43 protein-coding genes and 1 pseudogene (1 of these 44 running past the window's edge) are annotated in these 57,671 nt (G+C 64.7%); 22 read left to right on the plus strand and 22 right to left on the minus strand.

Annotated features, from left to right (window positions below; all coding sequences use genetic code 11):
• Positions 1-108 precede the first annotated feature (108 nt).
• Positions 109-663: a LysR family transcriptional regulator gene (locus ACPUD7_RS11090; RefSeq protein ID WP_425119926.1), complete on the minus strand. Its 555-nt coding sequence runs from the start codon at positions 661-663 to the stop codon at positions 109-111.
• A 105-nt stretch (positions 664-768) separates the two neighbouring features.
• On the opposite strand from ACPUD7_RS11090, the gene ACPUD7_RS11095 reads away from it, so the two are divergent.
• From ACPUD7_RS11095 to ACPUD7_RS11110, 4 genes and pseudogenes are all read left to right on the plus strand, one after another.
• Positions 769-1,035 carry a solute carrier family 23 protein gene (locus ACPUD7_RS11095; protein WP_425119927.1) on the plus strand — a complete coding sequence of 89 codons (267 nt, stop codon included), beginning with the start codon at positions 769-771 and terminating at the stop codon, positions 1,033-1,035.
• A 32-nt stretch (positions 1,036-1,067) separates the two neighbouring features.
• On the plus strand, positions 1,068-2,627 hold the full coding sequence (locus tag ACPUD7_RS11100; protein WP_425119928.1) for a solute carrier family 23 protein: 1,560 nt from the start codon (positions 1,068-1,070) through the stop codon (positions 2,625-2,627).
• A 153-nt stretch (positions 2,628-2,780) separates the two neighbouring features.
• A complete protein-coding gene (locus ACPUD7_RS11105; RefSeq protein WP_425119929.1) occupies positions 2,781-3,104 on the plus strand; it encodes a CHY zinc finger protein in 324 nt (107 codons plus the stop codon).
• A gap of 139 nt (positions 3,105-3,243) precedes the next feature.
• Positions 3,244-4,725 (plus strand): annotated as a pseudogene (locus ACPUD7_RS11110) (aspartate ammonia-lyase); the annotation flags it as partial.
• A 27-nt stretch (positions 4,726-4,752) separates the two neighbouring features.
• Here ACPUD7_RS11110 and ACPUD7_RS11115 read toward each other — a convergent pair.
• From ACPUD7_RS11115 to ACPUD7_RS11130, 4 genes are all read right to left on the minus strand, one after another.
• Entirely contained in the window at positions 4,753-7,557 is a 2,805-nt protein-coding gene (locus tag ACPUD7_RS11115; RefSeq protein WP_425119930.1) for an aconitate hydratase, read from the minus strand.
• 200 nt (positions 7,558-7,757) lie between these two features.
• Positions 7,758-8,966 (minus strand): Fic family protein, encoded by a 1,209-nt coding sequence (locus ACPUD7_RS11120; RefSeq protein ID WP_135540523.1) that lies wholly within the window; start codon positions 8,964-8,966, stop codon positions 7,758-7,760.
• A gap of 78 nt (positions 8,967-9,044) precedes the next feature.
• A complete protein-coding gene (locus ACPUD7_RS11125) occupies positions 9,045-12,221 on the minus strand; it encodes a DEAD/DEAH box helicase (RefSeq protein WP_425119931.1) in 3,177 nt (1,058 codons plus the stop codon).
• 34 nt (positions 12,222-12,255) lie between these two features.
• Positions 12,256-13,305: an alcohol dehydrogenase catalytic domain-containing protein gene (locus tag ACPUD7_RS11130; protein WP_425119932.1), complete on the minus strand. Its 1,050-nt coding sequence runs from the start codon at positions 13,303-13,305 to the stop codon at positions 12,256-12,258.
• Positions 13,306-13,521: 216 nt separating this feature from the next.
• Here ACPUD7_RS11130 and ACPUD7_RS11135 point away from each other — a divergent pair, with 216 nt between their 5' ends.
• Entirely contained in the window at positions 13,522-14,583 is a 1,062-nt protein-coding gene (locus ACPUD7_RS11135; protein ID WP_425119933.1) for a 2,3-butanediol dehydrogenase, read from the plus strand.
• A 113-nt stretch (positions 14,584-14,696) separates the two neighbouring features.
• On the opposite strand, the gene ACPUD7_RS11140 is transcribed toward ACPUD7_RS11135, so the two are convergent.
• Positions 14,697-15,161 carry an SRPBCC family protein gene (locus tag ACPUD7_RS11140; RefSeq protein ID WP_205683357.1) on the minus strand — a complete coding sequence of 155 codons (465 nt, stop codon included), beginning with the start codon at positions 15,159-15,161 and terminating at the stop codon, positions 14,697-14,699.
• A 154-nt stretch (positions 15,162-15,315) separates the two neighbouring features.
• On the opposite strand from ACPUD7_RS11140, the gene ACPUD7_RS11145 reads away from it, so the two are divergent.
• Entirely contained in the window at positions 15,316-15,624 is a 309-nt protein-coding gene (locus tag ACPUD7_RS11145; RefSeq protein ID WP_135540529.1) for a biopolymer transporter Tol, read from the plus strand.
• Positions 15,625-15,662: 38 nt separating this feature from the next.
• Here ACPUD7_RS11145 and ACPUD7_RS11150 read toward each other — a convergent pair whose 3' ends face one another.
• Together ACPUD7_RS11150 and ACPUD7_RS11155 are read right to left on the minus strand one after the other, a co-directional pair.
• Positions 15,663-16,388, minus strand: a complete 726-nt coding sequence (locus ACPUD7_RS11150; RefSeq protein WP_135540531.1) for a haloacid dehalogenase type II — start codon at positions 16,386-16,388, stop codon at positions 15,663-15,665.
• A gap of 100 nt (positions 16,389-16,488) precedes the next feature.
• Positions 16,489-16,743: a hypothetical protein gene (locus ACPUD7_RS11155; protein WP_135540533.1), complete on the minus strand. Its 255-nt coding sequence runs from the start codon at positions 16,741-16,743 to the stop codon at positions 16,489-16,491.
• A 143-nt stretch (positions 16,744-16,886) separates the two neighbouring features.
• Here ACPUD7_RS11155 and ACPUD7_RS11160 point away from each other — a divergent pair, with 143 nt between their 5' ends.
• Positions 16,887-17,546, plus strand: a complete 660-nt coding sequence (locus tag ACPUD7_RS11160) for a homing endonuclease associated repeat-containing protein (protein ID WP_425119934.1) — start codon at positions 16,887-16,889, stop codon at positions 17,544-17,546.
• Positions 17,547-17,644: 98 nt separating this feature from the next.
• Here the strand turns inward: ACPUD7_RS11160 and ACPUD7_RS11165 are convergent, their stop codons facing one another.
• A complete protein-coding gene (locus tag ACPUD7_RS11165) occupies positions 17,645-18,871 on the minus strand; it encodes an amidohydrolase family protein (protein WP_425119935.1) in 1,227 nt (408 codons plus the stop codon).
• A gap of 85 nt (positions 18,872-18,956) precedes the next feature.
• Here ACPUD7_RS11165 and ACPUD7_RS11170 point away from each other — a divergent pair, with 85 nt between their 5' ends.
• The 4 genes from ACPUD7_RS11170 (at position 18,957) to ACPUD7_RS11185 (ending at position 22,747) form a co-directional block, all read left to right on the plus strand.
• Positions 18,957-19,799 (plus strand): MurR/RpiR family transcriptional regulator, encoded by an 843-nt coding sequence (locus ACPUD7_RS11170; protein WP_425119936.1) that lies wholly within the window; start codon positions 18,957-18,959, stop codon positions 19,797-19,799.
• 88 nt (positions 19,800-19,887) lie between these two features.
• Complete coding sequence (locus ACPUD7_RS11175) at positions 19,888-21,315, plus strand: sodium:solute symporter family protein (RefSeq protein WP_135540541.1); 1,428 nt, start codon at positions 19,888-19,890, stop codon at positions 21,313-21,315.
• A gap of 239 nt (positions 21,316-21,554) precedes the next feature.
• Positions 21,555-22,130 carry a hypothetical protein gene (locus ACPUD7_RS11180; protein ID WP_425119937.1) on the plus strand — a complete coding sequence of 192 codons (576 nt, stop codon included), beginning with the start codon at positions 21,555-21,557 and terminating at the stop codon, positions 22,128-22,130.
• On the plus strand, positions 22,130-22,747 hold the full coding sequence (locus ACPUD7_RS11185; protein WP_425119938.1) for an OmpA family protein: 618 nt from the start codon (positions 22,130-22,132) through the stop codon (positions 22,745-22,747). Before ACPUD7_RS11180 ends, ACPUD7_RS11185 begins: the two co-directional genes overlap by 1 nt.
• A gap of 39 nt (positions 22,748-22,786) precedes the next feature.
• On the opposite strand, the gene ACPUD7_RS11190 is transcribed toward ACPUD7_RS11185, so the two are convergent.
• Both ACPUD7_RS11190 and ACPUD7_RS11195 read right to left on the minus strand, forming a co-directional pair.
• Positions 22,787-23,956: a pyridoxal phosphate-dependent aminotransferase gene (locus tag ACPUD7_RS11190; RefSeq protein WP_425119939.1), complete on the minus strand. Its 1,170-nt coding sequence runs from the start codon at positions 23,954-23,956 to the stop codon at positions 22,787-22,789.
• An 88-nt stretch (positions 23,957-24,044) separates the two neighbouring features.
• On the minus strand, positions 24,045-25,499 hold the full coding sequence (locus ACPUD7_RS11195; RefSeq protein WP_425119940.1) for an NAD(P)/FAD-dependent oxidoreductase: 1,455 nt from the start codon (positions 25,497-25,499) through the stop codon (positions 24,045-24,047).
• 179 nt (positions 25,500-25,678) lie between these two features.
• Here ACPUD7_RS11195 and ACPUD7_RS11200 point away from each other — a divergent pair, with 179 nt between their 5' ends.
• From ACPUD7_RS11200 to ACPUD7_RS11210, 3 genes are all read left to right on the plus strand, one after another.
• Positions 25,679-26,071 carry a cupin domain-containing protein gene (locus tag ACPUD7_RS11200; protein WP_425119941.1) on the plus strand — a complete coding sequence of 131 codons (393 nt, stop codon included), beginning with the start codon at positions 25,679-25,681 and terminating at the stop codon, positions 26,069-26,071.
• A gap of 71 nt (positions 26,072-26,142) precedes the next feature.
• Entirely contained in the window at positions 26,143-26,703 is a 561-nt protein-coding gene (locus tag ACPUD7_RS11205) for a hypothetical protein (RefSeq protein ID WP_135540552.1), read from the plus strand.
• A 224-nt stretch (positions 26,704-26,927) separates the two neighbouring features.
• On the plus strand, positions 26,928-28,121 hold the full coding sequence (locus ACPUD7_RS11210; RefSeq protein WP_425119942.1) for a pyridoxal phosphate-dependent aminotransferase: 1,194 nt from the start codon (positions 26,928-26,930) through the stop codon (positions 28,119-28,121).
• A 34-nt stretch (positions 28,122-28,155) separates the two neighbouring features.
• Here the strand turns inward: ACPUD7_RS11210 and lgt are convergent, their stop codons facing one another.
• Both lgt and ACPUD7_RS11220 read right to left on the minus strand, forming a co-directional pair.
• Positions 28,156-29,076 (minus strand): prolipoprotein diacylglyceryl transferase, encoded by a 921-nt coding sequence (gene lgt, locus ACPUD7_RS11215; RefSeq protein ID WP_425119943.1) that lies wholly within the window; start codon positions 29,074-29,076, stop codon positions 28,156-28,158.
• 235 nt (positions 29,077-29,311) lie between these two features.
• A complete protein-coding gene (locus ACPUD7_RS11220) occupies positions 29,312-31,591 on the minus strand; it encodes a DUF222 domain-containing protein (protein WP_425119944.1) in 2,280 nt (759 codons plus the stop codon).
• A 364-nt stretch (positions 31,592-31,955) separates the two neighbouring features.
• Here ACPUD7_RS11220 and ACPUD7_RS11225 point away from each other — a divergent pair, with 364 nt between their 5' ends.
• The 4 genes from ACPUD7_RS11225 (at position 31,956) to ACPUD7_RS11240 (ending at position 37,934) form a co-directional block, all read left to right on the plus strand.
• Entirely contained in the window at positions 31,956-32,873 is a 918-nt protein-coding gene (locus ACPUD7_RS11225) for a LysR substrate-binding domain-containing protein (protein ID WP_425119945.1), read from the plus strand.
• A 175-nt stretch (positions 32,874-33,048) separates the two neighbouring features.
• The gene (locus ACPUD7_RS11230) at positions 33,049-34,380 is read left to right on the plus strand and encodes an MFS transporter (RefSeq protein ID WP_425119946.1); all 1,332 of its coding nucleotides are present in this window, start codon (positions 33,049-33,051) and stop codon (positions 34,378-34,380) included.
• 447 nt (positions 34,381-34,827) lie between these two features.
• Entirely contained in the window at positions 34,828-36,288 is a 1,461-nt protein-coding gene (locus tag ACPUD7_RS11235) for a M20 family metallo-hydrolase (RefSeq protein ID WP_425119947.1), read from the plus strand.
• Positions 36,285-37,934 (plus strand): amidase, encoded by a 1,650-nt coding sequence (locus ACPUD7_RS11240; RefSeq protein WP_425119948.1) that lies wholly within the window; start codon positions 36,285-36,287, stop codon positions 37,932-37,934. The genes ACPUD7_RS11235 and ACPUD7_RS11240 overlap by 4 nt, the downstream gene beginning before the upstream one ends.
• 206 nt (positions 37,935-38,140) lie before the next feature.
• On the opposite strand, the gene ACPUD7_RS11245 is transcribed toward ACPUD7_RS11240, so the two are convergent.
• The 5 genes from ACPUD7_RS11245 to ACPUD7_RS11265 all read right to left on the minus strand — a co-directional run bounded on the left by ACPUD7_RS11245 (position 38,141) and on the right by ACPUD7_RS11265 (position 44,965).
• Positions 38,141-39,571 carry a lipase family protein gene (locus ACPUD7_RS11245; RefSeq protein ID WP_425119949.1) on the minus strand — a complete coding sequence of 477 codons (1,431 nt, stop codon included), beginning with the start codon at positions 39,569-39,571 and terminating at the stop codon, positions 38,141-38,143.
• A 335-nt stretch (positions 39,572-39,906) separates the two neighbouring features.
• A complete protein-coding gene (locus ACPUD7_RS11250; protein WP_425119950.1) occupies positions 39,907-41,343 on the minus strand; it encodes a purine-cytosine permease family protein in 1,437 nt (478 codons plus the stop codon).
• Between the two features lie 575 nt (positions 41,344-41,918).
• A complete protein-coding gene (locus tag ACPUD7_RS11255) occupies positions 41,919-43,145 on the minus strand; it encodes an acetyl-CoA C-acetyltransferase (RefSeq protein WP_425119951.1) in 1,227 nt (408 codons plus the stop codon).
• 170 nt (positions 43,146-43,315) lie between these two features.
• Positions 43,316-44,209 carry a LysR family transcriptional regulator gene (locus ACPUD7_RS11260; RefSeq protein ID WP_135540566.1) on the minus strand — a complete coding sequence of 298 codons (894 nt, stop codon included), beginning with the start codon at positions 44,207-44,209 and terminating at the stop codon, positions 43,316-43,318.
• 192 nt (positions 44,210-44,401) lie between these two features.
• Positions 44,402-44,965 carry a dihydrofolate reductase family protein gene (locus tag ACPUD7_RS11265; protein ID WP_135540568.1) on the minus strand — a complete coding sequence of 188 codons (564 nt, stop codon included), beginning with the start codon at positions 44,963-44,965 and terminating at the stop codon, positions 44,402-44,404.
• Positions 44,966-45,385: 420 nt separating this feature from the next.
• On the opposite strand from ACPUD7_RS11265, the gene hutU reads away from it, so the two are divergent.
• Positions 45,386-47,107 carry a urocanate hydratase gene (gene hutU, locus ACPUD7_RS11270; RefSeq protein WP_135540570.1) on the plus strand — a complete coding sequence of 574 codons (1,722 nt, stop codon included), beginning with the start codon at positions 45,386-45,388 and terminating at the stop codon, positions 47,105-47,107.
• A gap of 161 nt (positions 47,108-47,268) precedes the next feature.
• Here the strand turns inward: hutU and ACPUD7_RS11275 are convergent, their stop codons facing one another.
• From ACPUD7_RS11275 to ACPUD7_RS11290, 4 genes are all read right to left on the minus strand, one after another.
• On the minus strand, positions 47,269-48,174 hold the full coding sequence (locus ACPUD7_RS11275; protein WP_425119952.1) for an SDR family oxidoreductase: 906 nt from the start codon (positions 48,172-48,174) through the stop codon (positions 47,269-47,271).
• Complete coding sequence (locus ACPUD7_RS11280; protein WP_135540574.1) at positions 48,171-49,598, minus strand: phytoene desaturase family protein; 1,428 nt, start codon at positions 49,596-49,598, stop codon at positions 48,171-48,173. Before ACPUD7_RS11280 ends, ACPUD7_RS11275 begins: the two co-directional genes overlap by 4 nt.
• 15 nt (positions 49,599-49,613) lie before the next feature.
• A complete protein-coding gene (locus ACPUD7_RS11285) occupies positions 49,614-51,527 on the minus strand; it encodes a DUF3556 domain-containing protein (RefSeq protein WP_135540575.1) in 1,914 nt (637 codons plus the stop codon).
• Positions 51,528-51,790: 263 nt separating this feature from the next.
• Positions 51,791-53,086 (minus strand): PucR family transcriptional regulator, encoded by a 1,296-nt coding sequence (locus tag ACPUD7_RS11290; RefSeq protein ID WP_135540577.1) that lies wholly within the window; start codon positions 53,084-53,086, stop codon positions 51,791-51,793.
• Positions 53,087-53,233: 147 nt separating this feature from the next.
• On the opposite strand from ACPUD7_RS11290, the gene ACPUD7_RS11295 reads away from it, so the two are divergent.
• The 3 genes from ACPUD7_RS11295 to hutH all read left to right on the plus strand — a co-directional run.
• A complete protein-coding gene (locus ACPUD7_RS11295) occupies positions 53,234-54,763 on the plus strand; it encodes a class I adenylate-forming enzyme family protein (protein ID WP_240689913.1) in 1,530 nt (509 codons plus the stop codon).
• A gap of 163 nt (positions 54,764-54,926) precedes the next feature.
• Complete coding sequence (gene hutI / locus ACPUD7_RS11300; protein ID WP_425119953.1) at positions 54,927-56,198, plus strand: imidazolonepropionase; 1,272 nt, start codon at positions 54,927-54,929, stop codon at positions 56,196-56,198.
• A gap of 108 nt (positions 56,199-56,306) precedes the next feature.
• Positions 56,307-57,671 carry the 5' portion of a histidine ammonia-lyase gene (gene hutH / locus ACPUD7_RS11305; RefSeq protein WP_135540579.1) on the plus strand. The gene runs 312 nt beyond the window's last position, so only the first 1,365 of its 1,677 coding nucleotides appear in the window; its start codon is at positions 56,307-56,309; its stop codon lies off the right edge, out of view.

Raw genomic sequence — 57,671 nt, forward strand, 5'->3', positions numbered from 1 at the left:
TGACCAATTGTCGGTGAGCGTCGGGTGACGGCCTGGCGCTCACCGCCACGACCCGGTGGCGCTGAAAGGCAATATCGGGTGGCGCTCAACCACAATAGTCAGTGGCGCTCACACCACCGAATACTCAATCCGAGCAAGCGGGTGATCCCGATGCGCCACGTGGGTCATGAGGAGCTTGCCCATCTGATGGAAGCCGAGCGCATCAGGGTATTCGGGAAGGAGGAAAGCGATCCCGAGTTCCGCCTCATCGGCTAACACCAGCCGACTCGCATCGCCGCGGTCAGGATTCCTGATGATGAGGTCGGTGTGCGGAAACGCCTCAGCGAATTCATCGAGCACCGGCATGATCTGCTGTGGGGGAATGCCCACGGCGAGTGTGATGCTCGCGGCCTGATCATCGGCGAGGGCGTCCCCGTGCCGCTCGAACGTCACAGCGCGGTCGTAGAGTGCGCGGGCCTCCAGGAGCAGGGCCTGACCGGCTTCGGTGAGCGTCGGTACGCGGGTGCTGCGGTCGAAGAGCTCGACATCGAGCGAGATCTCGAGATAGGCGATTGCTGAGCTGATCGTCGACTGGGTCCGCCCGAGGGCCCGCGCCGCTGCAGAGAAGGAACCGTGCTCGACAGTGAGCACGAAGGCTTCCACTTGTTCCAGGCTGAGTCGCATCATCCCAATCTATCGAATGGATCGATGGAAACTCATTTCTTCTATCGGCGTCAGCGCAATACTGTCGCACGTGTTCCCTCACTGAACAATGAAAGCAGGTGCACCATGAAACTCGCGGTCAACGATGCTCGCGTCGCCGTGGTCGACCCGGTCGATGAGATCCTGCCCGTACGGTCGATGCTGACGCTGGGTCTCCAACACGTTCTTGTCATCTACGCCGGCGTGGTGGCAGTTCCTCTGATCCTCGGCGGAGCGCTGGGGTTGGAGCAGCCGCAGATCGTCATCCTCATCAACTGCAACCTCATCATCGATGGCCTGGCGACTCTGCTCCAGACCCCGGGATCTGGAGGTTCGGTGCACGGCTGCCGCTGATCCAGGGAGCCTCGTTCATCGCCCTGGCACCGATGCTGCAGATCGGCACCGAGTACAGCATTCAGCATGTCTTCGGCGCAGTCATGGTCGCGGGCCTTCTGGCGATCGGCCTGGCGCCCCTGTTCTCCCGCCTGCTCCGCTTCTTCCCACGGGTCGTCATCGGATGCCTCATCACCACGGTAGGAATCTCGCTCATGCCTGCGGCCGCCGGATGGCTCGGCGGCGGTGAAGGCAGCGACTCATTCGGTGCCCCCAAGCATCTGCTCATCGGATTGCTCACCGTGGTGGTCACCGTGGTCGTCTATGTGTGCTTCAAAGGCCTGATGAGCAGCCTGTCGGTCCTCATCGGAATGTCGGTCGGCACCGTTGCGGCGATGTTCTTCGGACTGAGCGACTTCAGCGGAATCTCCGACGCCGCGTGGGTCGGCATCGCCGTGCCGATGAGCTTCGGCATCCCCCAGTTCGACCTCGTGCCGATTCTCATCATGACCCTGGCGATGGTCGTCATCATGGCAGAGACCACGGGAAACACCTTGGCGATCGGACGGATGGTCGACACACCCATCACCACCCGCCGCCTCGGAAACGCCTTCCGCGGCGAGGGCCTGGCAACGATGCTCAGTGCGATCTTCAACGGATTCCCCCTCAATGCGTTCAGCCAGAACACCGGCCTCATCGCCATGACACGGGTGCGGAGCCGTTACGTCGTCGCAGTCGCGGGCATGATCATGGTGGTCATGGGGCTGATCCCGAAGGCCGGTGCGATCGTTGCCGCCATCCCTCCCGCTGTCCTCGGGGGAGGCGCGATCGTCATGTTCGGAATGACCACTGCCGCGGGAATCCAAGAACTGGCCCGAGTGAAGTACGAAGGCACACACAATTCCCTCATCGTGGCGATCTCGCTGAGCGTGGGCGTGCTGCCGATGGCGATGCCTTCGCTGTTGGACTCCATCGAAGGCCCACTGTCACTGATCCTGGAAAGCGGCATCTTCCTCTGCGCCATCGTCGCTGTGCTGCTCAACGCGCTCATCAACAGAACAACCCCTAATGAGAACAATGAAGAAATGGATAGAGATATGACACAGACCCAGTCGGCAGCCACCGCCAGCGAATTGGACCTCGACCAGCTGCGGAACGCCATCGCGCTGGCTGAAGACGCGAAGAACCGTGGCCGGCACCCCTTCGCGTCCACCGTCGTCGCAGCCGACGGGACGGTGCTGGCGTCCGCAGGAAACAACTCGATGCCACCCGAAGGCGACCCCACTCAGCACGCTGAACTGCGAGCCGCGGCCGAGGCGGCACGGCAGTGCACTCCCGAGCAGCTGGCCGGGGCGACCCTGTACACCAGTGCCGAACCCTGCGTGATGTGCACCGGTGCCGTGTATTGGACGGGCATCGGCCGGATCGTCTACGCGCTCTCGGAGCATCGTCTGCTCGAGCTGACCGGCGACGACCCTGAGAATCCGACCTTCGACCTGCCCTGCCGCGAGGTGCTCTCCCGCGGGCAGCGGGAGATCGAAGTGCTCGGACCGCTGCTGGAGGACGAAGCCGCAGCCGCTCACGCGGGATTCTGGACCCGCAGGACGAACTGAGCTCGAAACGCAAGGGGGAGGCAGCACGGACTGCCTCCCCCTACGACCCCCGGCAGCACACGCGATTCCCGGCATGACGGGAGAACACTGCCACCGCAACAGCGACTAGGCTGAGTGGGTGCAGCGGATCGGACAAAATGAGGTAGGTGTGTGGTGACCCAATCTCCTCACGTCTTCGGCAAGACTGTCGATGACCACACCCGCTGCGAGCACTATGCAACAGAACTCGACATTATCGCCATCCGCTTCGCCTGTTGCGACCGCTATTACCCCTGCCACCTGTGCCACTCGGAAACGACCGACCATCCGGCGCAGCAGTGGCCGCCTGAGAAGTTCGACCAGCCGGCGATCCTGTGCGGAGACTGCTGGACCGAACTGACGATCAACACCTACAAATCCGCCAACGATTGCCCTGAGTGCGGGGCAGCCTTCAACCCTCGCTGCGCGGCGCATTCCGACTTCTATTTCGGTTCCTGAGGTCACACCCACCACCCCTTCGGACCGCGGGAAAAATGTGAGAGTCTGAAAGCACTATGACTGAGTCGAACGCCTCCGCAGACCCCAATACCGCCTCTCTTCCCCTACCTCGCCGACTGCGACGAACCAGAACCTCCCCACCCGCACCGAGACCGACTCGATCGGCAGCCTCGAGATCCCCGACACCGCGTATTGGGGCGTGCATACGGCTCGGGCGAATGAGAACTTCCCCATCGCGCGCCGTCCTGTCTCCGTCTACCCGGACTTCGTCCGCGCCTTCGCCTGCGTCAAGCAGGCCGCGGCCCGTGCCAATGCCGAAATCGGTGCGCTGGACGATCAGCGCGCGAACCTCATCGATGCCGCCTGTGAGGAGATCAAGTCAGGCAGACTCCACGATCAGTTCGCCGTCGGTGTCATCCAGGGCGGAGCCGGCACGTCGACGAACATGAACGCCAACGAGGTCATCACGAACCGGGCGCTCGAGATCGCGGGCCGGGCGAAGGGCGACTACGCGTTCATCCACCCGAACGACCACACGAACCACAGCCAGTCGACGAACGACACCTACCCGACGGCGATCAAGATCGCGCTCGCCTTCTCCCTACAGAACCTGCTGAGCGAACTCACCCTCCTCGCCGATGCCTTCGCCGCGAAGGGCCGCGAGTTCTCCCATATCGTCAAGGTCGGCCGCACCCAGCTCCAGGATGCGGTGCCGATGACGCTCGGCCAGGAATTCAACGCCTTCGCCACGACCCTGCGCGAAGACGTCCAGCGACTCGAGGAAGCCGTCGCCCTCCTCGGCGAGGTGAACATGGGCGCCACCGCGATCGGCACCTCGATCAACGCTCCGGTCGGGTACAAGGAAGCGGTCATCAAGCATCTGCGTGAGATCACCGAGCTCGACCTGGTCACGGCCGGTGACCTCGTCGAATCCACCTCCGACACCGGCGTGTTCATCACCTTCTCCGGGGCGCTCAAGCGCAGCGCACTGAAGATGTCGAAGATCGCCAATGACCTGCGGCTGCTGTCCTCGGGACCGCAGGCCGGCATCGGCGAGATCAACCTGCCGGCCCGGCAGGCCGGGTCGTCGATCATGCCCGGCAAGGTCAATCCCGTCATCCCCGAGGCGGTCTCCCAGGTCGCGTACTCCGTGGCCGGCGCCGATGTCACCGTGTCCATGGCGGTTGAGGCCGGTCAGCTGCAGCTCAACGCCTTCGAACCGATCATCGCCCACTCCCTGTTCCAGTCGATCACGTGGCTCGAGCGCGCCTGCCAGACCTTCCGCACCAACTGCGTCAACGGCATCACCGCCAACGAGGCGGAGCTCGAGGACACCGTCGACCGGTCGGTCACCGTCATCACCGCACTCGCACCCGTCCTCGGCTACACTCAGGCCGCCCAGCTGGCGAAGCAGGCACTGGCGACGAATGAGCCGATCTCCGACCTCGTCGTCGAGCGCGGACTGCTCGACCGTTCTCAGCTCGGCGAGATCCTCCAACCCGAACGGCTGACGGGGCTGAGCACCGATCACAACGTGACCACGGACCCCGACTCCGCCGAGGCGGTCCCGCGCGACGAGATGACCGGAGAGCTTCCGACGGTGGCCGACCCCGAGGGGTGAGCAGAGCCAGAGCCCTGCCGTATCTGTTCAGAGGAGCTGGCGCAGAACGTAGGGCAGGATTCCGCCATGGACGTAGTAGACCTCCTCGGCGGGGGTGTCGACGCGGACCTTCGCGGTGAACTCCACGCTCCCGTCGCCTTCGCCGGCGCGCACGGTGACCGCGTCGGGGAGGGTATCCCGACCTTCGAGCCCGGTGATCGAGAACACCTCGTCGCCGGTGAGCCCGAGGCTCTCAGCCGATTCGCCGTCGTTGAACTGCAGCGGCAGGACACCCATTCCGATGAGGTTCGAGCGGTGGATGCGCTCGAAGGACTCCGCGAGCACCGCTTTGACCCCCAGCAGGGTGGTGCCTTTGGCGGCCCAATCGCGTGACGAACCCGAACCGTATTCGGCACCGGCGATGACGAGCAGGGGGACCTGCTCGTCGAGGTAGCGCTGAGAGGCCTCGAAGATGCTCATCTCCTCCCCGTCGGGCAGGTGCCTGGTGACACCGCCCTCGGTGCCGGGAGCCAGCTGATTGCGCAGCCGCACGTTGGCGAAGGTTCCGCGCACCATCACATCGTGATTGCCGCGCCGCGAACCATAGGAGTTGAAATCCGTCGGTTCGATCCCCTGCTCGCGCAGGAAGCGTCCTGCCGGTGAGGTGGGGCTGATCGTTCCGGCCGGGGAGATGTGGTCGGTGGTCACCGAATCGCCGAGGAGGGCCAGCACCCGGGCACCGGTGATGTCATGGGCGGTATCGGGCTCAGCTGACATACCGTCGAAGTAGGGCGGACGGCGGACATAGGAGGAGTCCGGGTTCCACGCGAACTTGTCGCCGGCAGGCACGTCCATGCCCCGCCAGTTCTCGTCACCGGTGAAGACGTCCGAATACCCGGAGGTGAACATCTCGGCCTCGAGGCTCTCATCGACGACCTTCTTGATCTCAGCGGTGGTCGGCCAGATATCGCGCAGGAACACCTCCCGTCCGTCCTCGCCGACCCCGAGCGCCTCGGTGAGCAGGTCGGTGTGCATGCTCCCGGCGAGCGCATAGGCGATGACCAAGGGCGGAGAGGCGAGGAAGTTCATCTTCACCTCGGGGTGGATGCGCCCCTCGAAGTTGCGGTTGCCCGAGAGCACCGCAGACACGTTGAGGTCGTTGTCGTTGACCGCCTGACTCACTGCCGGAATCAGCGGGCCGGAGTTGCCGATGCACGTCGTGCAACCGTACCCGATGAGTCCGAAGCCCAGCTGATCGAGGTACTGGGTCAGGTCGGCCCGGTCGAAGTAGTCGGTGACGACCCTTGAGCCCGGGGCCAGGGTCGTTTTGACCCACGGTTTCGGCCGCAGCCCGCGTTCGACGGCCTTCTTGGCCAGCAGCCCGGCGCCGATCATCACCGAAGGGTTCGATGTGTTCGTGCACGAGGTGATCGCCGCGATCACGACATCACCGTGGTCGACGATCGCCGGGATGTCGTTGATGACGACATCGGCCGGATCGCTGGGCCACCCGAGTCGGGCGTTCGCGGTCAGCTGCGCGCGGTCGACGTGACGCGGAGGCTCATCGGGGACCGAAGACGGTGAGACCGAGATCGGGTCGCTGGCGGGGAAGGAATCGGCAGAGGCATCATCGACCCCGCCGGGACGGACGGTCGACTTCTTCTGCTCGCCGGCGAGGAGGCCGAGCACGGTCGCGGGGGCGTCGCCGAGCTCGATGCGGTCCTGGGGCCGCTTCGGTCCCGCGATCGACGAGGTGACGGTGGCCAGGTCCAATTCGACGACCTGGGAGTATTCGGCAGGCTGGTCGGGGTCGTGCCAGAGCCCCTGCTCCTTGGCATAGGCGGCGACGAGGTCGATCTGCTCGGGAGCACGGCCGGTCAGTCGCAGATACTCCAGCGTCTCCTCGTCGATGGGGAAGATCGCGCAGGTGGCACCGTATTCGGGACTCATATTGCCCAGGGTGGCGCGGTTGGCCAAGGGAATGTTCGCCACGCCGGGCCCGAAGAATTCGACGAACTTTCCGACGACTCCCGTCTGACGCAGCAGCTGAGCCACAGTGAGGACGAGATCGGTGGCCGTCGTCCCCTCGGGCAGCTGGCCGGTCAGCTTGAGCCCGACGACCTCGGGGATGAGCATGCTCATCGGCTGGCCGAGCATGGCAGCCTCGGCTTCGATGCCGCCGACACCCCAGCCGAGCACGCCGAGGCCGTTGACCATGGGAGTGTGCGAATCCGTGCCCACGAGGGTGTCCGGATAGGCCTGAGGCAGGCCGTCGGCGGTCTCGCGGGTGAACACGACCCGGGAAAGGTATTCGAGGTTTACCTGGTGGCAGATGCCGGTGTCCGGTGGGACGACGAGGAAGTCCGTGAACGACTCCTGTGCCCAGCGCAGCAGCTGATAGCGCTCCTGGTTGCGTTCGAACTCCTTCTGCGCATTGATTCCGAAGGCATCCGAACGGGCGAAGACATCGGCGATGACCGAGTGGTCGATGACGAGTTCGGCGGGGATGAGCGGGTTGATCTTCTTCGGATCGCCCCCGAGCTCGGTGATCGCATCGCGCATGGCCACGAGGTCGACGACGCAGGGCACACCGGTGAAGTCCTGCATGAGCACTCGCGCCGGGGTGTACTGGATCTCGTGCTCGCCGACATCCGCAGGAGTCCAGTCGCGCAGGGCTGCGATCTGTTCGGCGGTGACCAGACGGCCGTCCTCACTGCGCAGGAGGTTCTCCAGCAGCACTTTGAGGCTGTAGGGCAGTCGCTGGGACCCTTCGATGCGGTCGAGCCGGTGGATCTCGTAGGTCTTTTCGCCCACTGTCAGCTGGTCTCGGGTGTTGAAGCTGTTGGAAGTCATGATCGGCCTTTCCGAATGGACGCACAGCGAATGAGTCGCGGGGTCATCCGAACAGATGCCGATCGGAATGGTGCCGACGTTGAGCACCAGTGCGGCCTCCATGCAGGCGGCCCGTTATCGACAGCATAGGCACGGGTGTGCTCAGAACTCCAGAGGTGATGGAGAAAGCCGTCGGCTCATCTGCGCCGAGGCGACCGCCCTCACGCCTTGCGGCTCCGCTGGCTCGCTTCGGTCAACTCGACATAGGCCAGGTGCTGGTCTGCCGAATAGCAGATGATCTTGCCCTTGTGGTTCTTGGTTCGTCGGAGAATCTTCGCCTCGGCGAGTTCGACGAGGGCGCGGTGGGCAGCCGCCCGAGTCACTCCGTGCTCGACCGAGACCGACTCGATGGTGATCACGGGTTCTCGTGCCAAGCTGTCGAGGATTTTCAGGATGACGGAACCGGTCCTCGGCCGAGCCGGTGACTTGCCGATCGCTCGGCGATGCTCGATGAGGTCCGTGCGAACCGTCTGCTCGAGTGTCTCGATGTCCTCGGCGAGGAGGACGGCGCTTGCGGCGGCGGCTTCGACCGCCTCGGCGAAGGAGATGACCCAGTGGTCGAGATCGGCTGGGGCCTGACGATAGGTCGTGAGCCCACCGATATAGGTAGTCGTGTCAGAAGCGAAGACAGTGCTGATCGGCACGAGCACAGTGCGGAGGGCATCGGCGCGTTTGAGGACGGTGTGGACGAGCGCTCGCCCGGTTCGACCGTTTCCGTCGATGAACGGATGGATCGTCTCGAACTGAGCATGGGCGATGGCCGCACGAGTGACGGGGTTTCCCTCGGTGGCTGAGACGAATTCGGCGAGGTTCGCAACGAGCCGTTTCACCTCGGCGGCCGGAGGCGGGACGAAATCGGCGCGCAGAGGACTGTTTCCGGGGCCGCCGACCCAATTCTGGGTCGTCCGCAGTCCGGGCTCGAGCCGGGGCTCGATCGAGTGCTGCAGCTCTTCGATGTCACGGACCGTGATCGCTCGTGAGGGGTCAGCGATCTCATCGATCGCGTTCTCAGTGGCTCTCACATTGGCGATGACATCGAGTGCGACCCGGTCGCCGTGTTGGAAGCGTTCGGCGATCGCCAGCTTCTTCGGACTGAGGCGGTTGCCTTCGATCCACGATGAGGAGATGCTCTCGGACCGGATGAGCAGATGGTTGAGATAGCTGCTGCCCGAGGACCTGATCCGTTCATCGAGGCGGGCCAGCACGACGACTGCTTCCTCGGCTGCGCGCTGTGCTTCGGCACCGAGTGTGGGGAGAGCGGAGGAGAGCTCATCGGGCACATAGGCGTGGAATGTGCCTGAGGCTCTGTCCTTTCTGCTCAGCCCCGCGGGGTTCGGAGGACTCCAGTGGCATTCGACGCTGTAGGGCATGGGCGGGCCTTCTGTCGGGTGGGCCCCACGGTGAGAAATGGGCTCGTATATTTACTTTAGTCCATCTAAAGTAAATATTCACCCGTCCAGCAGCCCCCGGATGTCCTCGGCCGTGACGGTCTGGCTGAACGCCTGCCCACTGGGCCCGCGGCCCTCGAAGGTGCCGGAATCGGACATGAGGGAGTCGAAGAGTTCGGCCTTGCGTTTCTGCAGGGCCAGCACCTTCTCTTCGATCGTGCCCTCGGCAACGTAGCGGTAGACCATGACGGACTTCGTCTGCCCGATCCGGTGGGCTCGGTCGATCGCCTGGTTCTCGGTCGCGGGGTTCCACCACGGATCCATGAGGAAGACGTAGTCCGCCTCGGTGAGGTTGAGCCCGAAGCCGCCTGCCTTGAGGCTGATGAGGAAGACGGGGGCCTCACCGGACCGGAACGACTCGACCACGGCCCCTCGATTCCGGGTCGACCCGTCGAGGACGACATGGGGCACACCGCGGCGCTCGAGGACCGCGGCGACCTGGTCGAGGAACGAGGTGAACTGGCTGAACACGATCGACCGGTGCCCCTCGGCGATGACATCATCGAGCCGGTCCATCAGCGCCGTCAGCTTGCTCGAGGGCACCTCGGCGTGTTCGGCGTCGACGATGCTCGGGTCCAGGGCGAGCATCCGCAGCAGGGTGAGCGAACGGAAGACGATGAACCGCTGCTTGTCGTAGTCGCTGTCGATGAAGCCGAGGATCTTCTTCCGCTCCTTCTGCAGGATCCGGTCGTAGAGCTTCCGGTGCGCGGAATTGAGCTCGACGGTGATGACCTGCTCCTGCTTCTCCGGCAGATCCGCGGCCACGAGGTCCTTCGTCCGGCGCATCATGAACGGTCGGATGCGTCGCTGCAACCGCTGCATCCGTCCCGGGTTCTCGCCGCTTTCGATGGGGCGGACGTATTCCTCGTCGAACCGGTGCGGGCTCGGGAACAGTCCGGGCGCGGTGATGGAAAACAGCGACCACACATCGCGCAGCGAGTTCTCCATGGGGGTGCCGGTCAGGGCCAGACGGAACGGTGTCCGCACGGACTTCGCCGCCTGATGGGTCAGGGCCGTGCTGTTCTTGACGAACTGGGCCTCATCGAGGACGAGCCCGGCCCACTCGAGGCGAGAGATCGGGTCCTCGTCGAGGCGCAGCATCGCATAGGACATGACGACGATATCGGCACCGTCGACGACCTCGTCCAGCGGTGTCCGTCTCTTCTTCGTCGACTCCGCGATGACGCGAACATCGAGGTCAGGGGTGAAGGCGGCAGCCTCCTTGACCCAGTTGTCGACCACCGAGGTGGGGGCGACGACAAGGAACGGTGCCCTCGCCTGACCGGTGCCGGCCACGGTATCGCTGGCGGCCACGGTATCGCCCGCGGCCGCAGTTTCGCGGGCAGCCGCGCGGCCGGCCTTCACATGGGCGATGAGAGCCAGCGTCTGCAGCGTTTTGCCCAGCCCCATATCGTCGGCGAGGATCCCGCCGAGGCGGCACCGGTAGAGCAGCGCCAACCACCGGAATCCCTGCACCTGATAGGGACGCAGCCTCGCCCCGCCCAGTTCGGGCACCTCGGTGGCCGGCAGGTGGTCGAGATCGGCCAATGCCTGTGCGGATTCCCGCCAGGTCAGAGCCGGCTCGGACTCGTCGGCGACGTCCTCGAAGTCCGACCACAGGCCCACGTGCATCCGTGAGATCTTCGGTGTCTCGGGTTCCCATTCGGGGATGAGGTCCGCCTCGGCGAGGAGGGCCTTGAGTTTGTCGAAGACCGGTTTGCTCAGCGACAGGAAGGTGTCATCGGGGAGTTTGAGCTTCTTCGCGCCCCTGGCCAGTGCCTTGTACAGCTTGACGAAGGGGACCGGGTGCCCGTCGACGCTGATCTGGAAGCCGAGGTCGAACCAGTCGTTCTTCTCCGACTCCACCGAGGTGATTGTGACGTTCGGCTCCCCGCCGAGCTCCCGGTAGGGCTGCTTCTTCCCGCGGGTGATGACCTTGAGATGCTCGATCTCCTCGAGTCCGGGCAGCACGTTGACGACGAAGTCGGCGGTATCGGCATCGTCGAGCGCGGTGTCGACGACCTCCGTCAGCCGGGACCCTTCCTCGTGGGTGTCGGCCAGGACCCGTGCGACCGCAGAGAGCACTTCGGCTTCATGCTCGAGGTCGCGCCGGTCGTCCCGCTCCCACGCAGAGGCTGTTCGCGCCGGTGTCGTCTGTGTCGAGGTCGCCGATGCCGAAGCGGTCGGTGCCGAGTGCGGCGGTGAAACGGTCGGCAGCTTCGCGCGGGAAATGACCGGCAGGGTGCGTCGGGGTCCCGAGTACTCCCAGTACCAGCGCAGGTCGAGCCTGTCGCCGGCGCCGAAGGTGAGGAAGAGGACGAGGCGGGGCTGCCGGTAGGCCGGGAAAGTCACGGTGTCGTCGGTGCTGACCACCTCGGCGCTGGTGCGCAGCTGCGGATAGTACTCTTCGAAGAACTCCTCGGCCTCGGAATCGGGAATGGTGATCGGGCCGGCGGCTCTGAACACCGGCAGGGCTGACTCCCTGGTCGGCTTCTCCGCCGGAGCGAGAGTCACGGTGAAGCCCGAGGCCACATCGATGCCGAAGAAGCCATGCGTCCAGATCGGTTTGATCAGACCCGGAGTGAACTCGCGTTCGTCAATCGTCGCCCGCGGCTGGACGCGCAGCTGGCCCTGAGCACGCCTGATGTCGACGACGGCTTTCGCCACCCGCCCGATGCGCACGTCCATGCCCTGGTTGATGCCGACGAATTCGATGCCGAGCTGTGCACCCCGGTCGAAGTGCTCCCACAGCAGCGGGGTATGGAAATCGCCGAGGTGGTACGGCGCTCCGTCGGGCGTGAAGTCGGTCCTGTCCCGGGTGCGCAGGCCCGCAAGCTGGGTGAACCATTCCTGGTGGCGAGCGTCGATATTGTGCTGCCGGGCCATCCGATCGATGGTGCGCCAGGTCAGCGACTTCTTCACCCAGTTGCCGGATTCGCTGAGCAGCAGCGGCCGGATGGCCAGGGACGGGTTCGTGCCGGGGGAGACAGTGGCGCGTTCGAGCAGCACCGAGTGCTGGGGTTCGAACCAGGTGCGGGGGACGACCTCGACGAGCTCGAAGCCCAGGGACACGGGAGTATGCTCCTGCGGGGCCGCCTCGGCGAGTGGGGCGAAGGCCTCACGCCAGTCGGCGGGGGCGGCCGAGGCCGGGGGAGTGGTCTGTCGGGTTTCGGGCACGAGGCCATCTTCTCACTCGAGGCTGACTTGGGAGCTAAGGAACGAGAACGCCGCGGCCCTGGATCCGCCCCTGCCTGAGGTCATCGAAGGCGGTGAGTGCGTCGTCGAGCGAATAGCGTGTGACCTCGAGTGCGATCTTGTCCTGTTGGGCGAGAGCGATCGCCTCGCGTGCTTCGGAGCGGGTGCCGCCGTAGGCTCGTTCGATGTTCACACACCAGGGCAGGTCAGCGCCGTTGGAGGCCTCGTAGTCGAAGGAGCCTCCGCCGAGGCCGACGAAGCGGATTGCGCCCCCTCCGCGCACAACGCCGATGGCGATGTCCACGGTCGGTTGGACGCCGACGAAGTCGAGGACGACATCGGCGCCGATTCCATCTGTGAGCTCCAGGATCTTATCGGCTGCCTCGGCGTCGGACCTGATCGCGGTGGCACCGTGCTCGGCGGCGAAGGAGAGCTTCTCGTCATCGGTGTCGAGAGCGATGATGCGGGATCCGGTGATCGCCATGAGGATCTTCAGACCCACATGGCCCAGGCCGCCGAGACCGAGGATGACGGCGGTTGCGTCGCCGGTGAGGCGGTCGCGGACGGAGTTGATCGCATGCAGCGGCGTCAGGGCCGCATCGGCCAGCGGTGCAGCATCGACGGGGTCGAGATCGCCGAGGGGGTCGATGTGGTGAGAGCTGACGGCGATGTAGTCGGCCATGCCGCCGTCGACACCGATTCCCGGTGAGATCGGGCCCGTAGGGCTGCGACCGGTGATGACCTCGCATTGGTTGTCTCTGCCGGCGAGGCACTCGCGACATTTCCCGCACGAACGCATGAGTGAAACGAGCACAGGGTCTCCGAGGCTCCACCCAGTGACGTTCTCACCGATTTCAGCGATCGTTCCGGAGACCTCATGGCCGAGTGTGAAACCGATCAACGGACTGTCGTCTCCGGTTCCGATGATGGAGATGTCGGAATGGCAGAGGCCAGCCCCTGAGACTTTGAGGAGGACCTCGTCCGAACCGATCTGCGGGACCGGCTTCTCCTGAAGTTCGACGGTGTCGTTCCTGACAAACGTCACTGCGCGCATTGTCGTGGCCATTGCTGTCCACCTTCCTGGCGGTGTCGGATGATGGTGCCTCTTCGCAGGCTACTCCATGGAAGGAACGGGTCGGCGAGGGTGGGACAGCGGTTGCAGGGGCTGGGACCAAGGGGGAATGGAGGAATGACTCGTTGCTCACGTCTGCGGATTGTCCGTTGCCGTTGAGTTCGGTCGTCAATAGGGTGGCCGCGAGAGCACAGAGAAGGAGCGAAAGCGATGAAGGCAGTTCGGTACTACGGCAAGGAAGACATCCGCATCGACGAGGTCGAGGAGCCGAAGACCCGACCGGGAACCGTGAAGATCGCGCCGGCCTTCAACGGCATCTGCGGAAGCGATCTCCACCTCTACCAGGACGGTCCGATCCGTCCTGCTCCGAGTGGTGAGGAAGCGCATCCCCTCTCCGGTGAGACCCTGCCAGTGGTCTTCGGACACGAATTCTCCGGAGTGATCGAAGACATCGGAGATGGAGTCGAAGGTCTGGAGGTCGGTGACTCCGTCGTCGTTGAGCCGCTCATGGTTGACGGCACATGCCCGGCATGTCGCCGCGGTGCCTACAATCTGTGCGAACAGATGGGATTCATCGGCATCTCCGGACTGGGCGGAGGCCTGAGCGAACACATCGTCGTTGAATCGCAGTGGGTCCACCCCGTCGGTGATATGCCGCTGGACCAGGCGGCGCTGATCGAACCACTGGCCGTGTCCCTGCACGGGGTCAAGCAGACTGCTGCTGCCGAGGGGCAGATTGCCGTTGTCGGCGGAGCCGGCCCCATCGGGCTCCTCGTCTCCGCCGTTCTCAAGGCCAAGGGGCTGACCACCATCGTCAGTGAAGTCTCACAGGCTCGCCGTGCCAAGGCTCTGGAGTCGGGGGCAGCGGACGTCGTGGTCGATCCGACGACCGAGAACCTCGGCGAGGTCGTGTCGGAACAGACTTCCGGTGCAATGGCTGATCTGGCTTTCGACGCGGCCGGCGCGCCGGCCGTTGTCGGCCAGCTGCTCGATGTGCTCGGCGCCACCGGCCGTCTTCAGGTCCTCGCCATCCACGGTGCGCCCGTCGAAGTGGACATCACTGATCAGCTGATGATGCAGGACCGCACGCTCGGCGCGAGTGTCGGTTACGCTCATGACCACGCCGAGGCGATCGACCTCGTTCGCTCCGGCAAGATCGACCTCGCCCCGTTCGTCACCTCGAAGATCCTTGCCGAGGACATCATCAGCGACGGGTTCGACCGGCTCACGAACAGCCAGGACGAGGTGAAGATCCTCGTCTCGATGAGCTGAATCTGGCTGTCTCTGGGCGACCGCGGCTCATTGAGCGGTGCCCGCGTCTGGTCGATCCAAGTCGCTGGACTCGTCAGAATCGACTTGGATCGACCACCGCCTACGGTTGAAACTCAGTCCTCGGAGACCGCGGCAGCCAGATTGCCCAGTGAGGTTTCGAGGTCGTCCTCGCCGACGAGAGGGAAGCTGACCTGCTTCAGTACGTGCTTGTCGGTGACCGAGCTCCAGTCGTAGGTGACGGAGACGTCCGTCGAGTGACGGCCCTGCGGAATGAGCTCCCAGACCCACTCCCAGCCGGGTGGTTCCTCACCGGCCGGAGCGGTCTTCCAGGCCAGGAGTTTGTTCTCTTCGTAGCCGACGACGTGGTTCTCGGTCTTGTAGTCCCCACCCATCGGTTCGGAGTGCATGTTCATGGTGAACACTTGGCCGACGGCTGTGATGCGATCGGTCTTGTCATCGGAGACCACCATGTTCGAACCGTCGATGGCCGCGTGGCGCTCCGGGTTCGAGAGCACGTTGAAGATGTCCTCCGGCGCAGCATCGATCGTTCTGGAAGCGCTGACGTTCATCTCTGCCATGATCTTCACCTTTCATCAGGTGGTCGCGTGTGTGCCAGGGCGAATCGGCCGACCCGCCCTGTCGGGCCACGCTATACCCTCAGCCGGAATGCAGACAGGGGGTGCGGAATCGACAGCCAGCCGTGATCACCGAGCCGCCGAGTTACAGTGAAGGATGCCCGAATCTCCCGAGCTGTCGCCCACGGGTGACGAACGATGGCTGATCGTCAACGGCCGCCGGTGGCGCAGAACCGATCCCGAGCTGGATCAGAACGTGGTCGATGAGCTCAAGAGCCACCTCGGCGCGGCAAGGAATGCGGTGCGGACCGCGAAGAAGTCAGGCTCGGAGGGCGATCTCGCCGATGCCCGGCAGCGCGTGAACGTGGCCAAACACGGTCTGGGTGAACGTGGTGACTACTGGTGGCAGATGAGCCTCGCCGACAGACGCCAACGCGCAGAAGCGGCACTCGAGGAGCTGCGCTGACCAACAACGCTGACTAGCACCATCAGGTCATCTGAGCACTATCGGGTCAGCTGATCAGCGAGGTCTTCGAAGTCCTCGGCGACGACGTCCCATGGTCCCTCCGGAACGAGGTCGACTGTCTGCCCAGGTCCGTGCTCGGTCGGACGGCGAACGAAAGCCGTGCGCAGACCGACCCGTGCCGCGGCGGCGAGGTCACTGTTGTGGGCGGCGACCATCATCACCTGTTCGGGGTCGAGTCCGAGGATCTCTGCCGTGCGCAGATAGGCGGCCGGGTCGGGTTTGTAGGCGGCGGCCACCTCGGCGCCGAGGATGGCGTCCCATGGCAGCCCTGCGCGTTTGGCGACGTCGAGGGCCAGTCGCACATTAGCGTTCGACAGCGGTGCGATGATGTGGCGTTGCTTGAGGCGAGCCAACCCGGCGACCGCATCGGGCCAGGGATCGAGGCGATGCCAGCAGAGATTCACCTTGTCGAGGACGTCTTCGGGAATCTCACGCGGATCGATTCCGAATCGTTCGATGACAGTCTCGAGGTTCTCCCGATGGAGGACATCCAAGCGCACGAAGGGCCGACTGCCGCTGCGGACCCGCTCCATCGACGGCTGGTATTCAGCACGCCAGAGGTCCGCGAATTCATGCGGATCTGCTTCGGGCAGATACTCATCGAGGAGCGATTCGACGCCGCTCGCCACGCTGGTTCGCCAGTCGACGACCGTGCCGAACATATCGAAGACCAGCGCCTCGACTGCGCCCAGATCAGCAACCATGCCTTCACACTATTCCGCTGACCACCGATCGCCAATACATCACACGTCGGTGCACGGGTGCAGATTCGGCAGCGACGACGTCATCGGTCGGACGGCGAACTCATCGGAACGTGACTTCACCCATGTACTTCTCACCCGGGCGAACCGTCCAGCACTGCGTCTTCACGATCACTTTCCCCCAGCTTTTGTAGAACAGCGCCCTCAAAGCCGAGCCCTGCTCGCATTTGGCCAGGGTCGGATAATAGCTGTAGGTCGCCTTGTTGCCCTCGGCATGAGCGGCGGTTGCCCCGAACACACTCATCGTTGCCAGCATCAGCGAAGCCGCTCCTATACCGATCACTCTCTTTGCGCGCATCCGTCCTCCTCATGCAGTAACCGAGTTCCGGTCGTTCACCGGCGTCGGTTCTCACTCTAGAATCGCGGACCACCCAGGTGAGTCGGCCCGTGTTTCAGCTTGGCTACGGGCTGTGTCGAAGCCGCCACGTACAATGAGCGGTGATGGATGACACCGGATCGACGAAATCGCATACTCCCTCTCCGGCCGTGCTGGCAGCGCTGCTCTATCTTGCCGACCGAGCAGTGCCGACCGGCTCCGACGCAGCCGGGTCGAGTGCTGTTGCGTCGACTCAGGACATCACAGACCGTGACAGGGAGATGCTCGATGCGGTCGAGGGGGCTCTGGAGTCCCAGCTGCCCGACGCACCGCAGCTCGTGAGGTCAGCCCTCGCCGAGGTGGACGCTGCAATCCGATCCGTCCGCGCCCGGGCTGAGGCCCCGAGCCTGTCAGCGTCGAAATATGATGCTCTGCGCTCCGAGGTGCTCGACCAACTCAGAGCGCGTTCGAGCAAGGGCGCGGCCGTGTGGCCGCCGACGAGCCAGACGGCCGTGCAGCGGTTCGGTTCTTGGAACGAAGCTCTCAAAGCCGCGGGCCTGGCGACGAACCGACTCGGCCGAGCGAAGGGCCAGCTGCGCTTCGACGCGGAGGCCTATGACAAGGCGATGTCCGTCTTCGTCGTCGACTGCGAATCCCGCGGAATCACGGCCACCTACAAGGCTTACACCGAGTACGCCGCCGAGCATAAGGGTGAAGTTCCTTCCGCCGCCGCTGTGCGCAAGTTCTACGGTTCCTGGAACACCGCGCTCGCCGCGGTCGGGTGAGACTGAGCGTCCAGGTGGGCCGCTCCGATCCGTCTCATTTCAGCCCGGGCACGGTCTGCCTTCAAACGTCGCCCCAGCAGGGGCTGACGCCTCTCATATCACCGAAGAAGACGTCCTCCCTTGATGACGCTGTGGATGGCGTTGCCGGGATCGCCCAAGGCAGTGACGTCGTCCAAGGGGTTCGCGTTGAGTATCAAGAGGTCCGCGAACGCCCCCGGAGCCACAACTCCCAGCTCTCCCTTCCGCATGAGCAGTTCGGCGGCTGTCGTCGTTGCTGACCGCAGCACCTGCTGTGAAGTTTGGACTTTCGCCCGAATGGCGAACTCCTGACTCTGATGAGGCTGCATTCCGCCCAGCAGATCGGAGCCGTACGCGATCTTGACATTGTGCTCAGTCGCCAGTTGCAACGCATCGAGGCCCGCGTACAGCACGTCGTCGATCTTCGCTTGGCTTGCCTCTGGCAGACCGAATTGAGCTCCGTCCTGCTTCAGACGCTCATAAGTCACGAGCGTCGGAACGAGGAACGCACTCTTCTCAAGGAGGAGCTGGACGCTTCGCTGGTCGATCAGATTCCCGTGCTCGATGGACCGCACTCCCAGTTCGAGGCCGCGGTTGACCGACCTGGCGGTGTAGGCATGACCGAGAACATAGCGATTCGCTGCGGAGGCCTCTTCCACCGCCGCTCGAATCTCCTCATCTGAGAACTGAGTTGAGTCGACGCGGTCAGTCGGAGAAGCCACTCCGCCGGAGAGCATGATTTTGACGTGGTCGGCCCCGGTGCGCAGGTTCTCCCGGGCGGCTTTCCTCACCGCGTCGGCTCCATCGCAGACGATGCCGATATTCGGGCAGCACATGTGCGTGTCCATGACGTGCGTTCCGGGGCCCCGCATGTCTGCGTGGCCTCCGGTTTGGGACAGAGCCTTGCCGCCGAAGAAGAGACGTGGTGCAGGGAAGAGGTTTTCCTGTGCCGCTGCTGAAAGCCCGTAGTCGGCTCCGCCTGCGTCTCGGACGGTCGTGAAACCGCGGCTGAGCATATCGCCCATCAGACGCGCAGCCTGAGCACCCAGGTAGTACGGTGACTGATCACCTAGATTGCCCAAATTCGCTGTTGCAGCGAGGACATGGACGTGTGCGTCGATCAGCCCGGGGGACACGAATCTGCCTTCAGCATCGAAGCTCTGCGATCCGGCTGACACATTGTGGCCTCCGACCTCACTGACTCTCTCGCCGTTGATCGTCACCGTCGTCGGCTCGGAAACAGTGCCCGTCTCCACATCGAGGACCCGTGCGTTGGTGACCGTATTGATTCCGACATCGAGCTGCATACCGTGTCTCCTTCATTGGATCCGCTTAGGATGATGGGCCTAGGCTAGACGCAATGCAACGTTCTTTGCAAAGGGAGTTCAGACTGTGACCAGCTTCTCCGAGTGGATCGCCGCCCTTCGATCGAATGCGCGACTGACGCCTTCGACGCAGGCGGTGCTCGCTGTCATCGACTCAGCGCCGGACGAAGCCGCGTACAGTTCCGCCCAAGCCATCGCGGACATGGCGCAGGTGAATGTCGCGACCGTCGTTCGCGCGGCCCAGTCACTGGGCTATTCCGGGTGGCCAACGTTCTCTGCGGACATCCGCACCCGGTATCTGGCATCGCTGAGTTCACGCAATCTCTATCTGCACAACAAGGGGCAGGGTCTTCTCGCCACGTCTCTCGACAAAGATATCGAGATGCTCGAGCGGATGCGTGGGGAATTGGACGAAGACGCTTTGGCGCGGATGGCTGAGCGCATCATCGCGTCGGAGAATACCGGGGTGTTTGCGACCGGATCCTATGCCGCTCCGGGTCTGCAGCTGTCGCATGTGGCGCAGATGCTCGGCTTCCGAGTGCGGTTGCATTCAGGGTCAGTGACGGCGATGGTCAATGAAGCCAGCCTGCTGACCTCTGCTGACTGCTTCCTCGCGATCACGGTGTGGAAGTCCTCCCGGGCGGTCGTCCAGCTGGCGGAGGCTGCCCGTGAGCAGGGCGCGAAAGTGCTTGTCATCGCTGATCGTCGAACTGCCCTGACCGATATGTCTGATGAGTATGTTCTGGTGCCCGCCGAATCATCGGAGCTGATATCGTCCTTGGTCTGCGTCACAAGTGCAGTCCAATACCTGCTGGCGTGCCTTGCGCGACACGATGAGCAGCGAACTCAGGCCAAGCTGGGGCGAATCGATGACCTGTGGGGAGCAACCGGCGCAATCGCCGATGATTGAGTCCGCTGCAAAATTTATTGCATTCCGGGTGGGGTATCGGCGAGAATCGTGCTCAGCGCATTTGTGCTCCACGACACAAGGGATACCTATGAACCTCACATTCGTCATCGTCCTCGTCGCCTATGTGGCGCTGATGGTAGGCATCGCCGCCTGGTTCGGGCGAGCATCGGCCATGAAGGACGGGGAAGACTTCGTTCTCGCGGGGAAGTCTCTGCCGACATGGGTGCTTGCCGGGACTCTATTGGCGACCTTCGTCGGATCCGGCTCCATCATCGGGGGAGCGAACTTCATCTTCAGCAACGGCCCATTGGCGGGCATTCTGTTCTTCGCAGGTACGTTCTGCGGGATCATCGTTCTGTACTTCATCGCCCCACAGGTGCGGAAGAACGGCTTCCGCACCGTCCCTGAGCTGTTCGAGTCCAAGTTCGGGCGACCCGTTCGGGTGGCGGGTACAGTCATCATCCTCGTGGCCTTCGTCGGAATCACCGCGTACCAGTTCACTGGTGCCGGCTATATTCTCACTCTGATCACTCCCCTCAGCACGACACAGGCGACCGTTGTCGCGACAGTCCTCATCACCTTCCTGTCCCTGTCTGGTGGGCTGAAGTCCGTGGCCTGGACTGACTTCCTCTCGGCAGTCCTCATTGTGATCTCGCTGCTCGGAGCACTCATCTGGGTCTTCACACAAGACCTGGGCGGCATCGGCAGCTACGTCGACCGCCTGGATCCAGCGTTCAAATCATTCACCGGAGTTCTCACTCCATGGCAGATTCTGGGCTACTTCCTCCCGCTCTTCCTCCTGATCCTCGGCGATCAGAATATGCATCAGCGTCTTGCGGCAGCCCGGTCGCCCAAAGTCGCTCGCAATGCCACCATTCTGTTCTTCATCGGAGCTGCACTGATCGTTGCTCCGATCATCTTCCTGGCTTCCGGATCCTCCATCCTCATGCCGGAGATCAACCCGGACATGGCCATCCTCGCACTGGCAGAAGGCGAGTTCACGCCGGCCGGGATCGGGGCTGTGCTGCTTGTTGCGGCACTGGCGCTCATCGTGACCACCGGTTCGTCTTATCTGCTCACCTGCTCTGGAAACGTCGTCTATGATCTCGTGTTCATCAAGAACAAGGCTCGTGGAGATTCGAGGACCGGGGTTCTAGTCGGGCGGGTCTCGGTACTCGCTATCGCTGTCTTGGGATTCATCATGGTCCAGTTCTTCGAATCGGTGCTCGAGCTCCAGATGTATGCCTACACGATGTACGGCGCTGCCATCACTCCAGCGGTTCTGGCCGCTCTGTTCTGGAAGCGAGTGACCGCCGCCGGTGCTCTTTCGTCGATGATCGCAGGTGGAGTGGTGACAGTTCTCTGGGAAGTCAGTGGCAGATCCGCCGACATCAACTCCGTCATCCCGGCGCTGCCTGCGGCTGTGTTGGTGCTCATCGTCGTCAGCCTGGTGACCAAGCCGTTCTCGGGCAAGCCCGCGGACTCCGCTGACAGCGTGTCCGCTGGCGGTGCCTGAGCACAACTTCACACCGACTCAATGCAGGAGATCGAGAGTCTCTGCCTGCTCGCAGCTTGTGGGCAACAGCGGAATATCGAGCCGGGGTCCGGAGGCACCGCGCTCGCCGCGGTGAAATGAGCGATTTTCGTCAAGTCCATCGGTACCGACTGCATCCGTGCTAGCGTAAATTCTCGAGAATGACGGAGCCGTCGGGATCGGCGACTGCGCCGGATACCCACGAGGGAAAGTCTTCCATTGTGAATTCGCGCAAGCTCAGCAAGGCCATCGCCGGTGCGGCTCTCTGCGTTCTGGCTGTGACGGGGTGTTCCTCGTCGCCGGGCGACGGGTCGAAGGACAAGGACTCCTCTGCTCAGGGTGGTGGCAAGGACGCCGCGAAGGCCGGCGTCGAGAAGGTCGACCCCAACGATGTCATCGTCAAGCAGGACGTCAAGGTTCCCGGGTCGAACGAAGACAAGGTGACGGTCGCCATCCACTCGCTCGAAGTCGAGGGGAAGACACAGACCCTGACCTTGGTCGTCACACCGCACTTCCAGAGTGTGGAAGACGATGCTGCGATCAGCATCTACGACGCATGGGGTGAGAACGGGTTCGCCCCGCAGCTCATCGATACGGACAATCTCAAGGTCTATTCGCCGATCTCCGACACCTACGATGAGTGGACCTCGGATTCGGTCTTCACCGAGACGACGAACAATCAGCCGGTGACCGCGTGGGCCGTCTTCAAAGCTCCGGAGAACGACATCGACTCCGTCGACATCCGGCTGCAGGAATCATGGCCCAAGTTCACCGACGTTCCGATCACGGAGTCGTGATGAGGCTGGTCAGGCGGGGGCGTTGGACGTCCGCCCTCGGCGTGGTCACGGTCGCTGTCATGCTCGGCTCCGGTGGCGCAATCACGGTCGGCCCCGGTGTCGGAACAGCTTCCGAGGCGGAGGTGACCTCGCCTGCGGATCTGCCCGAGCCGAAAAAGGAGCAGCTGGATAAGTCTGTCCAGCGATGGGAGCCGGGCAGCGTCAAGGAGTGGAGCAGTGCTGAATCCGTGACCCCGCTGGTGACGAACAAGAAGGAAGGCGAGGACGCGGTCATCACTCTGGCCAGCGACATCCTCTTCGACTTCAACAGCGCCGAGATCTCCGACAAAGCCAAGAAGGCGATCACGCAGACCGTCGAGGGCGTGCCCGACGGTGCGAAGGTCACCGTAGCCGGTTATACGGACTCGGTCGGCGACGGGGCTGCGAACAAAAAACTGTCGAAGAAGCGGGCGCAGGCCGTAGCCGATGTCATCAAGGACGGGTCCGCGGACCTCGATCTCACGGTCGAAGGCCATGGTGAAGAAGACCCGGTGGCAAAGAACTCGACGAAGGACGGCGACAACCCGAAGGGTCGGGCGAAGAACCGACGCGTTGAGATCAGCTACGACGACAGCTGACCGGCAGGGCCGAAGCCTCACCGAATTCGGCAAGGACCCTCACCGCCCGGCGGCGAAGGCCTCCAGCCGGTCGCATGCCGTGTTGATGTCGTCATCGGAGACCGAGAACGTCAGTCGCAGGTAGCCCTCGCCGGCCGGGCCGAACGCAGATCCGGGAATGGTGGCGAGCTTGTGCTCTTCGAGCAGCCTCGTCGCCAGCTCCCAGGAGCCCAGACCCCAGTCGCGGACACTGACGAAGGCGTAGAACGTGGCTTCCGGGCGGATCATGCTCAGCCCGTCGATGGCGTTGATGCGTCTGCTCATCAGATCCCGGCGGCGGGCGTAGGAAGCCACCATCCTCTCGACATCGGTCTGCGGTCCCTCGAGGGCGGCGACCGCAGCCTCCTGGACGAAGCCGGGCAGGCTCGAAGTCAGACCCTCCTGCAGCAGTGCCATGGGGGCGATGTAGTCGGTTGCGCCGATGACGAAACCGCACCGCCAGCCCGTCATCGCATAGGTCTTCGAGAAGCTGCCGATGGCGAGGAACCGATCGAACCCGGGACGCACCTCGGCGATGGAGGTGAACTTCGCGTCGTCGAAGACCATCTCGTCGTACACCTCATCGGAGATCACCGTGAACCCGTGCTCATCGGCGAGGTCGGCGATCTTCTCGATGTCGGAGCGGTCCATGACCGATCCCAGCGGGTTCGAGGGGCTGTTGATGATCACGGCCGTGGTCTTGTCGCTGATGGCCGCGCGAACATCCTCGGCGCGCAGCTTGAATCCTTCGGATTCGCGGACGGGAACAGACACAGCCACCCCGCCGAGGCGGTGCACCTGACCCATGTAGTTCGGGAAGCTGGGGTCGGGGATGATCACCTCCTGACCTGGGGAGACAGTGACGTCGAGGGCGAAGGTCAGGGCTTCCATCGCGCCGAAGGAGACCATGACGTTCTCGGGTTCGACGGTGCGAGACCAGCGAGTCGAATACTTGCGAGCCAGGGCGCGACGCAGTTCGGGGATGCCGGCATTGGCGACGTAGCGGGTGTTGTCGTTCTCGATGGCCCTGATCCCCGCGGCCTTGATGTGCTCGGGCGTGTTGAAGTCCGGTTCTCCGACGGTGAGCTTGAGGGCGTCGGGATGGTCGAGGGCGAGGTTGAACATCTTGCGGATGCTCGAGGCCGGGTAGCTCGCGGCCATCGGGGAGATGCGGGAGGAGGTGTCGGTCATGGAGCGGTCCCTTCTACGTCGACTCTCATGCGTCGACGCGGCCGGCGGCGTCCTGTTCGTGCGGTTGTTCGTGCGGTTGTTCGGGCAGCTACTCGTGCAGCCCGGCAAGCCGCGAGCCGAACTGGGCGAGCAGGCTCGTCTTCTTCGCGCTCGTCGCGGTTTCCCACGCATCGGCGATGCCGAAGAGCTTGTACATCGAGCGTATCCCCAGCCAGCGGATCGGTTCGGGCTCCCACTGTCCGGAGAAATGATCGTTCCACGGCAGCCCGGTCAGCGGAGTCGCAGCACCGGACGCCCGGTCGAGCAGCGTCTTCGCGGCCAGATGCGTAGCCGTCACCCCGTGCCCGGCATACCCGCGCGCCACCCCGATGCGCTGGGTGGGATCGAAGAAGATCCCGGCACACCAGTCCCGAGTCACCCCGAGCGCCCCGCGCCAGGCGTGGGCGATGTCGAACTCGAGGTCCGGGAAGAGCGAGGACAGGCGCCCGGCCAGCAGGTCGACCACCTCGGCGGGGACCTCGCCGTCGCCGGGCAGCCCGGAACCGAAGGCATAGGGTGCCCCGCGCCCGCCGAGCGCGATCCGACCATCGGCGGTGCGTTGGGCGTAGATGAAGGTGTGCGCGGTGTCGCCGAGGCATTCCCGGCCCTGCCAGCCGATCGACTCCCACGCCTTCGCCGGCAGCGGTTCGGTCGCGATCATCGAGGAGAAGACCGGGATCACCTGCCGTCCCTGCAGGCCGGGCAGGTCCCCGGTGACGGTGTCCGAGTAGCCCTCGAGACAGACGAAGATCGTCTCCCCGCGTACCGGCCCCCGGTTCGTCGCCACCGTTCCCTTCCCGATATGACTCGCCGAGGTGGCTTCACAGATGGTCACGCCCTGCTGCCGAAGGGCGTGGGTGAGTCCGCGGGTGAGCAGTGCCGGGTCGATGGCCGCGGTGCCGGGGAAGAAGATGCTGCCCTGGGCGCCGTCGACGTTGATGCGACTTCGGGTCGCCTCGGCGTCGAGGAACTGCATGTCCTCGGGCCCGTAGCCGAACTGCGCATTGCCCTCGAAGAGTGCGTGCAGGCGCGACATCCCGGCCTCGGACTGGGCGATGTCGATATGGCCTCCGTGGACCTGGTGGGCGTCGATGCCCTCGGTCTCGCAGACGGCGAGGACCTCATCGACGGAGTCGAAGAGTGCGGACTGGAAGGACCGGACGCTCGAGACTCCGTCGAGTCCGGCCGAACCGACCGGGCCGGTGGGGTCGTTCTGCAGGGCGCGATCAACCGCCTCGGCGTACTTGGCCCGGTTGCCGGGGAGCAGGGTGGACAGCCAGCCGCCGTTGCGGCCCGAGGCGCCGTAGCCGATGTGCTTGGCCTCGAGGATCGTGATCGACCAGTCCGGGTGAGTCTGCCGGGCATAGTAGGCCGACCACAGGCCGGTCAGGCCGCCGCCGACAATGACGAGATCCTGTTTCTCGCTCGGCAGCGGGGTGGGGTCGATGGGAGCGGCGGGGGACTGGGCCAGCCAGTGCGATGCTTCACCATTGAAGTAGGACATGGATCAACTCCTGAAGACGAGACGCGCATGAGGCGGGTCTACGGAAACAGTTCTATCCCACGTCGGCCACGAAGTAAACAGTTGTCAGCGAATGTATCGTCTGCTGAAACCGGCGAGGTTCGGTGCTGATTGCGCGGAATGGTTCGCTTCCTCGGGCGGAGTCTGGCTACACTGATCGCATGAGCGCAATGGAGCCGATCGACACCCATGATCTTCCCCTCAGCCACGAACCCATCGAGACCTGGCAGGACCTGCCAGCGGCCGCCTCGGCGGGGCCTCGCGACGATGAGGGCGGGAAGACCGCGACGACGGGATTCGCCGAACTCGGCACCATCGGCGGGGCAGACTTCGGGCTGTGGGAGATGAGCGCTGGGGCCATGCGCGATGTCGAAGGCGATGAGGTCTTCCTCGTCATCTCCGGCACCGGGCGCATCGAATTCGATGAACCACGGCGCGAACCGATCCATTTGGCGCCGGGTTCGCTGGTCCGCCTCGACGAGGGGATGACCACCCGCTGGTACGTCGACGAAGCGCCCTTGCGGAAGCTGTTCATCGCTCCGCACGAAGACTGAGCCAGTTGCCCGAGCCTGGGTCGAAGATCGGGTTAGACTCGACAGACAGTCGGCCTTGGGTGAAGGGATCAATGATGATCGACCTGTCCTTTCCGCGCGATCTCGTGATGATCGGCGCGGTGTTCGGCCTCGCCGCGTTCATCTGGTCAGGATGGGCGCAGGAGGCTCCGCCCGATCGAGTCGTCTTCCGGATCCTCCTCGGCGGACTCTCAGCAGCCGGACTCGGCCTGGCGGTGCCGAGCATCTTCCTGGCCATCGGCCATTGGTCGGAACCGAGTGCGATCGCCACGGGCACGACTGCGTTCACGATCTATATCGTCGTGGTCTGGGCAGAGATCATCGCAGCCGCCGTTCTCAGCTTCTTCGCCGTCCGTTCCGGCCACGCCGAGGCGGTCGCCCCACTCATCCTCGCGATCGTCGGCATCCACTTCTTCGCGCTCGCCGTCGTCTTCGCCCAGCCGGTCCTCCATCTCGCGGGAGCGCTCATCACGATCATCGCAATCGCGGCGTACTTCATTCCGCGCAGCCTCGGCGCGCCGAGCTTCTGGTGCGGTGTCCTCGGCGCCCCGGTGCTGTTGGCCATCGGACTGTGGTGCCTATTGGCCGGACGCGCAGCTCTGGCCGTGGACTGATCGACCGGACTGGCAGCCGGGGGACTGAACTCCGGTCGACCCGAATGCAGGCGGGCCTGGCGACCGATCGTGCCCTGCGGCTGACCACCGCTGACATTCCGGCTCGCGGTGTTCTATCGTGTGTGAAGCGAGGGATGTTCTGCGTGCTCAAGGGCGCCGGAACCTCAGCCCGCAGTCGCTGCGGTCACGCTCTCGTTCTGCCCGACCCGATGAAGGAGCCGACAATGAAGACCGCTCAACGCCTGGACAACCTCGGCACCGAGACCGCGTTCCGCGTGGCCCAAGCCGCCGCCGAGTGGAAGGCGCGCGGAAACGAGGTCTTTCCGTTCCACCTCGGCGATCTCAACTTTCCCCTGGCCGGGCATATCGTCGAAGCGCTCGAGCAGGCCATCCGCGACGGCAAGACCAGCTACTGCCCCGGACCGGGCATTCCCGAGCTGAGAGAGGCGCTCGCCGACGACATCGGCGCTCGGCGCGGCATGAACATCGACCCCGCCGAGGTGGTTGTCACCACCGGAGGCAAGCCCGTGATCACGAAATTCCTCCAGGCCGTGATGGACCCTGGCGAGAGCGTGCTCTATCCGAACCCCGGATTCCCGATCTACGAATCCCAGATCAACTACCTCGGCGGCACCGCTTTGCCGTATCGGTATGTGCCCACCGAGACCGGGTTCGCCATCGACCTCGACCATCTGCGGGCATCGATCGACGAGACCACCACGGCCATCATCTACAACGACCTGCAGAATCCGATCTCAGCCGAATCGACGGCAGAAGAACGAGAGGCCGTGGCTGCGATCGCGCAGGAATTCGACCTGTGGGTGCTCTCCGATGAGGCCTATTTCGAGATGCGCTATCGGGGCAAGTCCCAGTCGATTGCGGCTCTGCCGGGGATGGCCGAGCGCACCGTCATCCTCTACACCTTCTCGAAGAAGTACGCGATGACCGGATCGCGACTCGGCTGTGCGGTGGCTCCGAAGACCGTCGCCGAGGCGATCTCGACGATGAACACCAACGACGAATCCTGCACGAACCAGTATGTGCAGTGGGCGGGCATCGCCGCTCTGCGCGGGCCGCAGGCGCCGGTGGGGCAGATGCTGGAGGTGCTGCGCAAGCGTCGGGACGCCACCTGTCGCATCATCAATGAGATCCCCGGCATGAGCACGGCGACGCCCGGATCGACGTTCTACGTCTTCCCTGACGTCACCGAGGCGATGGCGGCCAAGGGGATCGCCACCCTGGCCGATTTCTCCACCGAGGCGCTGCACAACACGGGAGTCTCGTTCTGCACTCGCGAGCATTTCGGCGCACCGCAGCCGGGCGAGGACCGATCCTATATCCGGCTGGCCTACTCGGGCATCGACGAAGCCGCGATCATCACCGGCCTCGGTCGCCTCAAGGAGTGGATCGAGGCCTGAGCCGGGCGGGGAGCCGCCTCGGCGAGGGTGCGGGTCAGTCCTCGGCCGGCTGCGGTTCGCGTCCCTCGATGTACGGCGATTTCTCGGGTTCGGGGCGGCGCTTCCACTGGATGAGCATGATCACCAAGCCCAGGGCCACAGCACCGATCGCGCCCCACACGTTCGTGCGCAGGCCGAGGATGACGAAGCTCGGGTCGAGGCGGATGGACTCCCAGACGATGCGGCCGGCGCCGTACCACATGAGGTAGACGGCGAACAGGCGTCCCCATTGGAAGAAGAGATGCCGGCTGAGGTAGAGCAGGACGAGCGCGCCGAGGCTGTTCCAGATGACCTCGTAGAGGAACGTCGGGTGGAAGAGTGTATCGGCAGGGGTGCCCGGTGGGATGGCCGGGTTGCCTGGGGCGATCTCGAGGCCCCAGGGCAGGGTGGTCGGCAGGCCGAAGAGCTCCTGGTTGAACCAGTTGCCGAACCGCCCGCAGGCCTGAGCGAGGATGAGACCTGGTGCCAGCGCATCGAGCAGTGTGGTGAGTCTGAGGCCGAGCCTGCGGCACATGATCCATGCGCCGAGGGTGCCGCCGATGAGGGAGCCGAAGATCGCGATTCCGCCCTCCCAGATCGCCCACACGGACCCGGGTTCGAAGGGGTTCCACGGGTTGCGGCCGGGACCGAAATAGTCCGTGTAGTGCGTGATCACGTGGTAGATGCGGGCGAAGACGATGGCCATGGGCACGGCCAGGGTCGCAATATCGAGCACCTGCCAGTCCTCGACTCCGCGCTTGGTCAGCCGACGATTTGTCAGCACGATTGCGATGATGATGCCGACGAGGATGCACAGCGCGTAGAAGTGGATCGTCAGCGGGCCCAGTTGGAAGCTCGAGATGCTCGGGCTCGGGATCGCCGCCGAGATGTCGTGCGGAAGCGAGGCCACGCCGGAAGTGAGTGGGGCAGAGTGCATGGGGCCAGTCTATTTGCGGTGGCTGAGAATCCGGTATTCGTCGCGCTCATCGGCGTACGGGTCTGGCCTATGGGGCTGCATACCTCGGTTCGGGCGCGGGCATGGGCACGGGCACGGACACGGGCACGGGCATGGGCATGAGCACGGACACGGGCACGGGCATGAGTCGGCATGAGTCTATGGGGCTGAAAACCTCGACCTGGGCACAGCTGTGCCCTCTGTACCCAGGAGCCAGCTAATCGCCGAAGAGGCCTTCGATGATCTCGTCGGTGATGAAGCGCGAGTGCAGGACCAGTGCTCGAGAGGGATCGACGCTTTCCGGAGGCTGCCAGGCAGGGCGTCCATCGGTGAGCATGACCATCTGCCAATCAGAGCGGTCCATGAGGTGGTGGTGGAACGAGCAGAGAAGGCACAGGTTGTTGATGTCGGTGCGGCCACCGTCGCTGTGGGGAACCACATGATTCACGTCGCACCATCCGGCTGGTGCGTCGCAGCCGGGGAAGACACAGCCACGGTCTCGAGCGGTGATGATCGCCGTCTGCTTCTTGTTGGCGAAACGGTTCTCCGTGCGAACTTCCACGGTTTTGGCAGTTTCATCCATCAGGTGGAAGAAGACTGTGCCGTTGAGGCCGCGCCGGACGAGATCGTTCATGGGGAAACGTGCGCCCGAGCCTGTGGTGGCTTCGCCGATCTTGTTTGCGACGTCGGATGCCTTGGCTGTGACGACCAGCGCGTAGGGCGAGCCCTTCTGGGCCTCCTTCATGCTGATACGACCGATGAGCGTGGCGAAACGCTCATAGATCCAGTTCCTCGCGGTCGGCTGCTCGCTGACGAGATTGACTGTCGAACCGTCCTGACGGACGCCATAGCCACCTGGGAGTGACGTCGCTCCAGTCGCGGGATTCTGCTCGGGCCCGTCTCCGCGGTAGGCCTCGAACACGGCCCACGGCGGAGCATCGAAGCGGTCGCCGGTGAGCACGGCGTCGACCGGTTCGAATCGTTCCTCTCCGGGGGCTTGGCCGAGTCCGCCGTTCGGAATGAACGGGACATCGGCAGCGACGTCGGTTTCGGCGCCGGCCTCCTCGGTCTCGGGAGTGGTGTTCGTGTTTGTCGAGTCCGCGCCGGTGTGGCGCGCGGACTCGATGCGAGAGGTCAAGAGTCCGTGGAGTTCGGACCCGGCCACCGGGTCGAGCACGCCCTCGAGCTTCCAATCGCCGTTTCGTTTGGGGCGTGCGGTGACGAAGTACGCCGACCGTTCCCTGGCGTCCAAGGGCTCGGCTCCATCAGGGTCGATCCGCACCAGCATCTGCCGAAAGATTTCGCGAAGCTCATTGACTGTCACAGCCGCCGCGTACCTGACGAGGTCGGCTTCCACCTTGTCTTTCGTCGCCTGATCGACCCATGCGGGAAGTGCATTGAGGCATTCTTCGAGAGTTGTGATGTGTTCGGTCGACAGAGTCCCGCGGTGGAACTGCTCGGCCACCAAAGGATATTCGGGTTCGAGGCGCTGGCCGTCGAGAGTGACCCGACCCCCGAGCTTCTCGGCGAGCCTGGCTCGACGATTGGCTTCGCGTCCGGTCAGGTTGAGGCGGTTCTGAATGAGGTCCTTGGGCGACTTCGCGCCACTGTCCTTCGGCGTGCCGACCCGTTCATAGACCGACAGAGCCAGAGTGGACAGAGATTCACTGAGTCGACGAAGCGCCTCGGCCCCGTCGATGACATGCAGCGCCTCATCTGGGCCCATTGGGCGGTCGAAGGTGCGCAGCGCCTCGTCCAGATCGGTCAGCGAGGTGATGGCGTCCGTGATCTCGGGGGCACAGTCAACCAGATCGCTCCACGTGGAATCAGGCAGCAGCGGGTGGCGTGACGCCGGCCGCTCAAGACCCAATTTCGCTGCGAGGGCCTCCGGGCTGAGTGAAGCTGTGACTCCGTCTACAGCCGAGTCGTCCCACGCCGGCTTTTCGGCGGTCTCTGCAGCTTCGGTTTCCGACGCTTCAGCCTTCGCCTCGTCATGCTGCGTCTCTCCGAGCTTTGCATTGTCCTCCCCTGCGGGCGCGCCCCACGCGTCCCATGCATCGTCCTCCCCTGCAGGAGCATCCTCGGCGAGGTCCGGGCTAGGTTCCCGCGATGGCGAAACGTCTTCGGCGGTCTCTTCCCAAGCAGGTACCTCGTCGCTCGGGTCGCCAGCAGGTTGCTGGGCGGAGGCGATGCTCTCGGAGTCTTCTGCCCATGCGGGGACATCGGCGTCCTCGTCTGCAGCGACGCCAGCGTCGGTGGTGACCGGCTCAAGCGGCTCAGTGGGGACGGGGTCGAGGGCATCGAACACCTCGGCGAAAGGATGACCTGTGAGATCGAGACCGGCCGCTTTGAGCTGCTCTTTCAGGGACGAGAGGTCCTGGGTGGGGTTGCTCCGATCGGATTTCGGCCTCCTGCTCACGCCGCCGCGCGAGTCGGAATCAGCGCGGCGGGCGCGCCGATTCGACTTACGTCGTTTGCGATCGGGAGTGTAGGTCACTGGTCCGAGTTCCGTTCTCCATTGAAGGTTTCTTTCTCAAATTTTAGTCATCTGCCGAGTGGAAAGCAATAGAAGATTCGAAATAAGTTTGATTGCAGAGGATAGATTCGAGTATTTTCGAATAAATCCGAACTGGGATAGTGGCCTCGATTCTTGGGTGATGATGAGGAGCCGCCTGTCGACCGAGTAAAGGCTGACAATAGTCGCCGGCGATGACATGGCAACGGAAAATAGGGAGCCCGGCTCGTCGGCCGACGGGTCGTGTCGAAGCTCGGCGGGTCGGCCGACGGGTTGCGTCGAAGTTCGACCGGTCGGCCAGCGGGTTGCGTCGAAGTTCGGCGCAACGGTGGGAAGATGAGGGACTATGGCACTCGATTTCACGCTCGTGCAGCTGCGGTACTTCCAGGAAGTTGCACGTCGGGAGAACATGACCATGGCGGCGAAGCACCTTAACGTCACCCAATCGGCGATCTCGACGGCGATGGCTCAGCTCGAGCGGACCATCGGCCTCGACCTGTTCATCCGGCAGCGGAATCGCTCCGTCGTCCTGTCGCCGGCGGGAAAACGATTCCTCGCCGAGGTGACCGGATTCCTCGAGGCGTCCGATGCTCTCGGAGAAGCCGCGCAGGGTTTGTCCCGGTCGCTGAGCGGGCGACTGACCGTCGGGGTCTTCTCGCCGATCGCTCCGACTCGGCTGCCGCTCATCCACGACGAATTCGAGAAGCGCTACCCGGAGGTGCGGGTCAACTACCTTGAAGCTGATCTGGAAGAGCTGCAGCGAGCCGTCACCGCCGGAGACTGCGACCTTGCCCTGACATATACGCTCGGACCGACGGATCGCTTCGACTCTTTCCTCATCGACGTCGTCGAACCACATGCGCTCGTGTCCCGGGATCATCCTCTCGCCAGGGGTGGGAAGCCGAAGCCGGTGCACCTGCGCGAGCTGGCCGATGAGGACTACATCCAACTCGACCTGCCGTTCACCAGGCAGTACTACGACGAGCTGTTTCGCATCGCGGGGGTGGTGCCGAAGATCCGGCATTCGTTCTCCGGCTATGAGACGGTGCGGTCATTCGTGGCGATGGGGCACGGGTACTCACTGCTCAGCCAGAGTGTCTCCTCCGGCACCTATATCGGGTCGAGAACCGTTGACGTGCCGCTTCTCGACGATTTCCCGAACATCGACTCTGCGCTCATCTGGCCCAAGGAGCTGCGGCTGAGCCGGCGGGCCCGTGCCTTCTGTGAGCTGGCGAGGGACATTCTCGGGCCGCCAGGGGAGTGAGCGTCGGGCACAGGCATGAGCGAAGTTCTCATAGATTGGATTGATGACTGCGTTCAGCATTATCTGTTGGACTGATGTGATGGGGGCCGCAACAATGGAGGCCGGGCATCACGGCGGCAGGTGGTGTCTGCGCCCACCAGCGTGACAGAGCACGTGACAGAGCAAAGGAGCTTCGATGTCCATACCCACCACAGGTGAGGAGCGTACACCCGCTGCTCGAACACGACCGACGAAGAAGTCCTCGGGCATGCAGAAGAAGGTGCTCGTCGGCGGCAGCATCGGCCAGTTCGTCGAGTTCTACGACTTCACGCTCTACGGTCTTTCGGCTGTCATCCTCTCCGAATACTTCTTCCCGCAGGGTGACCGCGTCACCGGACTGCTCGTCATCTTCGCGACTTTCGGCGTCGCCTTCGTCATGCGTCCGCTCGGCGGTCTGTTCTTCGGTGCGCTCGGCGACAAGGTCGGCCGGCGCAAGACCCTGACCATCACGATCTTCCTCGTCGGTATCTGCACCGCCCTGATCGGCGTTCTGCCCGGCTTCGACCAGATCGGTTGGTTCGCTCCCATTCTGCTCATCCTCGCTCGTCTGGGCCAAGGTTTCTCTGCCGGCGGCGAATCCGTGGGCGGACCGTCTTTCGTCTACGAACACGCCCCTGTATCCAAACGAGGCCTGTGGATCAACATCACCCTGGCCGCCACGGCGCTGCCTTCGGTCATGGCCGGCGGCCTTATTCTTCTGCTCTCGACCATGATGAGCGATGCCTCGTTCGACGCCTGGGGCTGGCGCCTGCCGTTCCTGCTCGCCCTGCCGCTGTCGGCAGTCGGGCTGTGGATCCGAGCGAAGACCGACGAATCCGAACTGTTCAAGAAGACGGCCGCCGAGCGACCCAAGGAATTCAGCCCGATCCGTGACTCGTTCCGGGAGAACTGGGTGGGCATGCTTCAGGTGTTCTTCGTCCTCGGCGTGACCGCACTCGGCTTCTATATGCTGTCCGCATACTTCGTCACCTACATCCAGACCACGGGCGACCTCAGCCGAGAACAGTCTTTGCTGACGAATGCCATCGCTATGGCCAGCTACACGATCTTCCTGCCGATCGCCGGGGCCATCGGCGACCGGGTCGGCCGCAAGCCCATGCTCGTCGTCGGTTCGATCCTCCTCGCCGTGGTGTCCGTACCGGCCTTCGGTCTCGTGACCAGCGGACACATGGGCCTCGCGTTCCTCGGACAGACGATCTTCGTGCTCGCCCTGTGCTGCTACGGCGGAGGCTGCTACACGTTCTTCTGCGAGCGCTTCTCGACGAAGACGCGGTTCACCTCGGCGGCCATCAGCTACAACATCTCCTATGCCGTGCTCGGCGGAACCGCCCCGTTCGTGGGCACCTGGCTCGTCGACATCACCGGCGTGAACACCGCGCCCGGCTTCTACATGGCCGCGTGCGCTGCCGTGTGCCTCGTGCTCATCGTCGTGACCCGCCTGCCCGAGACACGAGGGCGGTTGGGATGAGTGGGCGGCAAGCAGGTTGCGCATCTTTGCCCATCAGAGCCGGGGCCCTCGCAGCATCCGAGCCGGTGCGTCCAGGCAGGTGCGCTGGGCCGTGAGGTTTCACCCGCCGCACATCAGGTTTCGTGCACTCCGGCATCACGTTTCGTGCGCTCGGGCATCAGGTTTCGTGCACTCAGACCTACTTTTCGTACTGACCGTCAGTTCGCGTCATGATGAAATGAACGAAATCTGAATATGAACAGCAGGCACGACGCCTCACCTCGGGCCGCACCCTGGCGGCGCTCGACTTCCGGGTCGGTGCTGTCGGCGCTCGGCATCCGGCCCACGTGCTGACAACGCCCGGCAGCCGGGCCGCACCCTGGCGGCGTTCGGCCCCCACGCGGCCCACGGCCCCCGGGCCCCCCGTACCCCACCGTCCACCTCTTCTCCCAGAGAAAGCGATCTGCAATGAACCAACAGGCAGCCACCTCTTCCGACGCCGCCTTCCTCTCCGCCTTCCACCACGTCGCGACGATCGGCGCCACGGACAACAGCGGCGTCGACCGGCAGGCGCTGACGCCTGAGGACAAACAGACGCGTGACTGGATGCGCGAATGGGCAGTGGCCCACGGCTTCGAGGTCCGCGTCGATGCGATCGGCAACATGTTCGCCTGTCTCCAGCTCGTCCCCGACGACGCCGCCGGGCAGAACGACGAAACCCTCGCCGAGGCGACTTCCCCCGCCACCACTGACACCACCCCCACCGGTACCACACCCACCGGCACCGCCCCCACCGAGGCGGCCCCCACCGGCACCAACCCCGCCAAAGCAACCCCCACCGACACCGCCCCCTACGTCCTCATCGGCTCCCATCTCGATTCGCAGCCGCTCGGCGGGCGTTTCGATGGCGCCTACGGTGTCATCGCCGGCCTCTTCGCGGCCCTGCGCGTGAAGGAGCAGTTCGCCGAATCCGGTCTCCAGCCCACGTTCAATCTCGCCGTCGTCAACTGGTTCAACGAGGAGGGCGGTCGCTTCGCCCCGTCCATCATGGGCAGCTCCGTCTACGCCGGCCTCTTCGACCTCGACGAGATGCTCGCCGTCACCGACCTCGACGGCACCTCAGTCTCAGAGGCACTGACCGCCATCGGCTATGCCGGCACCGACACCCCGCCCGAGGCGATCTCCTACGCCGAGATCCACATCGAACAGGGACGCATCTTGGAACGCGAGGCCACGGACATCGGCGTCGTCGAAGCCAGCTGGTACACACAGAAACTCGACATCGATGTCCTCGGCGAACAGTCCCACACGGGAGCGACCGCCATGGCCGACCGGCACGACGCTCTCGTCGCCGCCGCGAAGGTCGTTCTCGCCGTCGCCGAAGTCGTCGACGAGTTCGAAGAAGAGGCCCTCGTGTCGTCGGTCGGCCAACACGTCGTCGAACCGAACTCGCCGATCGTCGTACCGCGCCGTGTCCACATGGTCGCCGACCTCCGCTCCTCCGACCCGACCATCGTGCAGGCAGCCCGGGACTCACTGAAGAAGCAGATCGCCGAGATCGCCCGTGCCCACGACATCACCATCAATGTCGAGGACTTCGACATCCGCGACAAACGTCGATTCCCGACCGAAGGCGTCGAACTCGCCGAGAAGGCCGTGGCCAACGAGGGCCTGAGCATCCGCCGCCTCGAAACCATGGCCGGCCACGACTCCGTGGCGATGAACCACCGCGTGCCCGCAGTGATGATGTTCGTGCCCAGTGTCGACGGCGTCTCCCACTGCGAACGTGAGTTCACCACCGACGACGACATGCTCCGCGGTGTCCGCGTGCTCGCCTCCGTGGCCGGTGAGCTCGTCCACGGCGAACTCGCCGAGGTCTGCGACGGTGCCGTTTGGGTCGGATCCTCCGTCGCCGAGGTGCGCGCATGACCCGCGACGAGATCCGCACAGATTCGGCGATGCCCACCTCGACGTCGCCCGCCTCCACCGCGCCCTGGGCGCTCACCGCCGCCGAGGCGCTCGACCGGTTCCGCACGAAGCAGCTCTCCCCGGTCGAGTACCTCGAATCCCTCATCGGCCGCATCACCGCGGAAGATGAGCGCATCAATGCGGTCACCGAAGTCGTCGAGGAGGCGGTCACCTCGGCGCGGGAGGCCGAGGCGTTCTATGCGAACGCCACGGCAGACGAACTCGCCGAGGCGGCCGCCGACCGTCCCCTGCTCGGACTGCCCGTGATCGCCAAGGAGAAGCACGCCCTGGCCGGGCGCGGCCTGACGCAGGGGCTCCTCCACGAACGCGAGACCATCGCCGAGGCGGACGCCGCGATCATCCGTCGCATCCGTCGAGCCGGCGGCTACGTCCATGCCCGCGCGACCTCCCCGGAGTTCAGCTGCGCAACGATCACGCACTCACCGATGTGGGGTGTCACCCGCAACCCGTGGAACCCGGACCTCTCACCCGGCGGGTCTTCGGGCGGATCGGGTGCCGCGCTCGCCGCCGGGTTCGCGCCCCTGGCCACCGCCTCCGATATCGCCGGATCGACGAGGCTGCCGGCCGCCTTCACCGGTACCGTCGGGTTCAAGGCCCCGTACGGTCGGGTCCCCGGTGCCCAGCCTCTGGCTGCCGACTGGTACCGCGGGGACGGGCCGATGGCGCGCACCGTCGCGGACACCGCTCTGCTGGCCCGGGTCATGGTCGGCCTCGACGCGAGCGATCACGCGACGATCGATTCAATCGGATTCCTCGCCGACTTCGACCCCGCCGAGGCGGCCGATCGACTCCGCGGACGCAGGGTCGCGCTGTGTGTGCGTTTGGGGGACTTCCCCGTCGGGAAGGACATTGAGGCGAATACCCGCGCGGTCGCCTCGGCGCTGGAGTCCGCAGGAGCCGTCGTCGAGGAGATCGAACTGCCGTGGACGTCTGAGCGGATCTTCGAGACCGCGTTCACGCACTTCGGGAACCTGCTGGCGCCGGCCATGCGCGCGGCGACCCGCGGCCACGAGGACACCCTGGCCGACTACACGCTGCGATTCATGGGCGACGCCGAGGCGGTCGCGGCGCGTCGCACTCAGTATGAGGGGCTGGCGATGGAAGCGCAGATCCAGGCGGAACTGGCATCTGCGATGGACGGATTCGATGTGCTGCTGGCTCCCACCTCGGCGGTGGCGGGATTGGCGGCCGACGGCAGCTACCTCGACGGGATCACGATCGGCGCGGACGGCGTCGGCCGGGAGGCCGCGGGAACAGGTGAGAGCGCAACCGCCGGGAACGGTGGGGCGGCCGGTTTCGCCGGGAACGGAGGGGCAGCCGGGAACGGAAGCGCCGCCGAAAGCGGTGGGAACAGTGGGAGGACGGGCGACGGTGTGCGCCTCGATCATTACTGGCAGGCGCACATGACGATGCCGTTCAACATCTGCAACCGGGTGCCGATCGTGGGTGTGCCCACGGGCATGGCTGACTGCGGCATCCCGACCGGCGTCCAGGTCATCGCCCACCCCTTCGATGACACCCGCGCCTTCGAGGTCGCCGCCGCGATCGAACAGCTGATGCCGTGGACGGGTCTGGCGCCGGAGTGACGGTGCGCGGCTGACCTGGTGGCAGGGATCGTCAGCCTGGTCATCGTGTATGGCTTCGACCCGTTGGGGTCCGGTGCGGTGGTCGGTGATGTGAGCTCGGCGAACGTGATGTGAATGTCGCCGAGGCGGCCCACCCCGGTGGGATGGACCGCCTCGGTGGGTGAGCCCATCCCCGGAGGGATGAGCCGCCTCGGCGAGGTGGGAGGTCACAGCCTCCAGCAGCTGTCGAGGGGAGCCTTGCCCGCGAACGTGCGACTGGTGAAAGTTTCGACGCGGGGCAGCGAGGCGATGTAGCCGCCGACGTGTGTGGGGCCCAGATTGTCCTCGAATGCCACCTTGTGGCCGGCGCGGCACCAGGTCGAGGCGAGCTCCTTGCCCTGTTCGAACGGGATGACGTCATCGAGGCGGCTGTGGTTGACCAGCAGCGGGACATCGGGCACGGGGGCCTTGCCCAAGCGCTGCCTGTCGGCAATGTCCATGAATTTCTCCTCGACGATCTCCTGGAGGGATCTGCCGTCCTTCGTCAGCGACTTCGAATCCGTGAACGCCGTCGAGAGCAGCGCCTCGACGGTGCACTGATTCGATGTTTCGGCGACCGTCTCCTGTCCCTTCTCGTTGAGGAATTCTGACAGATCGATGTCGGCCTGCGCGGCGAACGTGTCGACTCCGTACAGCGCGAATGCCGTATAGACGCTCGAGAGGCCGGACACGGTCTCGTACAGGTCCGTCGGAACTGCGCCCGCCGAGGCGGAGGCGACGTTGAGTTCGGGAGCCCATTCCTTCTGGAGCTCCAGGGCAGCAGTCGTGGCGTGACCGCCCTGCGAATAGCCGCGCAGCTGCAGCTGGGTCTTCTCATCGATCTCGCTGCCCTCGACCTGCTGGACGGCGCGCGCCGCATCGAGCACCGAGCGACCCTCCTCGGTGCGGTTGAGGTAGTGATGGGTACCTTCCGTGCCGAGCCCCAGATAGTCGACGACGATGACGGGATGCTTCGCGGCCAGGGCCGAGGCGACGGAGATGCCCTCGTACTCGGTGCCCATGCCCATCTGTCGGCTGGGGGCGCACTTGTCGGCGATGCCCTGAGTGCCCGGGGAGATGACGACGGCATCGTCTGCGGGGCCGCTCGCACCCTTCGGCGTGAGCAGGGTGGCGGTGGCGGCTCGCGCAGTGCCCTGCTCGTCGGTGGTCTTGTACATGAACGTCGTCGTCTTCGCGCTGTGCTTGATGAGTTTGACGGGGTCGAGGTAGAAGTCCGATTCGGCCTGCTTGACCACGGCGCCGTCCTCGTCCGGCGTTTCGTAGAAGTCTTCGGGGACACCATTCGCGGGGAGATCCTCCAGCGCCGCGGCGTATTCGACGTCGGCGGTGGTGAGCGCGTCGGACTTGTCGACGGCGGCCTTGGCCTGCTGGACGCTGACGCCTTGGGGCACGTTGCTCCGGTTCAGCGAATCGGAGTCCTCGGCCTGTCGGTCTTCGACGAGGTCCTTGGCCTCCTGCTCCGTCTGCGGTGCGAGCGACTCTGCGCTGGCGGGTGCTGCTGCAGTGCCCAGGGTCAGTGCCAGACCGGTGACTGCTGCGGTGCTCAGGACGGCGAAGCGCCGTGAGGGGGTGAGCGTTCTGTGACGAGACGTGCTCATACGTGTAGTCCTCTTCTGTCGTTTCTCTCGGCATTGAGCGTGCGCGGACAGTGGTTGCGTCACTGACCGCAGCAACGAGGGTGACGTCGGCGCGGTCGTCAGTAGTGCGGGGCCCGCATGGTGACGGACATCACGATCCTACTCGATAGTAGAACTTATCAGTAACTTACGGATTCGAACGCTGTTGTCGCGCGTGTGGAGGATCTCGGGTGGTGAGTGTGAAGGTCGGGAACGTCGAGATCGCGTTCCCGGCCTTCACGCCGCTTGACCCGGGGGTGCTTGGCTAGGGGCCGCTTGACCTGGGGCCGCTTGGCCCGGGACCGGGGCCCAAGTCCTCAGCTGAGCCTCGCCTCGGCCCCCTCGACCTCCGGGTAGATCGTCTCCTCGGGTGCGACTCCGTGGTTGCGGATGAGGACGTAGTAGAGCACGAAAGTCACCACGATGCCCACGAGCCAGGAGATGTCCGCACCGCCGAGCTTGGCGACGAGTGGGCCGGTGTAGAAGGACTGGGCGAGGAATGGAATCTGAATGAGCACGCCGACGCCGTAGGCCAGCAGTGCGCGCCAGTTCCATTCTCCGTAGCGGCCGCGGCGGTCGTAGAACGCCGGGATGTCGAAGCGGTCCTTCGAGATGAGGTAGTAGTCGGTGAGGTTGATGATGCTCCAGGGGGTGAAGACCATGAGCAGCGTGAGGACGAAGTTCTTGAAGTTCGCGAGGAAGTCCGCCGAGGCGAGCAGTGCCACGAGCACGGTGAGAGTGACGATGCCGACGACGAAGACCGCGCGCGTCCACCGGCGGATGTTCGTCTTGTTGCCGAAGGAGGTGAGGATCGTCAGCGTGCACATGAAAGCGCCGTAGGCGTTGAGCGTGTTGACGGTGAGCTTGCCGAGCAGGATGACGATGAAGATGAGCAGGGCGAAGACGCCCCCGCCGACGATGTCGCCGACATAGGCGACCTGGTTCTCGACGAACTCATTGCCGGTCTCCGTCATCGCAGCCGCACCGATGAGCGCTCCGAGCGTCATCGACCACTGCGAGCCGATGACAGAACCGCCGAAGGTGAACCAGAAGGTCTTCGATGCCGGGGTCGAGCGCGGCAGGTAGCGCGAGTAGTCGGCGACGTAGGGGCCGTAGGTCAGCTGCCAGCCCACGGACAGAGCGATCGCGGAGAGGAAGGCGGGGAAGGCGAACGAGGAATTTGAGATCAGTCCGGGGACGTCAACCTGAGTGATCACGCAGTACGTGATGAACAGGAATCCGAGCAGGCCCGTGACCGACGAGATCCGCCCGAGCACGTGGATGTACTTGTATCCGAGCAGGGCTACCAGGGCGGTGAGCGCGCCGAAGATGACGAGGCCGATCCACGGGGTCTGCGCGCCGATGATGAGGTTGACGGCCTGACCGGACAGCACCGCGCCGGTCGAGGCGAAGCCGATGTACATGAGCACGACGAGCACGAGCGGGATGATCGCGCCGATGATGCCGAACTGTGCCCGCGAGGAGATCATCTGCGGCAGACCCAGCTGCGGCCCCTGCGCCGAGTGCAGAGCCATGACGATGCCGCCGATGATGTTGCCGATGAGCAGGCCGATGATGGCCCAGAGTGCATCGGCGCCGAAGACCACGGCCAGAGCCCCGTCGACGATGGCGGTGATCTGAGTGTTCGCACCGAACCACAGGGTGAACTGGGAACGTGGCGTTCCGTGACGCTCGGCGTCAGGCACCATCTCGATGGATCGCTTCTCGATCCCCGAATTCGACGTACCGGCCATGAGTTTCTCCTTTGAAAGATGAACAGAAACAGTGTGGCACCCAGGTGCGCGGTGCTACGAGGCCCGATTCACGCTTTCTGTCCGATATTTCGGAAACACTCCGGCCGGCCGTCGAGGCAGACTCTGGCTGGCAAGCGGGGCGGAACCTGGCGGGCCGGCGGGGCAGAACCCGGCCGGCGGGCGAGGCAGACTCTGGCCGGCCGGCGGGGCAGAGTCTTCCTCGCCCGCCGTCGAGGCGGGCTCCGGCCAGCTGACAAGGCAGGCTCTGGCTGGCCGATGAGTCAGACGACGGCTCTGCGGTGCTCTGTCAGTCCGGTCCGCCGGAGCGGACTGCCGGCGCGTGTCGCGCCGAGGCAGGTTCCAGACGATTCATCCGGAAATTCGTCACCCGCGTCAAGGTGTTGCCTGCGTTTCGCAGCCGAGAACTGCGCTTCACGACCGAGAGGTGTGTTTCGCAACCGAGAACTGCGCTTCACGACCGAGTGCCGCGCGCCTCGGACGGCAGTGGGGCCGGAAGCCACGCAGATGCGGTTTCCGGCCCCACTGTCCGAGGTCGTTCAGAGACTCGGTTCGGCTCAGGCAGAGACGCGTTCGAAGACCGCGGCCATGCCCTGACCTCCGCCGATGCACATGGTCTCGACGCCGAAGCGCGACTCGCGGCGGTCCATCTCCCGCAGCAGGGTCGCGAGGATGCGGCCTCCGGTGGCGCCGACGGGGTGGCCGAGCGAGATGCCCGAGCCGTTGACGTTGAGGCGCTCGGCGAAATCGGTTTCCGTGAGCTTCCATTCGCTCGTGCAGGCAAGCACCTGGGCGGCAAAGGCCTCGTTGAGTTCGATGAGATCGATGTCGGCCAGGTCGAGCTCCGCGCGCTCGAGAGCCTTGGCGGTGGCCGGCACCGGGCCGATGCCCATCGTCTTCGGCGGCACTCCGGCCACGGCCCAGCTGCGCATGCGAGCGAAGACCCGCAGCCCCAGCTCGGCAGCCTTCGACGCGGTGGTGACGATGCACATCGCCGCTCCGTCGTTCTGACCCGAAGCGTTGCCTGCGGTCACCGTGGCCCCATCGTCGAGCTTCGCGCGCAGGGGAGTGAGCTTCGCGAGCTTCTCCACCGTCGATCCGGGACGGATGTGCTCATCCGTGGTGATGACCTGTTCCGGGGTCTTGCGGGTAGCCGGCAGGGTGATCGGCACGATCTCCTCGGCGAACTTCCCCTCTTCCGTCGCCGAGGTGGCCCGACGATGCGATTCCACGGCGTAGGCGTCCTGGTCCTCCCGGGAGATGCCGTATTCACGGCGCAGATTCTCCGCGGTTTCGATCATGCCGCCGGGCACCGGGTAGTCCGTGCCGCCGGCGGTGAGGCGGCCGCGGGCGAGGCTGTCCTTGAGCTCCACGTTGCCGCCCTTGACGCCCCAGCGGATCTCCTCATTGTAGAACGGTGCACGGCTCATCGACTCGGTGCCGCCGGCGATGACGAGATCGGCGAAGCCGGCCGAGATCATCGCATGCGCATCGGCGATCGCCTGCAGGCCGGAGCCGCAGCGGCGGTCGACCTGGCGGCCGGCAACGGTGATCGGCAGTCCGGCGTCGAGGGCGATGACGCGGCCGATCGCCGGAGTCTCCATGTGCGGGTAGCAGTTGCCGAGGACGACATCGTCGATGACCTCACCGGGCAGGGAGGTCTTCTCGAGCAGGGCGGTGAGCACCTGCCGGCCGAGTTCCTCATGCGGCACGTTCTTGAACTGTCCGCCGAAACCGCCCACGGGGGAGCGGAGGGGTTCGCAGATGACGATGTCTTCAGACACTTCGGTCTCCCTTGGATTTCGATCGAGCCGTCCCGCCTGGACGGCGAGTCGTCGACACATTCGGCATCACTACCGAATCTGATATCAATACGTTCTGATTTATGAACATATCCGAATGGATTGAGACTGACAAGGGTCTGTCTCAATGAATGAGTGCGAAGCGGGCCGGCTCAGCGGGCGGTCGGGAGGACCGCCTCGGCGACATCGAGGACGGTATCGAGCGCGGCATCCCGGTGGTCGAGGCGGTGGGCGAGGAAGAGCTGAGTCGCTTCCTGCGGGAGGTTGAGCGGCACGGCGGAGATCCGCGAATCGTATCCTGCGGCGACGGAGTCATAGGTGATCGTGATGCCCATTCCGGCTGCGACGAGGGCGGAGATCGACTGAGAGTCCGGGGCCTCCTGGATGATGTGGGGGTTGAAGCCGGCGTCGAGGCACAGGCGCATGGCGGTCTCGCGCAGGTTCGAGTTCGGCCGGGCCGGCAGCAGGATGAAGGGCTCGTCGGCGAGTTCGTCGACGTCGATGGTCTTCCGCTTGGCCAGGCGGTGGGTGTTCGGCATAGCCACGCAGGGGTGTTCGATCGCCACGGGGCGTCCGGCGATGAGGGGTGGGCGCTTCCGCCAGCGGACGAGCGCGAGGTCGAGGGTGCCGTCCATGATCCGCTCGAGGCCCTCGTCGGCGTAGACGGTCGACTCGAGGTGGAAGGTGATGCCCGGATTGCGTTCGTGTGAGGCCGTGACGAGGGTGGCAGCGAGGTCGCGGGAAGACGGATGGGAGTAGCCGAAGCGCACGCGGCCGACCTCGCCGCTGGAGGAGCGATGGACGGATTCGATGGCGGCCTGCTGGGTGGCGAGCATGTGCTTGGCCGGCTCGAGCAGGGCCTCGCCGGCTGGGGAGAGGCTGACCGAGCGGGTGGTGCGCTGGAACAGGGAGGCGCCGAGTTCGGTCTCGAGGGTCCGGATCGTCCGGCTCAGGGGCGGCTGGGCCATGCCGAGGCGTTCGGCGGCGCGGCCGAAGTGGAGTTCCTCGGCGACGGCGACGAAGGCGCGGATCTGCTGCAGCTCCATGAGTTCTCCCCTATCAGGCGGCCCCGCTGTGCGAATGCCCTCATTATTGCATGAATAAGCAATAATCGAGAGGAAATTTTTAAGAAATGGTATTTGCCGCGGGTCATCGCGTGCTGCGTCGGCATCGCAGTCACGGCGACGCTCGAGGAGTTCTCCCACCCTATCCCGTCCGCCGTCGAGAGCCTGAGCGGCTCAGCGTCTGACGCCGTAGCGCAGGTAGACGACCTGCGAAGCGAAAATGCGTGAGTCGAGGAGTTCAAGAGGCGAGTGCCGACCGTGGTGAGCGAAGAATGGGGTGCCGCCGCCGACGAGGACCGGGTAGAGGCGGATCCGGTATTCGTCGATGAGGTCGAGATCGGCTGCCGCGGCCGCCAGCCCGGCCCCGCCGATGCCGATCTCACCGTCGGGATGCTCAGTGCGCAGGCGAGCGACCGCCTCGGCGAGTGTTTCGGTGGCGAGTTCCGTGGTGCCGACGACCTCGGCCAGTGTGGTCGAGAAGACGAGCTTCGGCAGGGCGCGCCACAGACGGCCGAACCCTGCCTCGGCGAAGTCGAGCTCGGGGTCGCGGTCCGCGGTCTCCCAATAGACCATCGTCTCGTAGAGTCGGCGGCCGAGCAGATGGACGCTCAGGCCACGGACCTCGTCCATGGCCAGCGCGAAGACCTCCTCGTCGGGCACGGACCAGTCGAACCGGTCTGCGCCATCGACGATGTATCCGTCGAGCGAGGTGGACAGGGAGTAGACGACGCGGCTCATCGGGGACCTTCTTTCGTGGAGGTGGGCTGGAATGGCTCGGGTCGTGCGGGAACGACGGCTTGCCTCGGGTCGTGAAAGAACGACGGCTTGCCTTGGGTCGTGCGGGAACGACGGCTTGCCTCGGTGCGGGTGCGGGTGCGGGTGCGGGTGCCGGCGCCGGAGTCGGTGCGGGCGTGGGGCCGAGGCGAGCCGCGGAGGCCGGACGCGGGTGGGTTCAGTGTGAGCCTCGGAGGTCGGATGCGCCAGAGGTATCCGAAATATCGGACAGAACTTGGTCCGGACCACTACCGCAATCCTGTCCGGTCGTCAGAATGGATGGTGTAGTCAGAGCCGACAGCGCAGGGGAGTCCGCACCTCGGCGCGACGGCGAAGCGGCAGCCAAGCATCCGCCTCGTCGGACACAGCGACAAGGAGAATCCCATGACCACCAAGCCGTCGTTCACCCAACATGATCCGAGCCGCGTCATCCGCGCCGACCGCGGGACCGAGATCACCGCGAAGTCCTGGCAGACCGAAGCGCCCAAGCGCATGCTCATGAACAACCTCGACCCCGAGGTCGCCGAACGTCCCGAAGACCTCGTCGTCTACGGCGGCACCGGCCGGGCGGCTCGCTCCTGGGAGGCCTACGACGCGATCGTGCGCACCCTCGACGACCTCGAGGACGACGAGACCCTCCTCATCCAGTCCGGCAAGCCCGTCGGCGTCATGCGCACCCACGAATGGGCCCCGCGCGTGCTCATCGCCAACTCCAACCTCGTCGGAGACTGGGCCAACTGGGAGCACTTCCGCGAGCTCGAGGCCGAAGGCCTGATGATGTACGGCCAGATGACCGCCGGCTCCTGGATCTACATCGCCACCCAAGGCATCCTCCAGGGCACCTACGAGACCTTCGGCGCCATCGCCCGCAAACGCTTCGACGGAACGCTGGCCGGAACCCTGACCATCACCGCCGGCTGCGGCGGCATGGGCGGTGCCCAGCCCCTGTCCGTGACCCTCAACGGCGGTGCCTGCCTCATCATCGACGTCGACAAGACCCGCCTCGACCGCCGCCGGTCCAAGCGCTACCTTGACGAGGTCGAAACCGACCTCGACACCGCCCTGGCCAAGGTCATCGAAGCGAAGAAGAACAAGCAGGCCCTGTCCGTCGGCCTCGTCGGCAACGCCGCCGAGATCCTCCCGACGATCCTCGACCGCCCCGAGGCCGCCGAAGTCGACATCGTCACCGACCAGACCTCAGCCCACGACCCCCTGTCCTACCTGCCCGTGGGCGTGAGCGTCGATGACTGGAGCGATGAGGCCGAACAGGACGCAGAGAAGTTCACCCTCCGCGCCGAGGAGTCCATGGCCAAGCACGTGCGTGCCATGGTCGAATTCCAGGACCGCGGCGCCGAGGTCTTCGACTACGGCAACTCGATCCGCGACGAGGCCCGCAAGGCCGGCTACGACCGCGCCTTCGAATTCCCCGGCTTCGTCCCGGCCTACATCCGCCCGCTCTTCTGCGAAGGGCTCGGACCCTTCCGCTGGGTGGCACTGTCCGGCGACCCGAAGGACATCGAGGTCACCGACGCCGCGCTCAAGGAGCTCTTCCCCGACAACGAACACCTCCACACCTGGCTCGATGCCGCCAACGAGTATGTCGAGTTCGAAGGCCTGCCCGCCCGCATCTGCTGGCTCGGATACAAGGAACGCCACCAGGCCGGGCTGCTGTTCAACAAGCTCGTCGCCGAAGGCAAGATCTCGGCCCCGATCGTCATCGGTCGTGACCACCTCGACTCCGGATCGGTCGCCAGCCCCTACCGCGAAACCGAATCCATGCTCGACGGCACCGATGCGGTTGCCGACTGGCCGCTGCTCAACGCCTTGGTCAACACCTCCTCAGGTGCCACGTGGGTGTCCATTCACCACGGCGGCGGAGTCGGCATCGGCCGCTCCATCCACGCCGGACAGGTCTCCGTGGCCGACGGCACCGAACTGGCCGCCAAGAAACTGGCGCGCCTGCTCACCAACGACCCGGGCATGGGCGTCATCCGCCACGTCGACGCCGGCTACGACCGCGCCGCCGAAGTGGCCGAAGACCGCGGTCAGCGCGTGCCGATGATCCCCGAACTGGATCAGCGCGACGAGGAATCCGCCGCGCAGTAAGCAGCCCCGCCGCGCCGGACGCTGAATAGCCCAGAAAAAGGTGAGTAGCCCAGGTTTGAAACTGGGCTATCCACCTTTTTCTGGGCCGAAACGGGGATCAGCGCCGCCGAGGGGCCTTTGTGAACCGGGCTCTGGACTGATGGGCGCCGGAGCCGTACCCCCTATTCGTCGAGGAAGAGGTCGAGTTCGAGGTCATCGGGGCCGTGACCGACAGAGCCGGGCCGCGACGGATCATGTGCATAGACGGACAGGTCCGTGATGCCCCGAGCCTGCAGCACCTCGTCGTCGATGAAGAAGTTGCCCGTGACCTCACGCGGGTCTGCGGTGAGGATCGTCCATGCGGCCTCGGCCATGATCTCGGGCTTGCGGCTGCGTGCCATGAGCTGTTCGCCGCCGGGGAGGTTGTTCACCGCCGCTGTCGCGATCGTCGTCCTCGGCCACAGACTGTTGGCCGCGACTCCCTCCTCGCGCAGCTCTTCGGCCAGCCCGAGCGTGACCATCGACATTCCGTACTTCGCCATCGTGTAGCCCAGGTGCTTGCCTGCCCATGCCGGATTGAGGTTGAGCGGCGGAGACAGCGTGAGCACATGTGCGGCATCCGAGGCCTTGAGGTGTGGGATAGCGGTCTTGGCCAGCAGGAATGAACCGCGTGAGTTGATCGAGTTCATGAGATCGAACTTCTTCATCGACAGATCCTCGGTCGAGGACAGGTCGATGGCGCTGGCGTTGTTGACGACGATGTCGATCCCGCCGAAGGTCTCCGCGGTCTGCGCGACCGCCTCGGCGACGGATTCCTCGCTGCGGACATCGCCGACGATCGGCCGGGCCTTGCCGCCGGCCGCCTCGATCTCCTCTGCTGCCGTATAGACGGTGCCCTCGAGCTTCGGATGAGGTTCCGCGGTCTTCGCCAAGAGCGCCACGTTCGCGCCGTCCCGTGCCGCGCGCAGCGCGATCGCCAGGCCGATCCCACGGCTGCCGCCGCTCATGAGCAGGGTTCTGCCTGCAAGCGTGCGTTCCGGGACGGCCGCAGATTCGCGGCCCTCGGTGAGTCTGAAGTCAGTGGTCATTGCGTCTCCTTGAGTGATTGTTTTGCGGCCAGATAGCCGCACATTCCATGTGCGCCCGGGCCCGGAGGCACCGCGGCCGAGCACAGGTATATCCCTGACCGACCGCCGCTCGGTGCGCTGAGTCGGTAGGGGCTGAACCCAGGTGTCGGACCGAGCACCAACTGTAGAGGGTCCTTGCGGCCGGTGAGGATGTCACCGCCGACGAAGTTCGCATTGAGTGATTCGATCGCAGTGGTCCCGCGAGGCGTCACCGCGAGGATCCGATCTCGGCATCCAGGGGCGAAGCGTTCGATCTGGGCGAGGATCGACTCGGTGGCGTCTCCTGTAAAGCCCTGTGGCACGTGCGCATAGCAGTCGATCGGAACGAGTGAACCCTTCCCACGTCCGGGGTCGGCAAGATGTTGCTGGGCGAGGAGGACGAATGGCTTCTCAGGCATCCGACCTTTGGAAGTCTCGCTCTCCGCGAACGCCGTCTCCTCGTATGACCCTGAGAGATGGACGGTTCCGGCACCCCGGGACGGTTCGTAGGTCCACGGGATCCCGCCGTCCACGGCCAGTGCGAGTTTGAACGCGGCCGGCCCGTTCTTCCACCGTTCCAAACTCCGCACCGCACGCACCGGCAGTGAGTTGCCCGCGATGCGGGCCGCCTCAGCGGGGCCGGTGTTGAGCATGAGCACATCCGGGTTGCCCAAATCCCGAACGTCCTCGACCCTTCGTCCGGTCTCAACCCGTCCGCCAAGGGACAGAAGGAGCGACTCCATTGCCGAGGTGATCCGACCCGATCCGCCGACCGCCACCGGCCAGCCGAAGTAGTGAGCGGCCGAGGCAAGAGACGTGCCGATCGCCGAAGAGAGCGGCGCGTTGAAGGGGCCGAAGGTGTGCGCTGCGACTCCCGACCATAGGGCACGGGCCTCCTCGGTGCGGAAGTACCTCGCAACGGCGGCCGCGGGCAGTGCCGCCCGCGCGCCCAACATCGCAAGATGGAAAGGGTGCCGGGGCAGATGGATGAGGGACTGGAGGAACTCGTCGGCAACCGTCGGCATGCGCGAAGCCACGGGCGAGAAGAACGTCCGGTATCGCTGGGCATCGGCACCGAGGGTGCGTGAGGTCTCCACCACGGATCGCACGGCGCTGGCTCCGCGACCGTCATCGAGCGGGTGCGCGAACTCGACTTCCGTGTGAGCCCAGTGAAGACCGTGCTGTTCCAGTGGGAATACGCGAGCAAACTCCGAGGCCAGTCCGAAGGGATGGTGGCTCGAGCAGTCGTCGTGCACAAGACCAGGAAGGGTGAGTTCGGAGCTGCGAGCGCCGCCCCCCACGTGATCATCTGCCTCGTACACAGTGACCGAGACGTCGGCAGCGGCCAGGGTGATGGCCGCCGCCAGTCCGTTCGGTCCACTGCCGATCACAGCAGCGGTCGTCATTCTCGGGCTCCTCGTCTAGTCACGCTCGGCGGCGTCCTGCAGGGCCGACTCCGTGGTGAGGTCGTGACGCTTCGCCGCAGACTCGGGTTTCTGGGCACCCGCGGATTGCGGAGCAGATTCCATTGAAGACACCGCGGCCCGGGAGGCTGAAGTGTAGTGCGGATCCCTCCACGTCACGTTGAGCGGAATCGGTCCGTTGGGAAGCCACGGCTGCTCCTTGACGCAGTCGGCAACGTTCCAGGTACCACGTTCCACGATACCCACGGCCGCGTCAATGACCATGTAGTTCTGAGTCGACTTGTGGATCGGCTGTGACTCAACCCAGGCGACGACGAACTCGCCGGGCTCGAACTGGCAGCGACGCTGGAGTTCGGCGATGAGGTGGTGGTTATGGAGGTGACCGTCACCGAAGTTGAAGCCCAACAGCGAGTTGCAGGAGAACTCCGCCTCACGGATCGTGGCCCGATCGACGTCGTTGACGTGATGGTGCAGAAGAGAGAACAGTCCGCGACCCTGACTGTGCATCGATCGCCAGCCCGCGGTCTGCAGCATCGTGATCTCCGCCGCCACTCGCGGGAACCCCATCTCCTGCAGCTGGTCGACCTGGTTCTTCGTCGGACGATTCACGGCATGCAGCTTGTCCTCGGCACCGGGTTGGAAGGCCCAGAGCGCCGAGGCCCAGTTGCCCGCATACTGTCGCATCGACGGGGTGAAGGCGACGAGGTCCGGGCGAAAATTGCCGAGCACGGGGAAGAAGAACAGACAGGCCACGGTGGCGACGATGAGCCATGGAGAGCTCGCATCGCCCAGCCCATAGCCGTCCCCATTGGGGTGGCCGAGGAAGAGGAACCCCGCGATGTACATGAATAGCAGATTCCATTCCAGGGGCACCGCCAAAGGGAAGGTGCTCGTGATGAACCCGTGGAAGAGGATCATCAGCAGTGTCCCGGCGAGGGCCAGGGTCCAATCCGTCGAGAGGAGGAGGACAAGCGGAGTGACGATCTCGACGAGAGTGCCGAGGATGTGCCCGATGCCGGAGGCCAGATGGGACGGCCTGACATCGTGGGGGTAGTTGCGATAGTGCAGACGCCTGATCGCCTTGCCCGGGATGATCGGCGCATTCGAGATCATCGGCGGGATCACGAAGGAGAAGTGCTTGCCGATCTTTGAGACTCCGGCCCCCACCCAGACGGAGAAGATGAGCAGCTTGAGCATGATGATCATGTCGACGAGACCGTTGCCGAGGAAGGGAACCAGCCCGAAGATGAGAACGGCGGGTCCGTACTGTTCGGCACGGGCGGCGATGAAGATCACCTTGTCGCGCAGTCCCATGATAACGAGTAGCACGAGTGGTACGAACATCAGCGGCGGGCTGATCAGGTTCCCGAGGTCCTCGGGAGAGCCGGCGGCCACGGTCGATCCGGTGGCCCCCGGCAGAATGATCGGGACGAAGAGCGCAACGAGCAGCAGCGCATAGAGGACCACATCGAATACTGTGCGGTTGAATCCGTTGGTTCCTGGAACCTTCCCGGGCCACGGAGGCATGCGGATGGTGCCGGGCCGCAGCCAGAACAGGCAACCACCCGTCATCGGCTTGAACTTCCCGGCCAAAGGCCCCCACGAACCGGCCACGCCGATGGTCTCAAGCAGGAAAGTCCAGAGCACGAGCTTCTGGAACACGATCGGCTCGTTCCACCACTGAGCCACCTGCCACGGGGCGCCGACGCCCGAGGTGAGCGTGGCCAGGGTGACGCCGATGCCGATGTAGAGAACGGCGAGCTTGAGGATGTAGATGATGTGGAACAGTTTAGGTGAGCCGAACCCGCAGTCGACCCAGTGGAGGACGACGGCCCTGATTCTCTCCGAGAGGGGGAGGGATTCGAATGTCTCAGCATCAACCGGAGGGGCATCCGGAGTTGTGAGTCCCATGTCGCTTCCTTTCACAGGCAGGTGCCCGACTCCGATGTCGAGCAAGTGGACCTGGAATCACCCTAGGGAGGATGTGTCTTGGATCCCATGGATACTCAGCCGAAGCTCCGCGAAGAATTTGTACTCCCGATACAACATGGTCCTTCACCCAGAAGCTCCGTGTGGCGAATGTCCCTCGGGCGGGTATCAGCGTGGACAGGGAGCCCCTTTCGCGTGTTTCCCTCTGTGGTGCTCGGCCACAGCCCAGGTGAGGCTGCCGCCTGTCAGCCCTCGGTTCCATAGAGATAATGGTGAGCATGCAAAGCGGACTCGATGTTCAAGCGGTTCTCTGTCAGACTCACTCCGAGGGCCGCCTCGGCCATCTCGACCCGGTACCGGATTGAGTTCTTGTGCATGGTCATCGAGGCCGCTGTCGCCGTGTAGCTGAGCTCATGGCGCAGAAAGGCCGAGAGAGTGTTCCGGTGGCGGGCATTCGCCTCGGTGTCATCGGCCAGCGGACCGAGCACCGATCTCACCCACACTCGAGCAGCCTCGACGTCCTGGGCCAGCAACGAGGTAACGGCCATACCCCGGTCGTCGTGTGATCTCAGCTCAGCGGGAGCGCGCCCGGCGATGCAGACGCGCTGCACGCGTTCTGCTTCCTGATGGGAGAGGCGAAAACCGGCGGACAAGGCGTGCGCGGAGCCGATCGCCAGATGGATCGAGCCCGACGGCGGCACACGCTGGCGAAGAGAGTTGTCGTAATCCCAGTCGGTCGGCACAGGGATCCACCCCCAGGCGGTGTCCTGGTCCCGGCCGATGATGAGGCAGGTACGCTGGGAGCCGAGCGCGCCAGCAAGGTCTCTGATGGCTGTGGTGAACCGATCCAGCTGACCGTTCGCGTCGGGGGCCGAGTGGTGGGTCCATGCGATGACTGCGACATGACGACCGCCGAGGCTGTAGGCGAGGATCCGCTCGGCCGCCGCGACGTCGATGTTCTCCCCGGCGATGATGCGTCTGACCTGGGTCTCCCTGGCCGTTGTGCGATTGGCCAGCCAGGATTCCCGTTCCTGCTCGTAGAGTTCAGCGACCTTCTGCGAAATCCAGTCGATGTACTCCGAAACCTCGTCGACGAGGTGCTGGAAAACCGCAGAGACGAGCTCCGCCGGCAGCTCCTCGTCCTCGATGACGAAATCGTAGGCGCTCTGGAGCATTCTCTGCTGCCCCAGACGATAGGCCCTGACCAGTGCATTGACGGAGATTCCGCGTTGGGCTAGCCGTCTGGCGTATTCAAACGCGGCGGTCGGCGGTTCCAAGTTGTCCGAGGAGATGCCGTGCTGAAGCGCGTGGAGGATCGTTTCGACATTGCCCTCGATGCTTGCACTGAGGAGATCGAGGAGAGCCGGTTCGGCACCGAGCTCGGTGATCTTCGTCGCCAGATAGTCGTAGACCCGTCGTGTGAGCTCGGGAATGTGCGGGGTCATGCCCGCAGCGATCCGCGACGCGTGGGTCCGCACCTCCGTGGTGGAGCTGTCGGCTTTCAGCCCGTCATTGGGCGGCCAGAGCAGATGATCGACCATGTCTGCACAGTACCGCCGATTGAGGCCCGTGGGGACGGCCGAGTCGACGAAAGCGCGAGCCGTGTTTGTATCTTTGACCGAAATGGCGATGGTGATTTGGTTACCGTGCCCAGTGAACGTGCGTCAACGCGTGGCTAGTGTGAGGCCATGATGACTTCGAATCCTGTCCCCATCGACGCGGAATCCTCCACCTATCCCGTCGCCGAGGTGATGGGGCTGCCCCTTGCTCGTGCCCGAACCAACCCCCACGGACCATGCCTCAGCTGGCCCGGAGGCAGTTTCGACAATGCTGAGTTCGCCGCCGCTGTCGCGGCCACAACCCACATACTGCGCTCGCGGTTCGGAATCGGTCGCGGTTCGGTGGTTGGTGTGTTGCTGCGCAATGTCCCCGAAATCATCACCACGATGTTCGCCACCTGGTCTCTCGGCGCCGGTCTCACTCCGATCAACCCTGCGCTCACTGACGACGAGGTGGTCTTCCAGCTCGACGACTCCGGCTGTGCCCTGCTCGTGGGGGACTCCCGCGCCGAGGCGCTCGCCAGAGGATGCGGGATCGGCTGCCTTCCGGTGACCGACGGCTGCTTCCGCGGTGACATGGAGCCCTGCGCTGGCGTCTCTTCGCACTGCCTCGATGACGTCCGGGATGACGACGTGGCGCTCATCGTCTACACCTCGGGGACGACGGGCAAGCCGAAGGGATGCGTTCTGGAGCAGTCGAACATCGCTGCCATGGTCTGGTCGATCTTGAATGGTCTCGACTTCGGTGAGAACGCCCGCAGCCTGCTGGTTCTCCCGCTCTTCCACTGCAACGGCCTGCTCGCGGGGACGGTCTCACCTCTCATGCTCGGCGGCAGCGTGCATATGATCCCGAAGTTCGATCCCGAGTCATTTTGGGACGTCGTGGAGGAAGAGCGCCCCACCTATTTCTCTGCTGTGCCGACGATCTTCTCGATCCTCGAGGCGACGACGACTCGGAATGTCGACTCGAGTTCTCTGCGCTTCGTCATCTGCGGTGCCGCCCCGATGTCCCCGGACGCGATCACCCGGTTCGAGACTCGTTTCGATGTCGACATGGTCGAGGGTTACGGTCTCTCGGAGTGCTCGGTGTGCGCCACGATCAACCGAAACGATGGTACGAGCAAGCCGGGAACCGTCGGGCCAGCACTGCCAGGAGTGAGCGTGGGAATCACCGATCCTCACGATCGACTGCTCGAACCTGGGGATGTCGGAGAGGTCGTGATCGCTGGGCGGACGGTGATGCGCGGGTACCTCGGCCGACCGGAGGCCACCGCCGAAGTGCTCAAGAACGGGTGGCTGCACACCGGGGACGTCGGATACCTCGATGAGGACGGCTTCCTCGTCCTCGTCGATCGGATCAAGGATCTCATCATTCGCGGCGGAGAGAACATCTATCCCAAGGAGATCGAGGATGCGCTCTTCGAACATCCTCAGGTTCTCGAGGCAGCGGTGGTCGGAAGCCCCGATGACACCTACGGGGAGATCCCCGTGGCTCATGTGGCTCTGCGTGAAGGAGCCGTCAATCGTGCAGAGACCCTGCGAGCCTTCCTCGAACCGCGGCTTGCGCGCTACAAACTCCCGGCGGAGATCCATATCCACGCAGGTCTTCCGAAGAACTCCGTGGGCAAGATCGTCAAGGGTCAGCTGCGAGAGAGCTGAGCGGTCGAGAACGAAGATCGTCCACGCCTGACGCCCGAGCGCTCTGAGCGCCCAATCACCATCTGTCCGAAATATCAGACAAATTCTTCCTGACCCGGTTCTGCCATACGCCGCGGCAGTTCATACTGAGGATGAACCATTCTCAACCGTTAAGGATCTTGTCGTGCAGCTCATCACGGGGATCAGCGAATTGGTCGTCAACGACCTCGACTCCCTCGGAGAACTCAGCGTCATCACCGACGCCGCCCTGCTCATCGACGACGGCCGAGTCGTCTGGTCCGGACCGTCCGCTGAGGCGGACACTGCGGTGGAGAACCATCGCGGTGAAGAACCGTCACCAGGTGTCAACGACGACGATATCGTCAACGGGGAAGTCACCTCGGCGAGTGATCTCGCGGGACTCGAGACCGTCGACCTCGGCGGTAAAGCCGTGATCCCCGGCTTCGTCGACAGCCACAACCACCTCGTCTTCGCCGGTGACCGCTCCGAGGAATTCGCCGCACGCATGGCCGGGCAGAAGTATTCGGCCGGCGGCATCGCGACTACGGTCGCCGCGACCCGGGCCGCCAGCGACGAGGAGCTCGAGGCCAACCTCGTCCACCTGATGGAGCAGGCGACTCGGCAGGGCACGACGACGTTCGAGATCAAGTCCGGGTACGGGCTGAGCCTCGACGATGAGATCCGTGCCCTGGACATCATCAACCGGCACACCGAGGAAACCACGCTCATCGCCGCCCATGTGGTCCCGCCGGAGTACAAGGACAACCCCGAGGGCTACGTCGACCTCGTCATCGACGAGATCATCCCGGCGGCCGCGGACAAAGCGAAATGGATCGACGTCTTCTGCGAGAAGGGAGCCTTCACCGAGGACCAGACCCGCCGCATCATCGACGCCGGCAAGGCCGCAGGCATGAAGCCGCGGCTGCACGCCAACCAACTCACCGAGGGCGGAGCGCTCAAACTCGGCGCCGAACTCGGCTGCGTCTCCGTCGACCATGCGACCTTCGCCTCGGACTCCGATCTCGCCGTCCTCGCCGAGGCGGGAACCGTCGTCACCCTGCTGCCGAGCATCGAATTCTCCACCCGTCAGCCATACCCCGATGCCCGCCGCTACGTCGAGGCCGGTGTGCGGCTCGCCATCGCCACCGACTGCAACCCGGGCTCAGGGTTCTCCAACAGCGTGCCCTTCGCGATCGCCATCGGTGTGCGCGATATGCACTTCACCGTCGAGCAGGCGGTGTGGGCGGCGACCGCGGGTGGGGCCCACGCTCTGCAGCGTTCCGATGTCGGCCACCTCGGCGTCGGAGCCCGCGCCGATCTGGCGATCCTCGACGCACCCAGCTATCGGCACCTGGCCTACCGGCCGGGAGTCCAGCTCGTCGAACGCGTCTACTCCAGCGGCGAACTCGTCGTCGACAACCGACCACGGAGCTGATGGGCGCGCAGAGGGCCTGAACCGGCCCGACCGTCGCCCCGGCAGCACCTCGAATACCACCGAACCTCCGGCGCCACAGCGCAGAGCAACTCAACTGAAAGGTCCGACATGTCAGACTTCATCGACCTCGATCCCGACACCCTCACCTTCGCCGAGGTGGTCGCGGTCGCCCGCCACGACGCGAAGGTGGAACTGAGCGCGGCCACGCTGGCCCGAGTGAACAAGTACCGCGAGGCCGTCGATGCCCTGGCTCAGGCCGAGAAGCCCGTCTACGGAGTCTCGACCGGATTCGGGGCGCTCGCCCAGCGCCACATCCCCGCCGAACTGCGCACCCAGCTGCAGAAGTCGCTCATCCGCTCACATGCGGCTGGAGTCGGCGAACCCGTCGAGCGAGAGGTCGTCCGCGCCCTCATGCTGCTGCGTGCCCGGACGTTGGCCACGGGCCGGGCCGGAGTCCGCGCCGAGGTGCTCCAGACCTATGTTGACCTGCTCAATGCCGGCATCACCCCGGTCGTCCACGAATACGGGTCGCTCGGCTGTTCCGGCGACCTCGCCCCCCTGTCGGCCTGTGCGCTCGTCGTCATGGGCGAAGGCGTCGCCGTCGGCCCCGACGGTGTGGCCGGACCCGCCGATGAGATCCTCGCGAAGGCCGGCATCACCCCGGTCACCCTGGCCGAGAAGGAGGGCCTGGCGCTGGTCAACGGCACCGACGGCATGCTCGGCATGCTCATCATGGCCCTGACCGATCTCGAGAACCTGCTCACCGCCGTCGACGTCTCTGCGGCCATGAGCATCGAGGGCCTCTTCGGCACCGACGCCGTCTTCGCCCCCGAACTCCACTACGCGCTGCGCCCCCACGATGGTCAGTCCGCCTCGGCGGCGAACATGCTCTCGGCCCTCGAGGACTCGGGCATCACCGCCAGCCACCGCGACTCGACCCACCTGGTCCAGGACGCCTACTCGATGCGCTGCGCCCCGCAGGTCAACGGCGCCGCCCGCGATGCGGTCGCCTTTGCCACGCAGGTCGCCGAACGCGAGCTGCGGGCGGCCATCGACAACCCGGTCGTGCTCACCAACGGCATGGTGTCCTCGAACGGCAACTTCCACGGGGCACCCCTGGCCCACGCCCTGGACTTCCTCGCCATCGTCGCCGCCGACGTCGCCTCGATGTCCGAACGCCGCACCGACCGGATGATGGATGTCGCCCGCAACCAGGATCTCACCCCGTTCCTCGCCGACGACGCCGGAGTCGACTCGGGCCTGATGATCGCCCACTACACGCAGGCCGCGATGGTCTCCGAAGCCAAGCGGGGCGCGGCTCCCGCCTCGGTCGATTCGATCCCGTCCTCGGCGATGCAGGAGGACCATGTGTCCATGGGGTGGTCGGCAGCACGCAAGCTGCGCAAGGTCGTCGACAACCTCGCCAGCGTCATCGGCATCGAGTTCTACGCCGCCGCCCGCGCCTGCGATATG

Source organism: Brevibacterium sp. FAM 24630 (assembly GCF_049804075.1).
Taxonomy (GTDB): Bacteria; Actinomycetota; Actinomycetes; order Actinomycetales; family Brevibacteriaceae; genus Brevibacterium.

Coding starts and splice junctions, on each gene's coding strand:
- ACPUD7_RS11090 (WP_425119926.1), bottom strand. CDS start 663: ATGCGACTCAGCCTGGAACAAGTGGAAGCCTTCGTGCTCACTGTCGAG.
- ACPUD7_RS11095 (WP_425119927.1), top strand. CDS start 769: ATGAAACTCGCGGTCAACGATGCTCGCGTCGCCGTGGTCGACCCGGTC.
- ACPUD7_RS11100 (WP_425119928.1), top strand. CDS start 1,068: ATGCTGCAGATCGGCACCGAGTACAGCATTCAGCATGTCTTCGGCGCA.
- ACPUD7_RS11115 (WP_425119930.1), bottom strand. CDS start 7,557: ATGACTTCCAACAGCTTCAACACCCGAGACCAGCTGACAGTGGGCGAA.
- ACPUD7_RS11120 (WP_135540523.1), bottom strand. CDS start 8,966: ATGCCCTACAGCGTCGAATGCCACTGGAGTCCTCCGAACCCCGCGGGG.
- ACPUD7_RS11130 (WP_425119932.1), bottom strand. CDS start 13,305: ATGGCCACGACAATGCGCGCAGTGACGTTTGTCAGGAACGACACCGTC.
- ACPUD7_RS11135 (WP_425119933.1), top strand. CDS start 13,522: ATGAAGGCAGTTCGGTACTACGGCAAGGAAGACATCCGCATCGACGAG.
- ACPUD7_RS11140 (WP_205683357.1), bottom strand. CDS start 15,161: ATGGCAGAGATGAACGTCAGCGCTTCCAGAACGATCGATGCTGCGCCG.
- ACPUD7_RS11145 (WP_135540529.1), top strand. CDS start 15,316: ATGCCCGAATCTCCCGAGCTGTCGCCCACGGGTGACGAACGATGGCTG.
- ACPUD7_RS11150 (WP_135540531.1), bottom strand. CDS start 16,388: ATGGTTGCTGATCTGGGCGCAGTCGAGGCGCTGGTCTTCGATATGTTC.
- ACPUD7_RS11155 (WP_135540533.1), bottom strand. CDS start 16,743: ATGCGCGCAAAGAGAGTGATCGGTATAGGAGCGGCTTCGCTGATGCTG.
- ACPUD7_RS11160 (WP_425119934.1), top strand. CDS start 16,887: ATGGATGACACCGGATCGACGAAATCGCATACTCCCTCTCCGGCCGTG.
- ACPUD7_RS11165 (WP_425119935.1), bottom strand. CDS start 18,871: ATGCAGCTCGATGTCGGAATCAATACGGTCACCAACGCACGGGTCCTC.
- ACPUD7_RS11175 (WP_135540541.1), top strand. CDS start 19,888: ATGAACCTCACATTCGTCATCGTCCTCGTCGCCTATGTGGCGCTGATG.
- ACPUD7_RS11185 (WP_425119938.1), top strand. CDS start 22,130: ATGAGGCTGGTCAGGCGGGGGCGTTGGACGTCCGCCCTCGGCGTGGTC.
- ACPUD7_RS11190 (WP_425119939.1), bottom strand. CDS start 23,956: ATGACCGACACCTCCTCCCGCATCTCCCCGATGGCCGCGAGCTACCCG.
- ACPUD7_RS11195 (WP_425119940.1), bottom strand. CDS start 25,499: ATGTCCTACTTCAATGGTGAAGCATCGCACTGGCTGGCCCAGTCCCCC.
- ACPUD7_RS11200 (WP_425119941.1), top strand. CDS start 25,679: ATGAGCGCAATGGAGCCGATCGACACCCATGATCTTCCCCTCAGCCAC.
- ACPUD7_RS11205 (WP_135540552.1), top strand. CDS start 26,143: ATGATGATCGACCTGTCCTTTCCGCGCGATCTCGTGATGATCGGCGCG.
- ACPUD7_RS11210 (WP_425119942.1), top strand. CDS start 26,928: ATGAAGACCGCTCAACGCCTGGACAACCTCGGCACCGAGACCGCGTTC.
- lgt (WP_425119943.1), bottom strand. CDS start 29,076: ATGCACTCTGCCCCACTCACTTCCGGCGTGGCCTCGCTTCCGCACGAC.
- ACPUD7_RS11225 (WP_425119945.1), top strand. CDS start 31,956: ATGGCACTCGATTTCACGCTCGTGCAGCTGCGGTACTTCCAGGAAGTT.
- ACPUD7_RS11230 (WP_425119946.1), top strand. CDS start 33,049: ATGTCCATACCCACCACAGGTGAGGAGCGTACACCCGCTGCTCGAACA.
- ACPUD7_RS11235 (WP_425119947.1), top strand. CDS start 34,828: ATGAACCAACAGGCAGCCACCTCTTCCGACGCCGCCTTCCTCTCCGCC.
- ACPUD7_RS11240 (WP_425119948.1), top strand. CDS start 36,285: ATGACCCGCGACGAGATCCGCACAGATTCGGCGATGCCCACCTCGACG.
- ACPUD7_RS11245 (WP_425119949.1), bottom strand. CDS start 39,571: ATGAGCACGTCTCGTCACAGAACGCTCACCCCCTCACGGCGCTTCGCC.
- ACPUD7_RS11250 (WP_425119950.1), bottom strand. CDS start 41,343: ATGGCCGGTACGTCGAATTCGGGGATCGAGAAGCGATCCATCGAGATG.
- ACPUD7_RS11260 (WP_135540566.1), bottom strand. CDS start 44,209: ATGGAGCTGCAGCAGATCCGCGCCTTCGTCGCCGTCGCCGAGGAACTC.
- ACPUD7_RS11265 (WP_135540568.1), bottom strand. CDS start 44,965: ATGAGCCGCGTCGTCTACTCCCTGTCCACCTCGCTCGACGGATACATC.
- hutU (WP_135540570.1), top strand. CDS start 45,386: ATGACCACCAAGCCGTCGTTCACCCAACATGATCCGAGCCGCGTCATC.
- ACPUD7_RS11275 (WP_425119952.1), bottom strand. CDS start 48,174: ATGACCACTGACTTCAGACTCACCGAGGGCCGCGAATCTGCGGCCGTC.
- ACPUD7_RS11280 (WP_135540574.1), bottom strand. CDS start 49,598: ATGACGACCGCTGCTGTGATCGGCAGTGGACCGAACGGACTGGCGGCG.
- ACPUD7_RS11285 (WP_135540575.1), bottom strand. CDS start 51,527: ATGGGACTCACAACTCCGGATGCCCCTCCGGTTGATGCTGAGACATTC.
- ACPUD7_RS11290 (WP_135540577.1), bottom strand. CDS start 53,086: ATGGTCGATCATCTGCTCTGGCCGCCCAATGACGGGCTGAAAGCCGAC.
- ACPUD7_RS11295 (WP_240689913.1), top strand. CDS start 53,234: ATGATGACTTCGAATCCTGTCCCCATCGACGCGGAATCCTCCACCTAT.